Annotated in this window: 56 protein-coding genes, 1 other RNA gene and 1 other annotated feature (2 of these 58 cut by a window edge); of the genes, 38 read left to right on the top strand and 19 right to left on the bottom strand. The window is 42.7% G+C overall.

Features of this window, described 5'->3' with window-relative positions:
* The 6 genes from NST31_RS19400 to NST31_RS19425 all read right to left on the bottom strand — a co-directional run.
* A protein-coding gene (locus NST31_RS19400) for an ATP-binding cassette domain-containing protein (protein WP_139345588.1) crosses the window boundary here: on the bottom strand, positions 1-554 show its 5' portion. It extends 97 nt beyond the left edge of the window; 554 of the gene's 651 nt are visible here — the first part of the coding sequence; its start codon is at positions 552-554; its stop codon lies beyond the left edge, outside the window.
* A 17-nt stretch (positions 555-571) separates the two neighbouring features.
* Positions 572-1372, bottom strand: coding sequence for a hypothetical protein (locus tag NST31_RS19405; protein ID WP_171973843.1), 801 nt, complete (start codon positions 1370-1372; stop codon positions 572-574).
* Complete coding sequence (locus NST31_RS19410; RefSeq protein WP_339162740.1) at positions 1323-1988, bottom strand: hypothetical protein; 666 nt, start codon at positions 1986-1988, stop codon at positions 1323-1325. Before NST31_RS19410 ends, NST31_RS19405 begins: the two co-directional genes overlap by 50 nt.
* A gap of 145 nt (positions 1989-2133) precedes the next feature.
* Positions 2134-2922 (bottom strand): hypothetical protein, encoded by a 789-nt coding sequence (locus NST31_RS19415; protein WP_339162742.1) that lies wholly within the window; start codon positions 2920-2922, stop codon positions 2134-2136.
* Positions 2923-3003: 81 nt separating this feature from the next.
* Positions 3004-3420 (bottom strand): DUF2712 domain-containing protein, encoded by a 417-nt coding sequence (locus NST31_RS19420; RefSeq protein ID WP_077110471.1) that lies wholly within the window; start codon positions 3418-3420, stop codon positions 3004-3006.
* Between the two features lie 1120 nt (positions 3421-4540).
* A complete protein-coding gene (locus NST31_RS19425) occupies positions 4541-6130 on the bottom strand; it encodes a long-chain-fatty-acid--CoA ligase (RefSeq protein WP_077110710.1) in 1590 nt (529 codons plus the stop codon).
* A 191-nt stretch (positions 6131-6321) separates the two neighbouring features.
* Here NST31_RS19425 and NST31_RS19430 point away from each other — a divergent pair, with 191 nt between their 5' ends.
* The 4 genes from NST31_RS19430 to NST31_RS19445 are packed head-to-tail and all read left to right on the top strand — an operon-like array spanning position 6322 to position 9624.
* Positions 6322-6579: a hypothetical protein gene (locus tag NST31_RS19430; RefSeq protein ID WP_077110473.1), complete on the top strand. Its 258-nt coding sequence runs from the start codon at positions 6322-6324 to the stop codon at positions 6577-6579.
* Entirely contained in the window at positions 6576-8027 is a 1452-nt protein-coding gene (locus NST31_RS19435) for a hypothetical protein (RefSeq protein ID WP_205179936.1), read from the top strand. The genes NST31_RS19430 and NST31_RS19435 overlap by 4 nt, the downstream gene beginning before the upstream one ends.
* A gap of 54 nt (positions 8028-8081) precedes the next feature.
* Positions 8082-8783 carry an RluA family pseudouridine synthase gene (locus tag NST31_RS19440; RefSeq protein ID WP_077110477.1) on the top strand — a complete coding sequence of 234 codons (702 nt, stop codon included), beginning with the start codon at positions 8082-8084 and terminating at the stop codon, positions 8781-8783.
* A 1-nt stretch (position 8784) separates the two neighbouring features.
* Complete coding sequence (locus tag NST31_RS19445; RefSeq protein WP_077110479.1) at positions 8785-9624, top strand: SDR family oxidoreductase; 840 nt, start codon at positions 8785-8787, stop codon at positions 9622-9624.
* Positions 9625-10068: 444 nt separating this feature from the next.
* Here the strand turns inward: NST31_RS19445 and NST31_RS19450 are convergent, their stop codons facing one another.
* A complete protein-coding gene (locus tag NST31_RS19450; protein WP_077110483.1) occupies positions 10069-11238 on the bottom strand; it encodes an alanine--glyoxylate aminotransferase family protein in 1170 nt (389 codons plus the stop codon).
* Between the two features lie 215 nt (positions 11239-11453).
* On the opposite strand from NST31_RS19450, the gene NST31_RS19455 reads away from it, so the two are divergent.
* The 3 genes from NST31_RS19455 to NST31_RS19465 all read left to right on the top strand — a co-directional run bounded on the left by NST31_RS19455 (position 11454) and on the right by NST31_RS19465 (position 13898).
* Positions 11454-11885, top strand: coding sequence for an acyl-CoA thioesterase (locus NST31_RS19455; protein WP_077110485.1), 432 nt, complete (start codon positions 11454-11456; stop codon positions 11883-11885).
* Between the two features lie 375 nt (positions 11886-12260).
* Positions 12261-13343 carry an NCS2 family permease gene (locus NST31_RS19460; protein ID WP_339162753.1) on the top strand — a complete coding sequence of 361 codons (1083 nt, stop codon included), beginning with the start codon at positions 12261-12263 and terminating at the stop codon, positions 13341-13343.
* Positions 13344-13898 carry a phosphoribosyltransferase family protein gene (locus NST31_RS19465; RefSeq protein WP_077110489.1) on the top strand — a complete coding sequence of 185 codons (555 nt, stop codon included), beginning with the start codon at positions 13344-13346 and terminating at the stop codon, positions 13896-13898.
* Positions 13899-14272: 374 nt separating this feature from the next.
* On the opposite strand, the gene NST31_RS19470 is transcribed toward NST31_RS19465, so the two are convergent.
* Together NST31_RS19470 and NST31_RS19475 are read right to left on the bottom strand one after the other, a co-directional pair.
* Positions 14273-14500, bottom strand: a complete 228-nt coding sequence (locus tag NST31_RS19470) for a hypothetical protein (RefSeq protein WP_077110493.1) — start codon at positions 14498-14500, stop codon at positions 14273-14275.
* 4 nt (positions 14501-14504) lie between these two features.
* Positions 14505-14825, bottom strand: a complete 321-nt coding sequence (locus tag NST31_RS19475; protein ID WP_077110495.1) for a YbjQ family protein — start codon at positions 14823-14825, stop codon at positions 14505-14507.
* 425 nt (positions 14826-15250) lie between these two features.
* Here NST31_RS19475 and NST31_RS19480 point away from each other — a divergent pair, with 425 nt between their 5' ends.
* From NST31_RS19480 to NST31_RS19490, 3 genes are all read left to right on the top strand, one after another.
* Positions 15251-17215, top strand: coding sequence for an aconitate hydratase (locus NST31_RS19480; protein ID WP_077110497.1), 1965 nt, complete (start codon positions 15251-15253; stop codon positions 17213-17215).
* A gap of 146 nt (positions 17216-17361) precedes the next feature.
* Entirely contained in the window at positions 17362-17535 is a 174-nt protein-coding gene (locus NST31_RS19485) for a hypothetical protein (RefSeq protein WP_171973844.1), read from the top strand.
* A gap of 88 nt (positions 17536-17623) precedes the next feature.
* Positions 17624-18226 carry a phosphatase PAP2 family protein gene (locus NST31_RS19490; protein WP_077110499.1) on the top strand — a complete coding sequence of 201 codons (603 nt, stop codon included), beginning with the start codon at positions 17624-17626 and terminating at the stop codon, positions 18224-18226.
* A 22-nt stretch (positions 18227-18248) separates the two neighbouring features.
* On the opposite strand, the gene NST31_RS19495 is transcribed toward NST31_RS19490, so the two are convergent.
* The 3 genes from NST31_RS19495 to NST31_RS19505 form a co-directional block, all read right to left on the bottom strand.
* Entirely contained in the window at positions 18249-18524 is a 276-nt protein-coding gene (locus tag NST31_RS19495; RefSeq protein WP_077110501.1) for a YqhV family protein, read from the bottom strand.
* Positions 18525-18957: 433 nt separating this feature from the next.
* A complete protein-coding gene (locus tag NST31_RS19500; protein WP_077110505.1) occupies positions 18958-19806 on the bottom strand; it encodes an MBL fold metallo-hydrolase in 849 nt (282 codons plus the stop codon).
* A 41-nt stretch (positions 19807-19847) separates the two neighbouring features.
* Complete coding sequence (locus NST31_RS19505) at positions 19848-20234, bottom strand: DUF2512 family protein (protein ID WP_077110507.1); 387 nt, start codon at positions 20232-20234, stop codon at positions 19848-19850.
* Between the two features lie 175 nt (positions 20235-20409).
* Here NST31_RS19505 and NST31_RS19510 point away from each other — a divergent pair, with 175 nt between their 5' ends.
* Positions 20410-20583 (top strand): hypothetical protein, encoded by a 174-nt coding sequence (locus NST31_RS19510; RefSeq protein ID WP_171973845.1) that lies wholly within the window; start codon positions 20410-20412, stop codon positions 20581-20583.
* 60 nt (positions 20584-20643) lie between these two features.
* Here the strand turns inward: NST31_RS19510 and NST31_RS19515 are convergent, their stop codons facing one another.
* On the bottom strand, positions 20644-20739 hold the full coding sequence (locus NST31_RS19515; RefSeq protein WP_077110509.1) for a YjcZ family sporulation protein: 96 nt from the start codon (positions 20737-20739) through the stop codon (positions 20644-20646).
* A 203-nt stretch (positions 20740-20942) separates the two neighbouring features.
* Between NST31_RS19515 and NST31_RS19520 the strand changes: the two genes are divergently transcribed.
* Positions 20943-21443, top strand: coding sequence for a spore coat protein (locus NST31_RS19520; RefSeq protein ID WP_077110511.1), 501 nt, complete (start codon positions 20943-20945; stop codon positions 21441-21443).
* A 303-nt stretch (positions 21444-21746) separates the two neighbouring features.
* A complete protein-coding gene (locus NST31_RS19525; RefSeq protein ID WP_077110712.1) occupies positions 21747-22547 on the top strand; it encodes an ABC transporter ATP-binding protein in 801 nt (266 codons plus the stop codon).
* A 77-nt stretch (positions 22548-22624) separates the two neighbouring features.
* Here the strand turns inward: NST31_RS19525 and NST31_RS19530 are convergent, their stop codons facing one another.
* A complete protein-coding gene (locus NST31_RS19530) occupies positions 22625-23242 on the bottom strand; it encodes a DUF1054 domain-containing protein (protein ID WP_077110513.1) in 618 nt (205 codons plus the stop codon).
* A 569-nt stretch (positions 23243-23811) separates the two neighbouring features.
* Complete coding sequence (locus NST31_RS19535) at positions 23812-24219, bottom strand: hypothetical protein (RefSeq protein WP_077110516.1); 408 nt, start codon at positions 24217-24219, stop codon at positions 23812-23814.
* A gap of 276 nt (positions 24220-24495) precedes the next feature.
* On the opposite strand from NST31_RS19535, the gene ruvA reads away from it, so the two are divergent.
* The 6 genes from ruvA to yajC are packed head-to-tail and all read left to right on the top strand — an operon-like array spanning position 24496 to position 28836.
* Entirely contained in the window at positions 24496-25116 is a 621-nt protein-coding gene (gene ruvA, locus NST31_RS19540; protein ID WP_077110518.1) for a Holliday junction branch migration protein RuvA, read from the top strand.
* A gap of 22 nt (positions 25117-25138) precedes the next feature.
* Positions 25139-26140, top strand: a complete 1002-nt coding sequence (gene ruvB, locus NST31_RS19545; RefSeq protein WP_077110520.1) for a Holliday junction branch migration DNA helicase RuvB — start codon at positions 25139-25141, stop codon at positions 26138-26140.
* Complete coding sequence (locus tag NST31_RS19550) at positions 26137-26343, top strand: DUF2905 domain-containing protein (RefSeq protein WP_077110522.1); 207 nt, start codon at positions 26137-26139, stop codon at positions 26341-26343. The genes ruvB and NST31_RS19550 overlap by 4 nt, the downstream gene beginning before the upstream one ends.
* A gap of 3 nt (positions 26344-26346) precedes the next feature.
* Positions 26347-27375: a tRNA preQ1(34) S-adenosylmethionine ribosyltransferase-isomerase QueA gene (queA, locus tag NST31_RS19555; protein WP_077110524.1), complete on the top strand. Its 1029-nt coding sequence runs from the start codon at positions 26347-26349 to the stop codon at positions 27373-27375.
* 29 nt (positions 27376-27404) lie between these two features.
* Complete coding sequence (gene tgt / locus NST31_RS19560; protein WP_339162766.1) at positions 27405-28544, top strand: tRNA guanosine(34) transglycosylase Tgt; 1140 nt, start codon at positions 27405-27407, stop codon at positions 28542-28544.
* Between the two features lie 31 nt (positions 28545-28575).
* Positions 28576-28836, top strand: a complete 261-nt coding sequence (gene yajC / locus NST31_RS19565; protein WP_339162768.1) for a preprotein translocase subunit YajC — start codon at positions 28576-28578, stop codon at positions 28834-28836.
* A 67-nt stretch (positions 28837-28903) separates the two neighbouring features.
* Here yajC and NST31_RS19570 read toward each other — a convergent pair whose 3' ends face one another.
* On the bottom strand, positions 28904-29296 hold the full coding sequence (locus NST31_RS19570) for a TIGR04086 family membrane protein (RefSeq protein ID WP_077110529.1): 393 nt from the start codon (positions 29294-29296) through the stop codon (positions 28904-28906).
* An 890-nt stretch (positions 29297-30186) separates the two neighbouring features.
* Here NST31_RS19570 and NST31_RS19575 point away from each other — a divergent pair.
* The gene (locus NST31_RS19575) at positions 30187-30849 is read left to right on the top strand and encodes a DUF421 domain-containing protein (protein WP_339165623.1); all 663 of its coding nucleotides are present in this window, start codon (positions 30187-30189) and stop codon (positions 30847-30849) included.
* 445 nt (positions 30850-31294) lie between these two features.
* Here NST31_RS19575 and spoVB read toward each other — a convergent pair whose 3' ends face one another.
* A complete protein-coding gene (spoVB, locus tag NST31_RS19580; protein WP_077110531.1) occupies positions 31295-32839 on the bottom strand; it encodes a stage V sporulation protein B in 1545 nt (514 codons plus the stop codon).
* Between the two features lie 117 nt (positions 32840-32956).
* On the opposite strand from spoVB, the gene NST31_RS19585 reads away from it, so the two are divergent.
* The 7 genes from NST31_RS19585 to dtd all read left to right on the top strand — a co-directional run bounded on the left by NST31_RS19585 (position 32957) and on the right by dtd (position 42716).
* Positions 32957-33271: a post-transcriptional regulator gene (locus NST31_RS19585; protein ID WP_339162772.1), complete on the top strand. Its 315-nt coding sequence runs from the start codon at positions 32957-32959 to the stop codon at positions 33269-33271.
* 91 nt (positions 33272-33362) lie between these two features.
* Positions 33363-35630, top strand: a complete 2268-nt coding sequence (secDF, locus tag NST31_RS19590; protein WP_339162774.1) for a protein translocase subunit SecDF — start codon at positions 33363-33365, stop codon at positions 35628-35630.
* Positions 35631-35717: 87 nt separating this feature from the next.
* Positions 35718-36635, top strand: coding sequence for a cation diffusion facilitator family transporter (locus tag NST31_RS19595; RefSeq protein WP_339162777.1), 918 nt, complete (start codon positions 35718-35720; stop codon positions 36633-36635).
* Between the two features lie 77 nt (positions 36636-36712).
* On the top strand, positions 36713-39079 hold the full coding sequence (gene recJ, locus NST31_RS19600; protein ID WP_339162778.1) for a single-stranded-DNA-specific exonuclease RecJ: 2367 nt from the start codon (positions 36713-36715) through the stop codon (positions 39077-39079).
* Positions 39070-39582: an adenine phosphoribosyltransferase gene (locus NST31_RS19605; protein ID WP_077110540.1), complete on the top strand. Its 513-nt coding sequence runs from the start codon at positions 39070-39072 to the stop codon at positions 39580-39582. Before recJ ends, NST31_RS19605 begins: the two co-directional genes overlap by 10 nt.
* 472 nt (positions 39583-40054) lie before the next feature.
* Positions 40055-42244 (top strand): bifunctional (p)ppGpp synthetase/guanosine-3',5'-bis(diphosphate) 3'-pyrophosphohydrolase, encoded by a 2190-nt coding sequence (locus NST31_RS19610; RefSeq protein WP_077110542.1) that lies wholly within the window; start codon positions 40055-40057, stop codon positions 42242-42244.
* A 16-nt stretch (positions 42245-42260) separates the two neighbouring features.
* Positions 42261-42716 carry a D-aminoacyl-tRNA deacylase gene (gene dtd / locus NST31_RS19615; RefSeq protein ID WP_077110544.1) on the top strand — a complete coding sequence of 152 codons (456 nt, stop codon included), beginning with the start codon at positions 42261-42263 and terminating at the stop codon, positions 42714-42716.
* Positions 42717-43481: 765 nt separating this feature from the next.
* Here dtd and NST31_RS19620 read toward each other — a convergent pair.
* Complete coding sequence (locus NST31_RS19620; RefSeq protein ID WP_083717377.1) at positions 43482-44747, bottom strand: N-acetylmuramoyl-L-alanine amidase; 1266 nt, start codon at positions 44745-44747, stop codon at positions 43482-43484.
* A gap of 160 nt (positions 44748-44907) precedes the next feature.
* On the opposite strand from NST31_RS19620, the gene NST31_RS19625 reads away from it, so the two are divergent.
* From NST31_RS19625 to NST31_RS19645, 5 genes are all read left to right on the top strand, one after another.
* Positions 44908-45081 (top strand): hypothetical protein, encoded by a 174-nt coding sequence (locus tag NST31_RS19625; RefSeq protein ID WP_171973848.1) that lies wholly within the window; start codon positions 44908-44910, stop codon positions 45079-45081.
* Between the two features lie 55 nt (positions 45082-45136).
* Positions 45137-45365, top strand: a binding site (T-box leader).
* A gap of 77 nt (positions 45366-45442) precedes the next feature.
* The gene (hisS, locus tag NST31_RS19630; protein WP_077110546.1) at positions 45443-46711 is read left to right on the top strand and encodes a histidine--tRNA ligase; all 1269 of its coding nucleotides are present in this window, start codon (positions 45443-45445) and stop codon (positions 46709-46711) included.
* A gap of 17 nt (positions 46712-46728) precedes the next feature.
* Positions 46729-48558, top strand: coding sequence for an aspartate--tRNA ligase (gene aspS, locus NST31_RS19635; protein ID WP_339162781.1), 1830 nt, complete (start codon positions 46729-46731; stop codon positions 48556-48558).
* A 106-nt stretch (positions 48559-48664) separates the two neighbouring features.
* Positions 48665-48851, top strand: a non-coding RNA gene (gene ssrS / locus NST31_RS19640) — 6S RNA.
* Between the two features lie 289 nt (positions 48852-49140).
* Positions 49141-49905, top strand: coding sequence for a tRNA threonylcarbamoyladenosine dehydratase (locus NST31_RS19645; protein WP_077110550.1), 765 nt, complete (start codon positions 49141-49143; stop codon positions 49903-49905).
* A 42-nt stretch (positions 49906-49947) separates the two neighbouring features.
* Here NST31_RS19645 and NST31_RS19650 read toward each other — a convergent pair whose 3' ends face one another.
* Positions 49948-51216 (bottom strand): replication-associated recombination protein A, encoded by a 1269-nt coding sequence (locus NST31_RS19650; RefSeq protein ID WP_077110718.1) that lies wholly within the window; start codon positions 51214-51216, stop codon positions 49948-49950.
* A 119-nt stretch (positions 51217-51335) separates the two neighbouring features.
* On the opposite strand from NST31_RS19650, the gene NST31_RS19655 reads away from it, so the two are divergent.
* The 6 genes from NST31_RS19655 to NST31_RS19680 all read left to right on the top strand — a co-directional run.
* The gene (locus tag NST31_RS19655) at positions 51336-52004 is read left to right on the top strand and encodes a hypothetical protein (RefSeq protein WP_077110552.1); all 669 of its coding nucleotides are present in this window, start codon (positions 51336-51338) and stop codon (positions 52002-52004) included.
* Positions 52001-52420 carry an Rrf2 family transcriptional regulator gene (locus NST31_RS19660; RefSeq protein WP_077110554.1) on the top strand — a complete coding sequence of 140 codons (420 nt, stop codon included), beginning with the start codon at positions 52001-52003 and terminating at the stop codon, positions 52418-52420. Before NST31_RS19655 ends, NST31_RS19660 begins: the two co-directional genes overlap by 4 nt.
* Before the next feature lie 21 nt (positions 52421-52441).
* Positions 52442-53590, top strand: coding sequence for a cysteine desulfurase family protein (locus NST31_RS19665; protein WP_077110556.1), 1149 nt, complete (start codon positions 52442-52444; stop codon positions 53588-53590).
* Between the two features lie 14 nt (positions 53591-53604).
* Positions 53605-54720, top strand: coding sequence for a tRNA 2-thiouridine(34) synthase MnmA (mnmA, locus tag NST31_RS19670; RefSeq protein ID WP_077110558.1), 1116 nt, complete (start codon positions 53605-53607; stop codon positions 54718-54720).
* Between the two features lie 74 nt (positions 54721-54794).
* Positions 54795-55457, top strand: coding sequence for a tetratricopeptide repeat protein (locus NST31_RS19675; protein WP_077110560.1), 663 nt, complete (start codon positions 54795-54797; stop codon positions 55455-55457).
* 29 nt (positions 55458-55486) lie between these two features.
* Positions 55487-57671, top strand: the 5' portion of a protein-coding gene (locus NST31_RS19680; RefSeq protein WP_077110562.1) for an ATP-dependent RecD-like DNA helicase. The gene runs 212 nt beyond the window's last position; the window shows 2185 of its 2397 coding nt (coding positions 1-2185); its start codon is at positions 55487-55489; the stop codon falls past the right edge of the window.

The raw sequence follows: 57671 nt of genomic DNA on the forward strand, positions 1-57671 counted from the left end.
ATCAAAATCGTTTTACCTCGCTCTTTTAATTGGAACATTAGATTTTGGAACATTTTACAACCAGATCGATCTAAAGCATTGGTTGGTTCATCAAAGATAAGCAGATCCGGGTCTTCCATAATGGCTTGCGCTATTCCCAGACGTTGTTTCATCCCTAATGAATATTTCTTTGTTTTAATATCCGCACTTTCTTTCAAACCAACTAGATCAAGCACATTATAAATATCTGAACTTGTAATTTTATGATGGATAGAGGCTAGATACTCTAAGTTTTTAAATCCGGTATATTGTGGAATAAACCCAGGATTTTCCAAAATTATTCCAGTGTTTTTAGGAAAGGAAATATCCTTGCCAACTTTTTCACCATTGATATGTATTTGGCCTTCCGTTAATTTTATAAAGCCGCAAATAGCGCGAAATAGCATGGTTTTCCCAGAGCCGTTGTGGCCTACAAAACCATAGATCTTCCCTTTTTCTAAACTTAGATTTATGTTATTTAGTATTTTCTTTTTGTGAATTACTTTTGTGGCATTTTCTATTACAAGGTAGTTCACCATAAATTCCTTCTTTCCTATTTTCTATAAAGCAAATCCACTTTTTTATAGTAATGGCTCCCTAGCAATATTAACACTGTGGTGAGTAATAGATGGAAGGTAAATCCTAACATAAATTGAAGTTCACCATCCATAATGGAATAGGCTAAAACATCTGAAATATGCCCCGGGAAAAAGAATGTATTAAAATATAAATTTACAACACATAGAATGACAACTAGAATAATCCCTAGCATAGGTGTGAACATAATCGATAATATAGCTTGCAGCATCAGTAATGTGAAAGTTCCCACTAGGAAAGAAACAGTGAGACCAAGCAGATGATCGGAAAGTTCTATATAAATTATTTGACTTTCAGACCAAGTTGAAACATGAAAGAAAAAACCCATTATTTCTACGAAAACAAAAATAAGCAAGTAATACAGTAAGGTAATTACTGCCAATATAAAAACTTTTGAAAACCATAATAATCTCCTGCTTCTAATACGCAATAATATAAACGGGCCTGATTGGAATAGATCTTCATAAACGTATGTTCCTACTAAAAAGATGGGTAATAATTGAATGGTCAGCCAATTAATATTTGATGTAAGAGGGTTGCCTCCATCGGCCGGGACTTGCAGCATACCATACACGATATCCAATAAAGTTCCATTCTCGCTATTTACAAAGAGTACACCCAGCAACAAAAATAAAACAATTGATATAAAAATGAGCCGGAATTTAATATAGTTCCACAGCGTCCAACATTCTCGGATGATCACCTTTTTAAAAAGCTCCATATCGATTACCTTTCTTACTTGTAAATAAAAAATCATGACGATTCATCAGCTTTTTACCGATAAATGAAAAACATAAGATGACACTAAAGGTGATTAAAGCATTGCCCAAAATAGAAAAAGGGTTCAAAAAACCCAATTTATCTAACATCAGGTAAGGAGATAATATGCCAAGCTGGCTGGAATAACTATCTATCATGATAATAACCACAAGCAAGACAAATACCAATGGTGTGTTTTTTATCAAAAGCTTCATAACTGCAAAAACAAAGCCAATACAACACAATCCTAATGTCATATAGACTACATAAATCAATAGGACACTAGGGCTTGTATATAGAAAGGATTGAACGGATAAATGTGAGCTGTTTTCAGCTAAAATTGCGGCGAGTTCCCCAGAAGGATCTTGCCAATGGTTTACAAAGCTTTTGATCATCAATCCGCCTAAGATATAGGTCGCCGTTACACTCAGAAAAGAAAAAATAAAGGCTGATAATCCAAAAGCTAACATTTCATTATTCCATAGGGAACTGCGGCTATGTATGCGAATTAAAACAAACTCACTCTTGATCACATTAAAGCTATTTGCAAAGAATAAATAACCTGGAATCATAATAAGGGAAATTGTATCTCCTTGCATCATATCAGCTACCAAATCAAGGGGACCAACCTTTGATATTTGTCCAGTTTGTTTATACGATTGAATAAACAGATAGGTGCGCCAAATAAGAATAATGAATATGAAAACAATCAACCATATTCTTATTTTCTTATTTTATTTATTTGCTTGAATCATCCACTTAAACGAATTCATTTTTACACTTTCCTATCATAATGGTTAAACATAAAATGATTGACACAATAAGTTGAAATAAAATCACAGATAATGAGATCGTTGTGTATCCTTGTGCCGGCGTCAAAAATCCAAATGGAGACCATTCTGGATACCCAAAAAGCGAAAGGATCACCCATAAGCCATAGTAGACGCAAAACGGCATTAACAGAACAAGATATTTATTATTTGTAAATAAGGATGTTAAAAAACCAATCCATGCATATACCCCGCCATACATAAATCCAAATAATAAAAAGATAAGCCAATAGAGAAGGGGAGTATGGATAAACAATGAAGCAAATAAATCTCCATATTCAACTAGAGAGATTTGCAAAAATATATCGGGACTATCAGCCGGATAGAACATCAATAACCCCCACATTTCAATAACCAAAGGAAAAGCAAAAGCAAGCCCGCCAAGTATAAAGGAAAGAGTGATCTTTACTGTAAAATAATTCTTTTTAGACACTCTTGACCTTGTAATATAATAGATACCCGATCTATCATCTTCCCCAAATAAATCGGAGCCAGCCAAAGCCACCATAATAGGAAATAATAAGTAATATAGTTGGGTTAACATATAGTTATCATCAAACCCGGTTGCAAACATATAAGCACTGCCGCTGCCATAAGCAATAAAGCGATCAACGAAAATTTGATGGATCATCACTATGACAAAACCTATTATAATTGCACCAATAAATGATTTGCTACTTAATCCTCTTTTAAACTCTATTTTAAAATATGATCCCATATGTACGGATATCTCCTTAGAAATCAAAACCTCTAAAAAGCTTTCATCTTTTAGAGGTTTTGATGAAATAAATAAACTTATTTAAATACTGTCTGGACTCCAGACTCCGGAAGCTGCTACTTTGACTATCTGAGCTTTTTCAGTTTCACCCGCTAATTTAACATTTACTTTGCCATAATCTTCATATGCATAGTTAGTAATAAATTTTGCTTGACCTTGTTTAACCGTAACTTTTTTCGCTCTCACACTGGCACCATTGGACTTCACAATCCATGCTTTCATTTTGCCTTTCCCAATTGAGTTAAGCTTTACATAGGCGGAAGTAGCATCCCTTTTTTCCCTCGCTTTAGAATAAGAGTTTCTTTTTATTGGTTTTAAAGTAAAACTAAACTTCTTGTCTTTATAATTCCCGGCTGCTTCAACGTCCGAGGTATTAATCCCCACACCTACTGTAAAGCAAAGAGCAGCAACAATTGGAACGATTAATTTTTTTCTCATTTTCTCTTTCCTCCTAAAAATGCTTTTCCATATACAGTATTTTCTCTAAAAATCAATAGGTATCAAAATTCTATTTTATTAACAATATATGTTCGTAGTTCAGGAATTCATTGAATCTCCTCATCACCTATTAAATAAGCTTCTTTCAACAAATATTTCATACGACAGCAACTCTCTTGTTTAACGCCCCCTTTTTTTTAATAGCTAGCCTCTATCCATGGCTATCTCAACCAGTTCTGTTTGGTAAAATCAATATGACCTCCTTCTCATATGTAAAATGTGATTCCCAATACATTATAATTCACTTTTTCACGAATTTACCGCAAAACCACATTGTGGGTTTCCACAAAACCCGTTGCGGTTTTCAGTAAGGGTAGTTTGAATTAGGAGAAATTCAGCTAATATCTCTTGCGCTTTAACGACTTCTGTTTCTTCAAACGGTTAGATTATGCAAGAGCTTGAGAATAGTCTAATCTCGCTTTTTTAATATTTGCTATCTGAATCCTGGAACATGCTCGACCAATGTTTCAAATCTGAATCTCTATTATTTTGATAAAATTGGAACCAGTATTGTTTGAAGACCCATCCTTATTCACTTATGGGTATGAAAAGCCATCAACAAATAAACCCGCCTATTGTTTAACAAAGGAAGGAAAATAAGGCAAAAAGAAAGAAAGGCAGAACAATCCGCCTTTCTAGACATTACATATTTAGCATATGACATGAAGATTATTAAAAAAGGACAGACTTATCCCGTTTACTCTGTGTACACAAAACAGAGCCTTTGAACTACTGGTTCAAAGTAGGGAAACGAAATCTTAAAGAATGCGTCCTTTTTGTCATCAAACACTTTATCTCTTTTAGAAAAGAACGCCAGGTAAAAATGTAACAAGGGTGGTACTTCGGCGCGCTCAAGCAAAGCTGTTAGGTCGGAAAAAGAGCGGCGTATTCGTGTTAAACGACTTTCTATAAAACCTGTGATCACTAAGAGGCTTTGAACCGTTGTACGGGAAGTGGGGAGTGGCCCATCTTCCAGAAAGTGACGGCAGCCCGCAAGCGAACAATCAGGCGGAGGAGAATGATTGTCCGCCTGATCGATTGAGCGTACCAAACTGAATGTCTAGTTGACGAGCTTGCTTTTGCTTTGCCAATATTCTTTTCGCAAATTCACTTTTAGAATTTTTCCCGAAGCAGTCTTGGGTAATTCTTTTACGAAACTGACAGATGTAGGCGCTTTAAAATGGGCAAGCCTTTCTCTGGCGAAGGTAATGATTTCGGTTTCCGTTACGGTTTGGCCATCGCGAACAACGACAATAGCATGTGGGGTTTCGCCCCATTTTTCATGAGGAATCGCAATGACGGCAGCCTCAACAATTGCTGGATGTTCATATAAAACTCCTTCCACTTCTATGGAAGAAATATTTTCGCCTCCGCTGATGATGACATCTTTTTTCCGATCGACAATTTCAATATTGCCGTTATAATCGACAATGCCCATGTCACCAGTATGAAACCAACCGTTTTTGATGACGGCATTCGTAGCTTCTTCATTTTTCCAATAACCTTCCATCACACCGTTCGTTCTGACGATGATTTCGCCGATTTCCATGCCGTTATGTTTCACTTCTTCACCTTGCTCATTCACCACTTTCACATCAGTGCACATCATTTGGTAACCGGCTTTGGATTTCATTCGATATTGAACTTCTTTTGGCTCATCCAAATGTTGAGCACGAATGATGGAGGTGGTGAGCAAGGGCGATGTTTCCGTCAATCCGTAGACATGGATAAATTCCCAGCCCAAGTCTTCCTCAACGCGGGTGACAAACGAAGGCGGCGGGGCTGACCCGGCAATGACAACCCTTACATCTTGTCCGATCTCCACTTTATTTTCATCATAATAATGCAGAAGAGAGTTTAGTACCGTGGGCGCCATATGCATCACATTCACGCCATGCTTTTGCAATTTTTCGTAAATGACGTCCGGTCGTGTCTTTCTTAACATCACTTGAGTAGCTCCGTTTGCTGTGTAATAAAATGGTGATCCCCATCCATTAACATGGAACATGGGCAATACGTGGAGCAATACGTCTCGGTCACTTACCCGCAAATGATGCATGACTTGAAGGGCATGTATGTAATTGCTGCGATGGGTGAGCATAACACCTTTTGGATTGCCGGTCGTTCCGCTCGTGTACAGAAGGCTGGCGATGTCTTTTTCATCTATATCTTCACGTGGAAACGGCTCTGCCGGAAATTGGCCGACCCACTCATCATAATCTAGATCATTTTCTTCGAGTTTGATCTTGTTGCCGCCATGGACAATAATTTGTTCCAGATTCAGTTGACTACGGACCGAACCGATGAGCCCATACAACTCCCAGTCAACAAATAATACCTTGCTTTCACTATGGTTTAAAATAAACAAATAATCATCCGGCTTAAGCCGAATGTTCAGGGGGACGGTAATCGCACCAAGTTGGAACACACCATAGAAGCCTTCGAGCATTTCCAGGGTGTTTGGTGCAAGGTAGGCAACCTTGTCGCCCTTTTCCACACCCAGATCTTTTAGCCCGTGAGAAAGGCGGTTTATCCTTTCATTCAACTCGGAGTAAGTGAAAACCCGTTCATCATCAATCACTGCTGTTTTACTGCCATATAGTTTTACGGCGCGGTCTAAAAATTGTGTTAAAAGTAGCGGAACATACACGATGAAGCCCTCCCAATTCAACAAATTTTCAAATATATTGGTATTATAGCACATATTTAATATTTTCAACTTGTTATATAACATTTTTTCAAACAATTCGATCAGTAAAAATCCGGTGATATACATATTTACGAGAGAGCTCTATCGTTTATAATAAATGATGTATCGCATTTTTGTGTGAGCTGGACACCATGTTTCTCCCTGAAGACTTTACAGCAAAAATGAAACGGCTTTTAAAGGATGATGAATATCATCAGTTTATGAATAGCTATAATGAGTCAAAGACTCATGGGCTGCGTGACAACACTCTAAAGGTGGAAATTGATCATTTTTTCCAGAGCAGCCCGTTTCATTTGGAGAGAATCCCCTGGGTTGAAAGCGGGTTTTATTATGTCCCGGAAGACCGCCCCGCGCTGGAAAAAATAAAGATATTGCCAGGAGGCTTATGATGGAAAAGATAGTTGCGAAATTGCGGCCCTATATAGTAGCGAATAAAGAAGAAAGCCTGGTTGCAAAACCTACAGAATATGATCAAAACACATACAAATTAATATTTGTGGACAGTCAACAAGTTGCGGGTGAGGTCGTATTGACTGAAGACGGATGTTTAAAAATGTTTTCGGAATTTGATTTTGAAGAAGAGGACATTCCGGAAGCATCTATGTCTAAGGAAGAGATTCGGAAGCTTATTGAGAGATTTTCGCATGATTTTTTTCCTGAATCCTTCTCACTCTTACATTTGTCCTCGATCTTCGACCTTGACATTTTTTACTTATTTGATTATGTCCGTAAAGATGAACGATTTGGACTTGAACTGCCTAATTCGGGTATATCATTTTCGGTTTATAAAAATGGCGTCATCATGGATATGGTAAATGAAATGGATGAATTCTTGATCGTTTATCCCGATCGAGTGCTGTCAGAAGAGGTTGCGCGTGAACGGTTTTTAACCAATATTCAACCATTATTAAAGATCATGCGCTTTGACGAAAAAGTTTATGTGGATGGTGACGGGGAATTTAAGCTTGTTTATGACTTTCTTCATACAACGGGAATTGATGTGAAGATGGATGGCAACCAAACGACATTGGCTGATTTTGGCGATGTTTGTTTTCCATTTCAATCCCTCCCGCAAATGCCACCAGTACAATCCTCGATATATGCCATGGCAGGCGTTGAAACGATGGATAAAATAACAGAAAGTGATACGCCTGAAGGGAAATTGGAAGTATGGAGCGATTTTCCCAAGGAGCATTTTTTACGAGAATATGAGTTTGATGAGTTAATGGATCTTGATACAGTGGTAGAAGGCGCGGTAAAGCTTATAACTGATTCTAACGGCATGCTTAAACAAATGATCACAAGCGATAGAGAAAATGGTGTGAGGATTACGGAAGAGGAAGCTTTTCAATCTGCTCTCAAGCTTTTGTACAGCCAATATCCGGATGCGCAACATATGTTTAAACTCAGGGGGGAGGATCATGTCCTGATTGAATTCGACGAGGAAGGTGAAGAGTTGCCGCCGCATGCGTATTGTTTTACTTTTGATCGTTTTGAAAAAGATGTTCAGGTAGAAGGGGAGTATCTTACCATTATTGTGAGCGCATATTCGGGAAAGTTATGCGAATGGTTTGCGACGGATTATCTACATGATCGTTTCACCCACTTAGTTGAAAACATTCCCGATCATTTTGGCAAGGCCTTACAACGATATCAGGATTCTTTTGTGATGAAGCTGAATTGGACAAAGGAGGAGGTCGATGAAGAAGGGAAGCCTCATTACGAATTAGTATACATGCCCGAATTTAAAGGAACAGGCGGGCATGTTCATTGTGTAGAAGTAGCAGCGTTGAAGCCATGGATTGTCAATGTTACCGGATTGGAGGAGTTTCGATAAGCATTAAACTGCGATACAATGAACATATCATTTTACTGAAGGGTATCGGATAATATGGAAATACCAATTTTATATGAGGACAACCATCTGCTTGTTGTGGAGAAGCCGGTGAATGTCCCTGTACAGGAAGATGCAAGCGGGGATCCGGATGTATTGTCACTTTTAAAAAAAGATCTTAAAATTCGTTATCAAAAACCGGGAAATGTCTATCTTGGCTTGGTTCATCGACTAGACCGGCCTGTAGGGGGCGTGATGGTGTTTGCCAAGACGTCGAAGTCCGCATCCAGGCTGGCGGATTCCTTGCGAAAGAATGAGATAGAGAGAAAGTATATAGCTGTTGTCCGGGGAACTCCCCGAAAAAAAGCGGCATTATTGGAACATTATTTATCCAAAAACAACCGCAAGAACGTCGTTCAAACGGTCTCTCAGGATCATAAAAGCGGCAAGAAAGCCGTGTTGGAATATCAAACGGTGGCCCAGCGGGACAAATTAAGCCTATTGTCTGTCAAGCTCCACACGGGCCGCTCCCATCAGATTCGCGTCCAGCTTTCCGCTTCAGGCTTTCCCCTTTATGGAGATCAGAAATATGGGTCGCAGGTGAACAGGCCGGGACAGCAAATTGCTTTATGGGCTTATTCCTTGAAATTTGTACATCCCGTAAAAAAAGAAGTGATGCGGTTAGAGAGCTTTCCTCCTCACACATATCCGTGGACTGTGTGGGGATCTATTCAAGACATGTTGCAAATGGAGAAATGACATGGAAAAACAAACAGTGTTTATTACCGGTTCCGCCAGCGGGTTTGGAATGCTCGCGGCTGTTGAACTGGCAAAACGGGGATGCCAAGTCATCGCATCCATGAGAAATTTGGAGAAAGCGGAGAAGCTGAAAAGTTTATGCAGCATGCATCAAATGGAAGACCGGGTAAACATCGTTCAATTGGACGTAACCCGTCCGAATGGCTTTCCTGATTTATTGAACGATCTGCCCCCTGTTGACATTCTTATTAATAACGCGGGTTTTGCAATGGGGGGATTTTGCGAGGAAGTGAGTTTGGAAGAATACAAAGAGCAATTTGAAACGAATTTTTTTGGTCTCATTGCCGTTACCCAAGCCTTTCTTCCAGCGATGAGAGCTCGGAAGAAGGGAACCATCATCAATATAAGCAGCATTTCGGGTAAAGTCGGTTTTCCGGGGCTTTCACCGTATGTGGCATCCAAGCATGCATTAGAAGGATGGACAGAATGTTTGCGCATGGAGGTAAAGCCGTTTGGCATTGATGTGTTCCTGATTGAACCAGGATCATTCAAAACCTCGATCTGGTCAACGGGTAAAACAATTGCCCGAAATTCGCTAGTGGAATCGTCGCCTTATTCATTTTTTAAGAAGGCGATTTTACATGAACTGGAAAAAGGGGAAGCCAAGTATGAAGATCCGCAAATCGTCGCTTCTCTCATTGCCGATCTTTGTATGAGCAAGGAGGCCGGCAGGCTTAGGTATCCTGTCGGCAAAGGGGTAAAAACGACTCTCTTTTTAAAAAACATGATTCCGTGGAAAAAGTGGGAACAGATTTTCCTGAAAAAATTGTTGGGGAAATAGGGCAGGGACACAACACGGTAAAAATGAAATGAACCGCATGGAATCAAGGTTAGAACCTGGTGGTTACCCCTTGATTTCACGCGGTTTTATTCTCACGATTTGTACGAATATGAATCAGCTTTCAACTTATGTTCCAGCCCCTCCTTTTCTATCCGGGTATTTTCGCGGGGGATCGGGCCGGCCAGACAAGAAAAAACTCCGGAAATGCCACAACCGCAATGTTTTCAAGGATAAATCACTAAGGAGCTGCGACGTACAGGAAGTATGATTGCAAGTAAAGCAGCAAGACAAGGAAATCCTCGCAAGTACCGCAAATTTCAAGGAGATTGCAACGAGGCCTTTGTCTTGTTTTCTTAACAATGGGGCAGACGAAGAACGTACATATGTGGTGGCGCTTGCGCGTCCTTGTCTGGTAAGCCTCGTCCCACTGATTGAAGATTTACTTTAGATTTTCACTTGAATATCCGCCTTTGTTGCAGAAAGGGTATCAGCCGCTGCTTTGACGCCTGCTCCCATTTCAAACGGATATGAAAGCTCTTTTAAACCGGCTTCCATAAGGGAAACAGCTTCTAAAACATCCGCAGGGAAGCAATATCCCATATGGCCAAACCGGAAGATCTGTCCTTGCAAGCTTCCCAAGCCGCCGGCAAAATCCAAGTGATATTTTTGTTTGAGCAATTGTAAAAATTGCTCCAAATCCAAATATTTTGGTGTGCGGATTGCCGTAACCGTTGGCGACATAAATGGTTCGCTTGCCAACAGGTCTATATCAAGAGCATTCATCGCTTCTTTCACCATCTTTTTCATTAATTCATGCCTTTCGACCGTTCTGGCGAACGTTTCTTCCTCGATTAAGTCGCATACAGCTGACAAACCGTAAATAAGGGTAACGGCTGATGTATTCGGGGTCATTCCCTGTTCAAACCAATCACGGTACGTTAATAGGTTCAGATAATAGACAGGGGTTTGATTGTTTTCAATCGCTTTCCACGCTTGCTCGCTTACCGAAATTAAGGCCAGTCCGGGTGGCAGCATGAGGGCTTTTTGTGATCCGGTTGCCAAAATATCAATTCCCCATTCATCCATTTTGGCGGGAACAGCGCCGATACAGCTCACTCCGTCCACAATAAATAAGGCATCCGTGTTTTTCTTCACGATTTTTGCCAAATCTTCGATTGGATTCAATACGCCTGTCGATGTTTCGCAGTATGTAGCAAAAACAGCCTTAATATTGTTTAACGGTTTTAGAAAAGCTTCCAACTCTTCCGGCGTACAAGCCTCGCCCCATGTTTTTTGCAGCTTATGCACATCGAATCCGTATTTCTCACAGATAGCAGCAAAGTAATCACCAAATGCGCCAATGGAAATGACAACAACCTTTTCACCTGGTGAAACAGCATTGACAGCTGCGGCTTCCAAAGCGGCCGTGCCGCTGGCGGCAAGAAGTAAAACGTCCTGTTCTGTTCCAAATAGCGGTTTGATGCGTGCTGTTGTTTCCCGAAATAGTTTGATGAATTCCGGGCTTCGGTGGCTAATGATATCCTGGCTCATCGCCATATTCACTTTTTTTGGAATCGGAGTCGGTCCTGGATGTCTTAAAATAAGTTTATACATTCCATTCCCTCCATAAATATTTGATATTTTCACAATTTTATTATCTCTTTTATTGGAACATATGACAAGAAAAAGGCATTGCATCATGATCGCTTATGGAGGTTGTCAGATGCACGATCGTGTACTATGATTTAAAAGGTTCATGAGAAAAAATCATGAAACCTTGCTTTACAGAGCAAACTAGCCAAAATGATCAACGGGAAGGAGAAGTTCTTATGCAAAAAGAAATTTCTTCAAATGTATCAAGGACGATTCAGACAAAGCTTGTCCTTCCGCCTGATACGAACCATATGGGCACCATTTTCGGAGGAACCGTCCTGGCGTATATTGATGAAATCGCTGCGATTGCTGCAATGAAACATTCCAAAAAAGCAGTTGTCACCGCGTCCATTAACACGGTAAACTTTTTGTCTTCGGCAAAAGTGGGGGACATATTGACGTTGGAAGCTTTTGTTCTTTCAGTGGGAACTACTTCAATGAAAGTGTATGTAAAAGTGGAATGCCTCCATTTGGAAACAGATGAAAGGCGGTTGACGACGACCTCTACGATCACGATGGTCGCCATTGACGAAAATGGAAGGCCAACTCCGGTTCCAAAAGTGAGACTTGAATCGGAGTGGGAAAGGAGCCTGCTCTCAGAAGTTTAAAGGGGCTATGGTGGATGTAAGTACCTTCTATAGATAGTAAGAGGGCCAGCTTGTAGAGAAAGTAGGTGTTTTTCTCTACAAGCTTTTTTATTTATTTTTAAAAAAAGACGGAGTGCAATCCACACTGGATAGGACACTTCGCATTTTTCAAGGAAGGTCAGAAGAGTCTCTTTTTGTTTAGACGCATATAGATTTTCTTCAGTTTGTTCCAATTTTAAACAAAAAACTAAATGTTGAAACTTCGAATAAAACACTTGAAATTTCTCGATAAACACGTACAATAATTAATGTTAATTAGATAATGTTCGTGTTTAAGGGGATTTTTTATAAAAAAATCAGCGAATGATTCATTCGTTGTTAGAAACGGAGTGTAGAATGGACATACTTAAAGACATCTTGGCCGCACTTAGCGTAGTACTAAATGGACTTCCTCAGGGGCTTCTCGCCATGACTTTTGGGTTTGCTTCTGTTCCAACGGCGCTGGCTTTTGTCGTCGGAGCCGGAGGAAACGCAATCATGGGCTCGGTTCCGGTGATTTCTTACCAGGCTGAAACGATAACATTGGCTGGGACAATGGGCAGAAATATGCGGGAACGGCTATCGATGGTGTTTTTCGGAGCGCTGATCATGGTTCCCATTGGATTATTTGGCTTGCTTGAAAAAATTATAGATTGGATTGGTCCGGTTATTACGGCAGGGATGATGGCAGGTGTTGGGATCATGCTATCAAAAGTCGCATGGGAAATGGCCAGAAATGATAAAATGGTTGGGATTACATCTTTTGCCAGTGCGCTCATTGTATACATGGCAACAAAAGACCTCGTTTATACGATCACCATATCGGTCATTCTCTCAAGTATTGTCTATCTTTTTCTTCCGAAAGATGGTAAGGAAGGTATCCAGGCCGTTTTGGAGGAAAAAATTACGCGCCAAAAACTGGTGATCAATCCAATGGTCATACGCGGCGCTTTGGCTATGGTTTGTTTAAATATTGGGGCGAATATCGCATTTGGCAAGATTAACGGGGAGATTGCCCAAACCGATGTAAACGTCGATGTGTTAACTGTTATAAGCAGCTTGGCCGACATGGCTTCTGCTTTCTTTGGCGGAGCGCCAGTTGAAGTAGTTATTTCCGCCACTGCAAGCGCGCCGCATCCGGTTGGGTCAGGTGTATTGATGATGTCACTCATGGCCATCATTTTATTTGCCGGACTTCTTCCCAAGATCGGTAAATTTGTTCCAAGTTCTTCAATTGCCGGATTTTTGTTCGTGTTGGGTGCGATTGTCACATTTCCCGGCAATGCCGGCACAGCTTTTTCAACAGGTGAGCCTGCTTCAGGATTAATTGGCGGAATCACGATGGTTGTCACAGCGATCACGGATCCTTTTCTTGGCATGCTTGCCGGTTTGATCATTCAATTTCTCATTGGATTATTCGGTTTTTTAAGGGGGATGTAAATGGAAACTTATACATTGGTGATTGGCGCTATCCAAAGAGAACTGCCGATCGTTTCGATTTCAGATGAGCTGAGCATTGCCAGTTTTGTCATTTTGGGCGACACGGAGCTGGTCGCTTATACCGCGCCTTTACTAGCGGACAAGCTCCCCGAAGTAGACGTGCTTGTCACAGCGGAGGCAAAGGGGATACCGCTTGTATATGAGGTATCTAAACAACTTGGCATGAAGCAATATGTTGTTGCGCGAAAAAGCATCAAGCCGTATATGGAAACTCCTTTGGTCAATGAGGTGGTATCCATTACAACCCAGAAAAAGCAAGTCTTATGTCTCGACACCAATGATGTCGAGCACATAAAAAATAAGCGGGTAGCCATTATTGATGATGTCATCAGTACCGGGCAGTCTATTCGTGGCCTGGAGGAGCTGGTTGAAAAGGCTGGCGGCCAAGTTGTGGCCAGAGCGGCAATTTTGGCGGAAGGTAATGCAGCTACTCGTGATGACATTATTTATTTGAAAAAGCTGCCACTTTTTAGGAATAAACGGTCAAAAAAATAGACTTTTAAAAGGCGTGAACGGAAAGATACCTGTTCATGCTTTATTATGATGAAATAATTCCGCATACTATAAGGATATCAATTGCAAATCTTCCGGCTGCCGGGCTGCCGATTAGGCAGGGTGAAAAATATTCATTGTACGGAATGAATGGTCGGAATGATTCAAAGCTGACTAGCTCCCCTCTAAAACATTCATTAATCCCAAGTTATAACATTGTTGGGGGGAGCACATACTGGATTTTTTCAAGGCGCCCGAAAGAAATTCTGGAATGACAAAAACAGTCCAATAAAGAGTCATATGAGGCCCCAAGCCCGGTGGAAGCGCCGATCAGGGGCAGTTTCCTCCAGAAGTATCGGTAACACTGCGCCGGTTTGTTAATCTTCCTCTTTATAAAAGCGCTCGCCAGTATCAGGATTGTAATAAACAATTAATTTTTTCTTGGTAGTCGGATCGATGTTTACCTCATTCGTTGGAATAAAGCCTTTAGGAACTTCCCGCCCGTGTTTACGTTTGAAACGTTTATCCCAAATGAGCCAAGAAATGATTATTATCGCGATAAATAGCAATATTTGAATGCCGTAAAATCCAATAATCCACTTCACGAGACTAAGCCTTTTCTATAACTACTGCTGTACCATATGCAATGATTTCACTCATGTTTTGGCCGATTTCTCCCGAATCAAAGCGCATCATCGTTACAGCATTGGCTTCCATGGCTTTGGCGTTTTCTACCATTCGGTCTATGGCCTGTTTTCTTGCGTCTTCAAGCATTTCTGTATACTGGCTGATTTCTCCTCCTAATAAACCCTTAAATGATGCAACAATGTCTTTTCCAATTCCCCTTGCCCTTACTGTTATGCCAAATACAGGACCTTTCATTTCAACAATTTTATAGTTGGCTATATTTTCTGTCGTCACGATTATCATGTTGCTATCATCCTTTCTAATTAAAGTTGCTACACTACTACGTAATCGCATCATGTAAGGTTTCAAACTTTTAAAATAAAGATCAAGAGGAATGAAAAGTCAGAAACTGAAAAGAATGGGACACTGTCACTGCCATTGCCGCATCTGGCGGAACATACACGTTTGTTCTTTTACCAAAGTATGCTGTTGAGAGAAGTGATCAGGGAAAAGTATTATGAGCTATTCTCCCCTTTTTATTTCGGTTTCATCCAATTTTGTTCGGCTCCTTTTTGAAGAAAGAGATTCCTGGAGAATCAAAGAGACAGGGCTTTTTCCTTAAATGATTGTATATCGCTTCATCATCAGGATTGGTGTATATTTCCTTGCTGAATTAACAAACATAAATGGAAAGCATGGATTTTAAGCTTTGTACAGGAGGAAAATAGATGCCATTAAATATTACCCAGAAATTAATTCAATCACATCTTGTATCCGGTGAAATGGTTCCGGGCACAGAAATCGGCTTGAAGATTGATCAAACCCTTACTCAAGATGCGACTGGTACGATGGTGATGCTGGAGCTTGAGGCAATGGGACTCGATCGGGCAAAAACGGAAGCATCCGCCCAGTATGTCGATCATAACGTCATACAGGTTGATAACAAAAATGCCGATGACCATTTATTTTTGCAAAGCGCCACTCGTCGATTTGGTCTGTATTATAGCCGGCCGGGCAACGGGGTAAGCCATCCTGTTCATATGCAACGTTTGGCCAAGCCGGGAAAAACGTTGCTCGGTTCGGATAGTCACACTTGTGCCAATGGGTGCATGGGAATGCTTGCTATGGGAGCGGGTGGAATGGATGTTGCTCTTGCAATAGCCGGAGAACCTTTTTACGTAAAAATGCCTCAAGTGTGGGGTATCAAGTTGACTGGAAAATTACCGGATTGGGTCAGCGCGAAGGATGTGATTCTTGAATTGCTTCGCCGGCATGACGTAAAAGGGGGAGTTGGCAAGGTCATTGAATATTACGGTCCGGGCTTGGATGAGTTAAGTGCGATGGACCGGCATGTTATAGCGAATATGGGGGCGGAATTAGGGGCGACCTCTACCGTTTTTCCATCCGACCAGGAAATCAGGCGTTTCTTGACAGAGCAGGGAAGGGAAGATGATTGGATAGAACTAAAAGCGGATAAAGGAGCAACGTACGATTTGGAAGAAGAAATCAATTTATCCGAGTTGGAGCCGCTTATTGCCAAACCTTCCAGCCCAGGCAATGTAGTTCCTGTATCAGAAGTTGCCGGAACACCGATTTATCAGTCTTATATCGGCTCATCGGCTAATCCGGGTTTCCGTGATTTTGCCATTGCGGCAGAAATTGTAAAAGGGAAAAAGGTCGCGGCAGGCGTCTCATTCGATATTAATCCGACTTCCAGGCAAATGCTGACTGATTTGGTGAAGGAGAGTCATATAGCAAGCCTTCTTCAAGCCGGTGCCCGGTTACATCAAGCAGGGTGCAATGGCTGTATCGGCATGGGTCAGGCTCCTGCTACAGGAAGAAACAGCCTGCGTACGACCCCGAGAAACTTTCCTGGGCGATCCGGTACTCAGGAGGATAGTGTGTTCTTATGCAGCCCGGAAACAGCCGCGATTTCCGCCTTGACGGGGGAAATTACTGATCCAAGAACATTTGAAATGACTTATCCAAAAGTGAAAGAACCGAAAAATCCAACAATTGATGACACACTGCTCGATGCCCCCCTCCCATTTGAAGAAGCAAAAAAGGTTGCGCTATATAAAGGACCGAACGTTGCGTCTATCCCGGCTATGGATGAGCTTCCGGATCAGATGGAAATACCTGTATTGCTAAAGATGGGCGACAACATCTCGACAGACGAAATTTTAGCCGGGGGAGCCCGTGTGCTCCCTTATAGAAGCAATCTGCCTGAAATCAGCAAATTTGCATTTGAAATCATTGACCATACGTATTATCCGCGAGCAATGGAATCCGTCGTTAAAGGCGGGCATGCTATTGTGGGCGGTATTAACTATGGACAAGGCTCCAGCCGGGAGCACGCTGCGCTCGCACCTAGATATTTAGGACTTCGAGTGGCATTAGTGAAGGATTTTGCACGCATTCACTGGCAAAATCTCGTGAACTTTGGCATCCTCCCGTTAACGTTTAAGCATCAGGAAGATTATGAACATCTGGACCAAGGAGATGTCCTTCAATTGGAGAATGTGAGAACGAGCATTAAACAAGGTAATGAACTGACTATCCGTGTCAAAAACAAAAACCTCACTATTGAAGTAAACCATGCGTTATCTCAACGCCAGGTTGATGTGTTATTAAAAGGCGGGATGATTAACTGGGTAAAGGAGCGGCAAAAAAGAGGTTCATCCAAACACTAGAACGGGTAAATAAAAAGGGAGGATGGGCCAGACCTTGCAAAAAATTCATCCTATATCCGTTTTAAGGCGAAATTGAAATAGTCATGACATTTTAAGATTAGGTGAGAATTCAAGAGATTATGTACCTTTAAGGAAGGAGGATTTTTATGACAGTAGACCGTGAAAACATATGCAGGGCTTGTGGAGGAACAGGGATGCTCGCAGATGATGAAGGCTGGCAATATAATTGCAGTGTTTGCCGTGGGGCCGGTTTGATCTCCGGCGAACATCCAAATGCAAAAGTGATGGAAGTGGATGAAAACAATCGGTTATTGGATTAAACATGCCGGGCAGTTAACGCTGCCCGTTTTTATATCCGAATTTGATCACATAGTAGTAAAGCAACAAAAAATAATGGAATGATGAAAAATGAAATGGTTACTTTTTGGCGCGATATTTCTTTTACTTACATGGATTGTAGAGATCGAATTGCTGGCAAATTTCGATCAAAAGATCGTTCTGCAATTTGAACAAATCCGCAGTGAATCTGTAACAGATGCATTTCTGTTTATTTCGGATGTTGGCTCCATTAAAGGGCTGCTGTTTATTACTGCGCTACTTACCGTTTACCTGATATATAAAAAGCGCTTTACCGATGTTCTTTTTCTCATGTTTGTCTTTTGGGGATCAAGAGGATCAAACTATTTATTGAAAAATTGGATTGAAAGAGACAGGCCGGAAATAAACCCCATCATTCATTCGGCCGGCTTTAGCTTCCCTAGCGGCCATACTATGAATTCAACCGCGGTGCTAGGATTTATATGCTTTCTTTTATTGATTCATTTTAAAAGCAAAGCATTTAGGAAGGCGATCATCGGTGTGACAGTCCTTCTTGTTGCTTTGATTGGAGTTAGCCGGATTTACTTGGGTGTACATTATGTAACAGATATTATTGGCGGGTTTGTTGCGGGAATCATTTGGATGCTGATATTTGTTTCTTTATACAAACACTGGGATATTGGCAAGAGTTGATGGCTTTAGTTGGTTACATCCCCTAATTGCTCTTTACACCGTATAAAATACAGGCTACGCCGAGAAAAATCCAAATAAATTTACCAAAGGAAATTTTGTCGGCCAGTCCGAAAACACCAATTGTTGTGGTGATAATCAAAACCATGGGACCGATGAGTGCAAGGGAGCTGTTGATGATCAGCGCTTTTTCCACTTCATTGAAGCGAATCATCAAAAATGCCGCGAAAATTTCAATCCCACCAGATAATAGTCGTAAAAGCGCCATGCCGATAACAGCCTTTTCTAATAAAGTAATCATTTCTTGCCTCCTAAGCCGTTCTTTCTTCATTATATGAAGCAACTGATGCACATAAGTACAAGTTCCCCAAAAATGTAAGTCCCAAAAGGATATATCCTTGCAAAATGTTCATATCACTACGCTTAAAAGAAGAGGAGGATGTCCAAAAGCTCACCTTCTGCTTGGGGGGGCGTTCAACTTGCAAGCTTTCGCGTCCTAAGGGCAAACGGGCTGAGGCGGTATAATTGGGCGTCAGGCACCACTGCTGACCTGGCATGGGCAGAGCCAGAGTCGGTCGGTTTTTGTTATTCGGTTCATCGTCCCAGTCCGCCTATCTCTGATAAAATTTTCAGGAATCCAACCAATTTCATAAAAGAAGCTCCTCCTAAGGACTTATAAACAGATTTTTTCATCTGTCGACCTTTAAGAGGAGCAAATTGCCTGCCTAATGCTTTTAATTTATATATTTTCCATAGTCTGGTATGGCGATTTGATCAAACTGTTGTGCGAGTTTGTTCAGATTAAGGGTCAAAGCTTCCCCTTTCATTGGAAGGCCATGACCGGTGATGGCAACGGTTGGCTTTAATGCTTGTAATTTCTTTACCGAGTCCCATGAAGCCTGCCAATCGGGAGTCAAGTAACGCGGCGGGCCGCTTATTTCCTGTTCTTGGGTAAAGACCCTGTAAAGATATTCCTGTTTTACTGTCACAAAAGCATCGCCTGCAATCAGAGCCCGATCTTGATCCCGAAAAAGAGATATATGTCCGGGCGTATGGCCTGGGGTATGGACCCACCGGAATCCCGGGAGGTCAGGAATGCTGCCATCTTCAGGCAGGGCTTGTACTTTGTTTCCCAAATCAATGGGCTCAACCGGAAACATCGGAGACATTTTTGCAATCATTCCGCCTTCAACGGAGGCATCCGGCGCCGGATAACTTTTTTCCCCAACCAGATACGGCAGCTCCAATTCATGAGCATAGACAGGAACATCCTTCCAATGAGCTAATAAATCGACGATCGCCCCGACATGATCAAAATGACCGTGGGTTAGAATAATTCCTTTCGGCTTTCGTCCAGTACCAAATCGTTCCTCTGTAATGGAAATGATTTTGTCAGCCGAATGCGGCATGCCCGCATCAATGAGTACGAAGTCTGCTGTTTTCGGTTTTCCGACAAAGCAAATATTGACGATTTGAATCGTATGATAATAAATGTCAGGCAATATTTCAGCGCCTGTTCCACTGCCCAATGAAGTGGCGGGAATATACTTATAGTCTGTTCCATATGAATATTGGCCTTCCATGATGATGACTCCTTTCGACAATGCTTGAAAGTTACATGCGATCAATATTGTCTTACATCGTCAGCATCAGCTTTGTTTCTGAATTGTGTTCTTTCCAGCCATAGATGATAAAAGTATTCTCCGATGGCGAGAACGATGGAAACAAACAACGCCTCCCCAAAAGCTTCCCGGTAACCCAACAGGACGAGTCCTCCCCAAATGACGATAAGCGAGAGTACAAAATCCCCTAGAGTCGCTGTCATATTACCCATTTTAGGCAAGACCATCATGTCGCCTATATAATAAGACAAGAGCAATAGAACAATTCCCAGTAGGGTGGAATGGAAAAAAGTGACGTCATTAAACAGTGACAATATTATCCATACAACTGGAAAAACCATGATTGCCTTCCATAGTAAAGCTCTGCCATGATTGACATTTTCATTCATTGTTGTTACCTCCTTTTAGTTCTTTTCCCTTTTATACTTTGGTGTTTCATTTTTTTTATACCCGGAAAATAGGGGGAGCAACTTTTTTGGACAAATTTACTTGTGTGATTTTCATGTCCATTACAAAATATAAAGATGCTCCAAACAGAGCAATAACTGAAAGCGGGTGAAAAACATGCGTAACAATATTCAAGTTTTGCCCATTATCGCTTCGATCGGGATTGGGGCGGCCGCATACAGCATGATGACAGGACGCGGAGGACAATTGTCAAACATGATTCCCCAGTTGTCAAATGTGGGAGGACAAGGCGCAAGTAGCGGTCAGCAAAAGCAAAAAGCTGGTCAATAAATAGAAAAAGAACCCGGGTGTTGCATACATCCGGGTTCTACATACTTTTGGAAGAGGGAATTAGTACCCGTAGAAGGCACCAACAATAACCAAGAGGATAAATAACACAAGGATCAAGGCAAAGTTGCTGCCGTATCCTCCACCATAACCGCCCATCTCTACACCCCCTTTACTCGTTCTAAAATATATTACGTAGACATCTCTGCCAGTGTTTGGACAAACAGCCAAGTATTGTAAAAAATATACGGAAGGACCAAGTTCATCTTTGATCATCAAGCCTATTTTTCCGGTTTTGGCTAACTGATGCACAGATAGATGAATATGGTAACTTGCAGAGAAAGTAATGAGGAGGGGTTAGGGTGTCTTTAGATGAACGAAGAACACTAGCTTGGCACGAAACGCTGGAAATACATGAGCTTGTTGCCAGCCAAGCAAATGCATTGATGAGGCTGAAAATGAGCATGAAAAAAATAGCTGATGCCCAATTGAGAAGTATCTATCACAACGCGATTCAGAACATGGAAATCAATTTGCAGGAGTTAATCCAATTTTATCCTTCTGCGCCCGTTCCACATCAACGGGAAGATGATGCGGATCGAGAAACATCCGCATTATTTGCCGGGGAATTGCTCGGATTAAGCAAGGCGTTGGTGAGAAATTATGCATTGGCGATCACTGAAACCGCAACGCCTGTTTTAAGAAAAACGTTGACAAATCATTTGTTAAGAGCCATAAAGGGCCATGAAGAGATCTATCGTTATATGTATTCCAAGGGAATGTACCCTTCCTACGACTTAGAACGATTGTTAAAAAATGATCTTCAAAATGCGCAAAAGGCTTTATCAATGAGGTACGAATAAACGTTTTTTTGAACATTCATCGAAAGTGAAGCGGCTTTTTTACTTTAGGAAGTAAATGGAAGAAGTTGATACAACATGTTCAATTTCCAAGTATACGCGCGACCAAGGACGCCTGCCTTCAAGTTTTGGGCTTCCTTGGTTTTTGTTATTTTTGCAAGTAATCCCCCCATTTTGAGTAAAGGGTGCCGAAAAATTGTATAATGTACAATAACATATAATGGCAGATAATGAGGTCTTCCCACCAAATCAAGAAAACGAAAAAATATTTATTTTCATTAAGGTGAGGTTGGTATGATGAAAAAGATGAAAACAATGATCACATTTCAGGACGTAGAATGGAAGAGAAGTGGAAAAGATATTTTAACCGGAATTAATTGGACGGTTCATGCTGGCGAGCATTGGGGCATTTTAGGGCTGAATGGCTCGGGGAAAACATCTTTGCTTAATATCATTACAGGATACCAGTATCCTTCTTCCGGTAAAGTAACAGTGCTCGGAAACCGCTTTGGAGAAACAAGCTTGCCGGAGCTGCGAAAAGAAATTGGGTTTGTCAGCAGCTCACTTGGGCGCTTTTCCCATATATTGGAGCATGAAACGATTGAAGAGATTATTGTAAGCGGAAAATTTGCTTCTTTTGGGCTGTATGAAGAGGTTTTGCCAGATGATTGGGATAAGGCGGATAAGTTAATGGAGCAATTTCGTTTACAGTACTTGAAAGGAAAGCCATATAACCTCTTATCGGAAGGGGAGAGAAGAAGGGTATTGATTGCCAGGGCCTTAATGAATGACCCAAAAATGCTCATTTTGGACGAACCATGCTCCGGCCTGGATATTCAGTCAAGGGAAGGGCTTCTGTCTTTAACCCAGGAGATTATGGGGAATGAACGTCTTGTCATTTATGTTACCCATCATATAGAAGAGCTTGTCGAAGGGATTACCCATGTACTGCTTTTAAACAGCGGGAAAATCGTTGCCGCAGGGCCAAAGAAAGAAGTGATTTCGGATTCCTTATTATCTCAAACATTTGAAATCCCGGTACATGTCCGCTGGGAAGATGAAAGGCCATGGCTTTCTGTTAAAAAAACAGTGAAAAATCCAATGTAATGCCCTCTATTCAATAGACAACAATTACACACCGGAGTCCATATGAGCATAGGACTCCGGTTGTTGAATGTCCATATTTATTTGTACGCTAATCTATAGATCGGAATGAGTGTATCAAATGTATTTTTCACCATTTTGATCAATCCTTCTCCATCTTTTAGGAGCGGATCGCCTTTTAAAATGTGTTTTCCTATGAGAAATTCAGCTTTTTTCACATCGCGGAAACGTTTGAGCGCTTTTTCCAAGTCAATCTCATCCATGGACGCAGCTTCTTTTTTCATATGGTCCATGGAAATAACGAAATCCTTTGGGGTTTTTTGTTTGATGTCATCGATATGCTGTAAAAATGTTTGGGCGATTTCTTGTTTGTTCGGCAGCTCGTAAATAAAAGCGAGCCAGATAAAGACAAAATCATCGAATAGGCCCACTTGAAAATGAGGGTGCTTTTTGTACCCGCGCTTATTGGCTGCTATCGCCAACCAAGTATCTTTGGGTGGATTGACGGTTCTTCGAGCATGTTTGGCAATATGTAAAAACATTTCCGTTCCTAATTTTGCCGATAGATCATCTGTAAGTTCTTGTCCCAATGCTCGAAATTTGGGCCTGATCCGCTCCTCTATCGCTTCCATTCGCTCATCCAAACCTTCAACTTGAAAGGTTTCAAAGTCACTGTCTACAAAACCGGTAAAACGCATCAAAGACAAACTTCCTTTCATTTTTTATGTTTAGTGTACCAAATTTGCCGGACGATATGATATAGGTTGATTTGAAATAAATGATGGTTCCATTTGTGGACTCAGTATGTTCGTTGAAGTTTCGCTTTAGATTTGTGGATTGCAGCACATATTCATGTAGAAGGAAAATCTATCGAATTACGTTTGACATGTATGACAAGTGGGATAATACTAGGAATATTCTTCTGCGTTTTTCAGGATAATCCTGAAACCATTTCCCCGCAAAACTCCCGCTATGCGCTTGTATTGTTCTTGAAAAAGATGCCAAAGCGGATGCGACTTCATTTACAAGGCGAAACCTATAAAGAGGCCATTCGCAAAACCTGGGGGACCTATATTTTTTCCGACCTCTGAAGAGCGGCTACAAATGGCTTCCATTTCAACCCAGTTTGTGAATAGTTAGGATTGTGAAATTCCTGCCTGTACAACCTAAAAGGGTGGCTCCAGTTATTAACAAAGGGCTCGATAGGGAATCCAATTTAAAAACCATAAAAACAAGGTTTGGAGCTGCTGCCAAACCTTGATCAGGCCTATCGGCCGCGCTTTTCAAACGGGTCCGTTTCTTCCTCATATTCTTTTCTCATCTCTTGGATTTGGCTGTCGTCCTTGTTTTTTTCAATTGGCTTTCCCGGAAGGCGGCGATCCCGGCTTTTTTGATGATCTGGTTGGAAGCTGGCTGCGGCTTGTCCATTGTCCACTTGTATCTTAGCGGTTTTAATCGGCCTCTTTTCTGTTGTTAGCATAACCGTTCTTCCCATATCGTGATCAACATCGACTAAAACGAATAGTCTTCTCGATTTGAATTCCCGGTAGTAGTGGTCCACTTCATCTTTTGTCCATCCCGATTCGTATAAATGTTTTTTCCGAAAGTCGTGTAAGCGGTTAATTCCGGTACTCTCCCTTACCTCCTTTGCTTTTTTATCATCCATCGTGATCATGTGGATATCGTCCTTCCCAATGCCGTTATGCATCAAGGACTGGATTTGTTGAACAGCTTCAAAACTGGAGACAAAGATACCCGCGACATTTTTTTTTCATGTATAATGGCCTCCTTTGATGAGTGATCAACCACAATGGGGATTGAATACTTTTTACCCTCTGCTTTTATGATTAAACCGCCGAGGATGAAATATTAGAACGTATGTTGTTTTTTTATAAAAGAAAAGAGATTTATATGTTACAATGATGGGTAGCATGAAAGAGGAGAGAATCGCTTGTACGCATATATTAAAGGAACAGTAGAGCTCGTTGGGCCGGAATATATAGTTGTAGAATGTAATGGAATCGGGTATCAAATATTAACACCGAATCCGTTCGTTTTCTCGGGTAAAAAGGGTAAAGAATTGACCATTTATACATATCAACATGTTCGCGAAGATTTAATCGCACTGTACGGTTTTGAAACACAATTGGAAAAGAAAATGTTTAAAAAGCTGATCAGCGTATCGGGGATCGGTCCTAAAGGGGCGATGGCCATTTTGGCTTTCGGAGAGCCCGAACAAGTCGTCCGTGCGATCGAAAATGAGGATGAGAAATTTTTGACGAAATTTCCCGGTGTCGGCAAAAAGACCGCCAGGCAAATGATTTTGGATTTAAAAGGAAAACTGGAAGACATCTTGCCGGAATCATTGGAAGCAGAGCCCGGACCGGTGAAAAAAAAGACGATAGCAGCGGAACAAGCTTATGGCGAAGAATTGGAAGAAGCGCTGCTGGCCTTGGCGGCCTTGGGATATTCGGAACGGGAATTGAGAAAAATCAGCACGCAACTCGGGAAAGAAAAAATGACTACCGATCAATACATTAAACGCGCACTGCAAATGCTCATGAAACAGTGAACCGGAAAGGAGCAAATGAGAGATGGAGGAGAGAGTGCTTTCCAGTGAAGCGATGGATCATGATATTTCTTTTGAGCAAAGTCTCCGACCACAAATGCTTTCCCAATATATCGGCCAAGACAAATTAAAGAATAATTTGGAAGTATTTATAAAAGCGGCTAAAATGAGAAAGGAAACGCTTGACCATGTATTGTTGTACGGCCCTCCGGGATTGGGAAAAACGACACTCGCAACCGTTATTGCAAACGAAATGGGTGTGGATATCAGAATGACTTCCGGACCGGCGATTGAACGTCCGGGAGACCTTGCGGCGATCCTGACCTCACTTGATCCTGGTGAAGTATTGTTTATTGATGAGATTCATCGTCTCCCTAGGGCGATAGAAGAAGTGTTATACCCCGCGATGGAAGATTATTGCCTCGATATCGTCATAGGAAAAGGCCCGGAAGCACGTTCCGTACGCCTCGATTTACCTCCATTTACACTTGTCGGTGCGACAACAAGGGCAGGGGCTGTATCCGCTCCATTGCGTGACCGGTTTGGCGTTTTATGCCGATTGGAATATTATACAATTGAGCAACTAACAGCTATTGTTATAAGAACTGCCGAAATTCTCGATACTGATATTGATGGGGATGGGGCTGTTGAGATTGCCAAGAGATCGAGGGGAACACCGAGGATTGCCAACCGCCTTCTTCGCAGGGTGCGTGATTTTGCGCAAGTCCGATCTAATGGTGTGATCACGTTTGCGTTGGCGGATGAAGCCCTAGAGCTTTTGCAGGTCGACAAATTGGGACTCGATCAAATTGATCATAAATTATTAAGAGGAATCATTGAAAAGTTCAGGGGAGGCCCCGTAGGCATTGATACGATTGCGGCCAGCATTGGAGAAGAGCCGACTACGATAGAAGATGTGTACGAGCCATATTTGCTTCAAATCGGTTTCTTACAAAGAACCCCGCGAGGGCGAATGGTGACCCATCAAGTATATGAACATTTTCAAATGGAGGTGCCTTGCGAGTGAGCGGGATGGCAAAGCTGTTAATGATTGCGGGGGCTAGCATTTTTATCATTGGCTTCCTGATCCAGTTTTTAAAGCTTGGCAAACTTCCAGGTGATATCGTCATTAAAAAGGGCAATACAACATTTTTTTTCCCATTAATGACCTCTATCATTATCAGCATTCTGTTATCTGCTATTTTTTATGTGATGGGGAGGCTTAAATAAGTTTTGAAGATTGATGAATTTGATTTTGAACTGCCCGAACGATTAATCGCCCAGGTTCCTCTGCAAAACAGGGATGAGAGCCGATTGATGGTGTTAAACAGGCAGACGGGAGAAGTGACGCATGATGCGTTTCGGCATATAACTGCCTATTTACAAAAAGGCGACTGCCTAGTTTTAAATGACACGAAAGTGCTCCCAGCAAGGCTTATGGGAGAAAAAACGGATACACGGGCGAATGTGGAAATTCTTTTATTAAAGCAGGTGGAAGGCGATTGCTGGGAAACGCTTGTCAAGCCTGCAAAGCGAGTGAAGATTGGCACTGAGATTGCCTTTGGCGGCGGGAAGTTAAAGGCCGTCTGTACGGGTATCCAGGATCACGGTGGGCGGTTGTTTGAATTCATTTATGAAGGAATTTTTTACGAGATATTGGATGAATTGGGTAAAATGCCTCTTCCGCCTTATATAAAAGAACAGTTGGATGATCAAAGCAGATACCAAACCGTGTATGCTCGTGAACAGGGTTCTGCGGCCGCCCCTACTGCGGGGCTCCATTTTACCGAAGAAATGTTGGAGGCCATCAAGGCGCTCGGCGTTCATGTTGTGTTTATTACGTTGCATGTCGGGCTCGGAACGTTTCGTCCCGTGAAAGTGGAGGATATTGAAAAGCATGATATGCACGCGGAATTTTATCGCATGAGCGAAGATGCGGCCGCCACTTTAAATCGTGTTCGAACAGAAGGGGGCAGAATTATCTCTGTTGGGACAACTTCTACACGAACGCTTGAAACGATTGCCGGGCAGAACGAGGGCCGTTTTGTGCCCGGGAGCGGTTGGACCGATATCTTTATTTATCCGGGGTACCACTTTCAGGCGGTTGATGGCATCATTACGAATTTTCATCTGCCCAAATCAACATTGATCATGCTGGTAAGCGCATTTGCCGGACGTGAGTCGGTGTTACGAGCTTACCGTTGCGCAGTTAAAGAAAAATACCGCTTTTTCAGTTTCGGCGATGCGATGCTGTTGATATAAATTCCATCATTAGAAAGGAGCAAGATTTTTTGCCTGCGATTACGTATGAATTAATAAAGACTTGCAAACAGACAGGCGCTCGACTCGGAAGGATACATACACCCCGCGGCTCATATGAAACACCCATGTTTATGCCGGTCGGAACGCTGGCGACGGTCAAAACAATGAGTCCGGAAGAACTGAAGGAAATGGGGGCCGGAATCATTCTGAGCAATACGTACCACCTTTGGCTGCGGCCGGGGCATGATATTGTGAAAGAAGCCGACGGTCTTCATCGGTTTATGAATTGGGATCAAGCGATCTTGACCGACTCGGGCGGATTTCAAGTTTTTAGCTTAAGCGAATTTAGAAAAATTGAAGAAGAAGGCGTGCATTTTCGGAATCATTTAAACGGCGACAGGCTGTTTCTTTCTCCGGAGAAGGCGATGGAAATTCAAAATGCGCTTGGATCAGATATTATGATGGCCTTTGATGAATGTCCTCCGTATCCGGCTACATATGAGTATATTCATAAATCGGTGGAGCGCACCTCTCGTTGGGCGGAAAGATGCCTAAATGCTCATAGGCGTCCAGAAGATCAGGGTTTGTTTGGCATCGTTCAAGGGGGAGAATTTGAAGACTTGCGAAAAATGAGTGCAAGGGATTTAGTATCCCTCGATTTTCCGGGATACGCGATAGGAGGTCTGTCTGTCGGGGAACCGAAGGATGTGATGAACCGGGTATTGGAGTTTACGACACCCCTTTTGCCGGATAATAAACCGCGCTATCTAATGGGAGTGGGCTCGCCTGATTCTCTCGTTGATGGAGCCATCAGGGGAATCGACATGTTTGACTGTGTGCTTCCGACGCGGATTGCGAGGAACGGTACCGTCATGACGAGTACTGGACGGCTTGTCATTAAAAATGCTGTCCATGCACGGGATTTTGGGCCTCTCGACCCCGATTGCGACTGCTATACATGCCGAAATTATTCGCGGGCTTACATCAGGCATTTAATAAAGTGCAATGAAACTTTCGGAATTAGGCTTACGACTTACCATAATCTCTATTTTCTGTTAAAATTGATGAAGCAAGTCAGAGATGCGATTCAAGATGACCGTCTCGGTGACTTCAAAGAAGATTTTTTTGAGCGTTACGGATTCAACCGTCCGGACGCAAAAAATTTCTAATATTGATGATAAAACGAAAGGGGGAAGATAAATGCAAACGCTCGTAAATGTATCACCGTTTATTTTGATGTTCGTTCTTTTTTATTTTTTGCTGATCAGACCGAACCAAAAACGGCAAAAAGCGATCCAAACAATGCAAACTAACCTGAAAAAAGGGGACAAAGTGATCACTATTGGCGGCCTTCATGGAACGATTGATGGAATCGATGAAGGAAAAGTCGTGATTTTATGCGGCGACGGAAGCCGGCTTACATATGATCGCAATGCTATCCGGGAAGTTGTGGATGCATAGAAGTCTAAAAAAAGAAGCGTGTCGGTGCACATAGACCATGCTTCTTTTTTTATGGCGCTATTTTGTTTCAATAATCCTGATGAGAACCTCCCATGAGATTGACGCCCAAAACGCCTCCCATCATGGCGGTCAATGTATAGCAAGTAAAATAAACAAGTTGTTCCAAAGAAAATATCGAGCCGTGTCCCAAATATTGGTATAAGAAAATGATGAGGCTGTACAAAAGGCCTGTTGCTCCTCCTAAAACCCACCCTTTATGCTTACCTTTGCCCCCGCAAATAAACCCTCCCGCAAACACACTAAAAAAAGAAATAATCGTTACCAACAATTTAATGGATTTTTCTTGGGTATCTGTAAAAGTTAAAATGAGAGAAAAAATCAAACTGAAAATAACAGCAAGCAAGAAGATCGTAAAGACCCCGTATATAACGGAAACGCCAAACTTTTTAATGTCGATCATTTCTCACTCCTTTCCTTTAAGCATGGGGAAATGACGCCTGTCCCTTTTTACAACATATTCAAGAAATGGTTTTTTAGAATGTTTTCCTGCATGTTGTCCCGCATTAACTGTCTGTAAGATCCCCATTATGAGAAATCACTGTAAGATGGAAATATCAAATAGGGGATCAACATCCAGTAAATGCCCGATTGGCTTAACTAACAATCATCGGCTAAAAGCATGCGCTGATTGAAGTTTCGCTATATCCCGCATTAACTGTCTGTAAGATCCCCATTATGAGAAATCACTGTAAGATGGAAATATCAAATAGGGGATCAACATCCAGTAAATGCCCGATTGGCTTAACTAACAATCATCGGCTAAAAGCCACCGCTGATTGAAGTTTCGCTATATCCCGCATTAACTGTCTGTAAGATCCCCATTATGAGAAATCACTGTAAGATGGAAATTTCAAATAGTGGATCAACATCCAGTAAATGCCCGATTGGCTTAACTAACAATCATCGGCTAAAAGCATGCGCTGATTGAAGTTTCGCTATATCCCGCATTAACTGTCTGTAAGATCCCCATTATGAGAAATCACTGTAAGATGGAAATATCAAATAGGGGTTCAACATCCAGTAAATGCCCGATTGGCTTAACTAACAATCATCGGCTAAAAGCCACCGCTGATTGAAGTTTCGCTATATCCCGCATTAACTGTCTGTAAGATCCCCATTATGGGAAATCACTGTAAGATGAAATATCAAATAGGGGATCAACATCCAGTAAACGCCCGATTGGCTTAACTAACAATCATCGGCTAAAAGCATGCGCTGATTGAAAGTTCCCTTTAATCCCCCCGTTGTTCAAATGATTCAAATAAGGTTTAAAAGGAGCGATAAAACTTGATGGACATTGCAGTTATTATCATGCGAACGATCATCTTGTACGGTCTCATTCTTGTCATTTTCCGCTTAATGGGCAAAAGGGAAATTGGGGAATTAAGTGTACTTGATTTGGTCGTTTTTATCATGATGGGTGAAATGGCCGTTATCGCGATTGAGCAACATGATGATCCCATTATGCATACGATTGTCCCTATGATCGTGTTGCTGCTCATCCAAATCGGTATGGCATATGGATCATTAAAAAGCCAAAAGTTTCGAAATTTGATTGATGGAAAGCCGTCCATCATTATTCAACACGGTAAAATTGACGAAAGAGAGATGAGAAAGCACCGCTATAACTTTGATGACCTACTCATGCAGCTTCGTTTAAAGGATATTCGTAACATCGAGGATGTGGAGTTTGCCATTTTAGAGACATCAGGGGAATTATCGGTATTTAAGAAAGGAAACAAGCAAAAGAAAAAGCATGGTTCATTTACCATTCCGCTGATCGTAGAAGGAAAAGTACAGCAGCAAGGACTACAAGAAACGAAGCAAACTGAACAATGGCTCAAAAGGGAATTAAGGAAAAGGGGACATGAAAACATCGAAGACATTCTTTTTTGCAGTTATCAAGATGGTCAATTTTTTGTAGATTATTTTGACGAAAAAAATAATAAATAATTCTATTTTGCTTTAACAGGAAGGGAATCACCATTTCAATAGTTTGAGGGAAGACGGGTATGGCCAGTGGAGAACAGTTAACAATTAGTAGGAGCATGCCTACTGATTGAAGTTCCCCTTTGTTACGGGGTATAACTTCCATCTCAATGAAGGTAGGTGGGAGCAATTGGCCATAAAGTCTAGATTGGTTTGAGTTGACAGGAAAAGAAAAACTTTGGTAGCGATACATCCCATGTGTTTCAAGGATGGCGCGACGTATGGTTGTATGAGTGCAAGCTGCTCCCAAGAGAAGGAAAGCTTTCCATAGCATCATCATCGTGCGTAGAAAAAGCGCAGGCTTCAAGGCCTCCGCTTCTGAGCTTGCCAACAGGGCGTTTGCCTTTGTCCTGTTGCTCTTCAATGGCATAACCCGCGTCTTTCAGTCCTAATCTCCACTGATGGCACTTTATTTGAAGATCGCTCCGATGATCGGAATCTTTTGCATATCGCTTTTTGTCGCCAGCTTTAAAAAAAATAATAGGGCGCAGTAGATGAGCGATGTCATGCTGATGCCGATACAAAGCTTTAACATCATGGGCTCGATTGTTAACAACTCATAACAAATTTTTCCGCTCCATCCTGATAAAATTGCTGCTAACAAAAACTTGAAATAATCATTTATATAAACTGTAAATTGGACTTTTTTCAGAGCTGTCGCGTAATGGAGGATCGTTACCAACACGGTTCCCGCGGCTATTCCCAACGCTGCCCCGTTAATGCCGAATTCCGGCCTTGTAGCTAAAACATAGATGACGGCGAGCTTGACGACGGCGCCGATCATACTATTGATCATGGCGGCTCTTGCCAAATCAAGTGCCTGCAAAATGGCTTGTAATGGTCCTTGATAATATTGAAAAATGAAGAAAGGAGCCATTAATTTAATAAAATAAGCTCCAGTGACAGACCCGTAAATCGTGGCCATTAATGGTTCGGCAAACGTAAATAACACAACTACAGACAATCCTCCGGTCAAAAGCGCAAAGCGCAATGCCTGCTGAAGTCGGTGTTCTACCAGTTTATAATTTCGTATAATATTCGCCTCACTGATGGCGGGGACCAGTGAAGTAGCCAAAGCAAAAGTGATAAAAGAGGGAAGTGTAAGCAAAGGAAGGGCATAACCTGTCAACAGACCGTATTGTTTTGTTGCCACTCCCGCCGCAATGCCGGCAATCAGCAAGCTTTGGGAAACAACAATCGGCTCAAAAAACCAGGATAACGAACCGATCATCCGGCTTCCGGTCGTCGGAATGGCGACACCCATCAGCTCGGATAATGTTTTTCTTCCGGCTTTTAGCCCTTCTAGAAAGTTTCGTCGCACCGGGAACTTCTTTTTTACTTTAAAGACGGTAAATAAATAACAAAGAGAAATCAATTCACCAATTACCGAAGCAACCATTGCCGCTGCGGCGGCATATTCGACGCCATGTGGAAGAAATGCTTTTGTCATTACTGCTATTAACGTAATTCTAGTAAGCTGTTCAATTACTTGGGAGACGGCAGAAGGCTTCATATTTTGTTTTCCCTGAAAATAGCCCCTGATGACCGAAGAAATGGCGATGATCGGAATGATAGGGGTAATGGCGACAAGCGGATAGTAAATTCTTTGGTCAGTGAATAACGTTTCTGACAACTGTGGAGCCAGCAAGATCAGGGCCGGAGTAAAAATAAGCGATAATGTTCCGGTCACTGACAGGGAAACGACAAGAATGTTTTTAATTTTTCTCTGATCTCCGCGCGCATCCGCCTCGGCAACCGCTTTTGAAATCGCTACCGGGAGCCCGAGCTGGGTAATGGTAATGACGAGTACAAGTGTGGGGTAAGCCATCATGTACAGGCCGACACCCTCTTCTCCGATCAGCCGCGCGATGACAATTCTATTAATAAAGCCTAGGAGCCTTGTAATCAACCCGGCAGCCATTAATATCATCGTACCCTTTAAAAACTTTGACATTTGTTTCCCTGCCTTCTCAAAAATGGTCAATTGGATTACAATAAAGTATATGCAAGATATGGGACAAAGCATGACAAGTTCTCGTCTTATCGCCTTGCAAAGAAAGGTGGCCAAAGAATGTCCAAAGATAAACATATATACGATGATTATTTCCATATATTAAGCCCGGCTTTGTCGAGTAAAGCGGAGGAATTTGAAATCCTCGGTTATGACAGGGTCAGTGAAGAAGATATTTGGCATTTTCTCAAACAAAAAAGATGGAAAAATCCAAAGGAAGGGATACGTATATACGAGCTTTTCTCCGATATCATGTCGGTAAAGCCGGGCGACTATATGAATTATGCAACTGTAGAAGCCTTTCGATCTCCTGATCTTCTGAAAGATTTGGACAACGAGGATTTGCAACAATTACTTGGAGACAAAGAGTCTTAATTGACAGTTGATTTTTCTTGATTCATAATTTAATTTGGAAGTTTTTTCATTTCTTGAAGGTTTTTATTCCCGAGGGAGGACTTATATTTAAATGGTAAAAAGAAGCAGGATTCTCGCCTTTTTTCTAATCATCATTTGCTTGGCGGGTGTTACCGGATCAACTACAAACAATATCATCAATGACATTAAGCTTGGCCTCGATCTCCAAGGCGGATTTGAAGTTCTATATGAAGTGGAACCTGCCAAAGAAGGCCAAAAAATTACCCGTGAAACGCTTGTCCATACTACGGATGCGTTGAATCGGCGTGTTAACGTGCTTGGGGTAAGCGAACCAAATATACAAATTGAGGGAAATGACCGTATCAGGGTTCAACTGGCAGGTGTGGAAGACCAAAATCAGGCGCGGGAAATTCTTGGCACCCAGGCTACTCTCACATTTCGTGATGTAAATGACAATGTGATGCTGGATGGGGCGGATCTTGTTGAAGGAGCCGCCAAGATGAGCTTTTCTCCTGATTCAAACCAGCCGATCGTTCTTGTGCAATTAAAAGATAAAAAGAAATTTAAAGAAGTCACCGAAAAAATCTTGAGCATGGCGCCGAACAACCAGCTTGCGATTTGGATGGACTTTGAAGAAGGCGTCGACTCTTATAAAGAGGCGTCCACAAATGGCAATCAGAAACTGTTGTCTGCCCCAAACGTCAACCAGGTGTTCAATCAGACGGATGTTTCGATTGAAGGAAGCTTTACAAAAGAAGAAGCTGAAAATCTTGCCAACTTGTTGAATGCAGGAGCTCTCCCTGTCAAATTAAATGAGGTGTATTCAACATCGGTAGGAGCCCAATTTGGTGAACAGGCAATGGATAAGACGGTTACCGCCGGCCTGATCGGGATTGCGATCATTTTCCTGTTCATGATATTTTATTACCGTTTTCCGGGTGTCATCGCGACGATTACGTTATCAATTTATATATATTTGATTTTACTTGTATTCTCATTAATGAACGGAGTGCTGACTCTTCCGGGAATCGCGGCATTAATTCTCGGAGTCGGAATGGCGGTGGATGCCAATATTTTGACGTATGAGCGATTGAAAGAAGAGATCAAACTGGGACGTTCACTTCGTTCCGCTTTTAAGGCAGGCAACAAACAGTCTTTTGTCGCCATTTTGGACGCAAATATAACGACCTTGTTGGCGGGAGCTGTACTCTTTTACTTTGGGAATAGCTCGGTAAAAGGATTTGCAACGATGCTTATTTTGAGCATCGTGATGAGTTTTCTGACGGCAGTTTATGGTTCCAGGCTTTTGCTTGGCCTTTGGGTTAACAGCAAATTTCTCAACAAAAAACCGGGCTGGTTTGGCGTAAAAAAATCAGAGATCCACGATTTGGCGGAAAACCTCACGGCATATGACTTAAAAACACCGTTTGACTTTTTTGATTTTGTTCAAAACAGAAAGAAATTTTACGGAGTGTCCATCGTATTGTTATTGGCGGGCGCGATCGTTCTCGGGATATTTAAATTGAACCTGGGAATTGATTTTTCAAGCGGAACCCGGATAGAATTTAATGCGGGCAAACCGCTAACGACGGAAGAAGTGAAGTCGGAATTGGCTTCTGCGGGTATTGAAACAGATGATATCGTCCTGTCGGGCGCCGATCAGGAAATAGGTGTTGCCCGCTATAAAGGTGTCATGACAAATGAAGAAATAGCCCAATTGAAAGATCACTTCAGTGATAAATACGGTTCCGAGCCAAATGTAAGTACCGTTTCTCCGACAGTTGGCAAGGAATTGGCCAAAAATGCGTTATTTGCCCTTGCGATTGCGGCCGTTGGCATCATTATTTATGTATCGCTCCGATTTGAGTTTTCGATGGGGTTGTCGGCAGTCCTTGGACTGGTCCACGATGCTTTTTTCATCATTGCGTTTTTCAGCTTGACGAGGTTTGAAGTGGATATTACTTTCATTGCCGCCGTCTTGACCATTGTAGGTTATTCGATCAATGATACGATTGTCACATTTGACCGGATCAGGGAAAATATGCGGGCGAAAAAACGACTCCGGACTGAGGAAGATATCGCGGAGGTCGTCAACACCGGACTCCGGCAAACATTAACGCGTTCGATCAACACTGTTTTAACGGTTATTGTGGCAGTTGTCGCGCTGCTTATTTTTGGTAGTGAATCCATCAGGGGCTTTTCACTCGCATTGCTGGTGGGACTGATTGCAGGAACCTATTCATCCATTTTTATCTCTGCACAGCTTTGGTATGACTTGAAAGTAAAAGAGTTAAAGAAAAAAGGACCGATCGTTACGGTAAAAGAAAAAAAGAAATGGTCGGATGAACCGCAAGTTTAATGTTTACTCGAAAAAAGCCGCTCATTGCGGCTTTTTTCGTTTAAAAGGGCAGAATAGTATGAGCAGGGTAAAAAAGGAGAATTGTGTATGGAAGTAAACCGGCGCTTTCAGCAGGCAGAGTTTGCCGCCTGGATTGGGATTATCGTCAATATATTGTTAACGATTGTAAAAGGGGTCATCGGGCTGCAGTCACAAAGCAAAGCCCTTATAGCCGACGCCGTTCACTCGGCATCAGACATTGTCGGTTCACTGGCGGTATATGTTGGGCTCCGTGCGGCGAAACAGCCGCCTGATGAGGAGCACCCCTACGGCCATGGCAAGGCCGAATCGATCGCCGCCATCATCGTTGCCATCCTATTGTTTCTTGTAGGGCTGCAAATTGGAAAATCATCATTATCTTCTTTTTTTAACCCCGTTGAAGCCCCCGGAGGGCTGGCGATTTATGCTGTTGTAATATCCATTGTTGTAAAGGAAGCCCTGTTCCGCTATAAATATCGCCTTGGCAAAAAACTGAATAGTGAAGCGCTCATTGTCAATGCATTTGAGCATCGTTCCGACGTTTATTCTTCGCTGGCGGCTTTGGTCGGGATTGGTGCCTCTCTGCTGGGAAAATACTTTCAAATAGACTGGCTCGTTTACGGCGACCCGGTGGCAGGCTTGGTTGTTTCCTTGATGGTCGTCTGGCTGGCGTGGAAACTCGGCTCTGAAGCAATATATAATACATTGGATCACGTGCTGGATGAAGAGGAAACGTTTGAATGGAGAAATATCATTTCGACTGTTCCCGAAGTGAAAAGAATTGATGAACTGTATGCGAGGAAATACGGTTATTACGTCATTATTGATTTAAAAATCGCGGTTGATCCGAACATGACTGTTGCGGACGGCCATCGTGTTGGAAAAAAGGTGAAGAAATTGCTTCTGGAGCACCCGGGTGTCCATAATGTCTTCATGCATATTAATCCGTTTTATGTTGCGGAGGATCGTAGCACAAAAGATCATTAGTCCTTTGAAGAAGCTGTTACTTTCCTTTGAAAGGCCGCTGTCTCTTCTGTATAATAGATGCTCTGAGGGGTGAAGAAATGTTACAAGCAAAAACCCGCTGGATCGTCCATGATACAAACAGAGACAAGGTTCAAAAACTGGCCAAACAGCTTGAAATTAGCACACTTGCCGCAACATTGCTTGTCAATCGTGGATTTGATTCTCCTGAAGAAGCAAGCATTTTTTTACATATGGAAGATAACCAATTTCATGATCCATTTTTAATGCCTGATATGGAAAAAGCGGTAGAACGAATTAAGAGGGCGGTTAACAACAAAGAACCGATCCTTGTATTTGGCGATTATGATGCGGACGGTGTTACCAGCACATCTTTATTGACAACTGTTTTACAGGAAATGGGAGCCGTAGTTGATTTTTACATACCAAACCGTTTTACAGAAGGCTACGGACCGAATGAAGCTGCTTTCCGAAAGGCTTTTGACGAAGGCGTTCAGTTAATCATTACAGTTGATACCGGCATTTCAGCCATACACGAAGCATTAGTGGCCAAAGAGCTTGGTATTGATTTAATTATTACGGATCACCATGAATTGCGAGACGAAATTCCGGAAGCCCATGCCATTATTCATCCCAAATTGAAGGAAGACGCCTATCCTTTTCCCTATCTGGCCGGAGTGGGTGTCGCCTTTAAGCTTGCTCATGCACTATACGGAAAAGTTCCGTATGACTTGCTGGATTTGGTGGCCATTGGCACGGTCTGTGATCTAGTGCCACTTATAGGTGAAAATCGCCTTATTGTCAAGAAAGGGTTGCTGATCCTCTCTTCCACAAAAAGGCCCGGGTTGCTTGCCCTTGGCAAAACGGCAGGCATTCAGTTTGCCGATCTGAGCGAAGAAACGCTTGGTTTTACAATTGGTCCCCGGCTGAATGCTGCGGGAAGGCTTGATAGTGCCGTTCCCGCGGCAAATTTGTTGATGGCGAAACATGCCGATGAGGCGGCTCTTTTGGCTGATGAAATTGAGATTTTAAATAAAGAACGGCAAACTCTCGTATCAGAAATGACAAAAGAAGCGGTTGACATGATCTCCATGTCTTATCCTCTTTCCGAAAACAAAGTACTTGTGATTGGCAAAGAAGGTTGGAATGCCGGCGTGATCGGCATTGTCGCTTCAAGGATTACCGAACAGTTTTACCGGCCAGCAATTGTATTAAGTTATGATTCGCATACTGGACAGGCAAAAGGCTCCGCTCGAAGTATTCGCGGGTTTGATTTGTTTGCCAATTTATTGGAGTGTGCCGATATCCTTCCTCATTTCGGCGGACACCCTATGGCAGCCGGTATGACACTTGATATGCAAGATGTCGATGAACTTCGAGAGCGGCTGAACCGGGCGGCGAACAACCAGCTCAGTGCCAAAGATTTAGTTCCCGTTACAGAGCTGGAAGCTTCCATTTCACTCGATGACATTACTTTGGACACGATCAAAGAAGTGGAGCGGCTTGCTCCTTTTGGAGTAGCCAACCCGAAGCCTGCATTCATGGTTAAAAATGCCGCTGTCAATCATGTCAGAAAAATAGGCGGAAATGATGCCCATTTAAAATTGACTTTAAGTCAAAACGATATGTTATTAGATGGGGTCGGCTTTCATCTCGGGAAGCTCGCCGATGATATATCGCCAGATGCCAAACTGTCGGTTATTGGAGAACTGTCCATCAATGAATGGAATAATAGGAGAAAGCCACAAATATTTATTAGGGATATGGCCATCAACGAATGGCAGTTGTTCGACTTTCGGGGCAACAAGCCGTTTAAAACCTGGGTGCCCCTCCTTCACGGCAAAGATGCGGAATTCATCGTCTTTCATGAAAAAACATTAAGTCGAGTTCCCGAATTGCGGAATGTGCGTACTGTGTTGATTCCAAGCGAAGAGCGAGCCCAAGAATATAGGATGGACGGCAAGAATGTCGTATTGGTTGATTTCCCTTTTGAAACAGCCATTATTGAAGGCTTGGTTAAAGGTAAAAAACCGGATCGGATCTACGTTCACTTTTTTCATGAACGAGAACATTTTTTTCATACAATTCCAACTCGCGATCATTTTAAATGGTATTATGCTTTTCTTGCAAAAAGGCGCACATTCAATGTGAAAAAATACGGGGAAGATTTGGCGGCATACCGGGGCTGGTCCAAGGAAACTGTCCAGTTTATGACACAAGTGTTTTTTGAACTTGATTTTGTTAAAATAGATGAAGGGATTATTTCTCTTAAACAGGCAAAAATGAAAAAAGATTTGGCGGATTCGCCTTCGTTTCAGAAAAAACAAGAGATGATCAAACTTGAAAACATCTTGTTATATTCATCTTATCCCGAATTAAAAAAATGGTTTGAGGAGAGAGTCGCGCACTCTATTCCACATGAGGAGGAAGTGGAAGCATGGACTTAAAAAAATATATTACAATCGTTCCGGATTGGCCGAAAGAAGGCGTGCTTTTTAAAGATATAACGACATTGATGGATAATGGGAAAGCATTTAAATACGCCACCGATTTGATTGTGCAATATGCCCGCGAAAAAAGAGTGGATATCGTTGTCGGCCCGGAAGCCCGGGGATTTATTATCGGTTGTCCCGTGGCCTATGCGCTCGGCGTCGGATTTGCCCCGGTCAGAAAGGAAGGCAAACTTCCAAGGGAGACGATTAAAGCGGACTATGGGAAAGAATACGGAAAAGATGCGTTAACGATCCATAAAGACGCGATCAAAAAGGGGCAAAGGGTTCTCATTACGGACGACTTGCTCGCCACCGGCGGAACGATCGAAGCCACCATTGAGCTCGTTGAACGGCTGGGAGGAATCGTTGTCGGAATTGCCTTTCTGATTGAGCTCACGTATTTAGACGGAAGGCGAAAACTTGAAGATTATGATTTATTATCGTTAATCAATTTTTAATACATCACACATGTGGCCAGGTTCCGAAAATAAACGATTGTCATGTCCATCCCGAATGGGAGAAAGCCTACAGTGCGCGGTGTCTGGATGATCAGGTCAAAATACTTGAATTCGAATGGGCTTACGGACAGTAAACATGAACGAAGGATCAAAATTCTTTGGTCAAAGCACTCATCCGAGTGCTTTTTTTCTAGAAAGCAATGTTGTGGGGAAATGATTGGATGTATGAACATACTCGTGCCCAAACATTGAGTTGAAAAACGGACATTTGTTTTCGACTTCCCGGCTAGAGGAGTGTTGGACCTGCCAACTTGCGTTTTTATTGGATGATGATCATTTTTTCATCAACATTCGCTATAATTAGATATAATTACTGGAAATGGGATCGTTGCACTTTACAAGATTCCAATCTATCACCATAATATATAGAAAATGACTACTCAATAAATTTTACATTAAAAAGGTGATCCTTGTGGCAAATGATAATGTCTTATCCGCAGATGACGTCATAGAACGTACACGTAAATATTTGAACGAGGAACATGAAATGCTTGTAAAAAAAGCATATGAGTTTGCTCGTTTGGCTCATAAGGATCAATATCGGAAATCGGGAGAACCATATATTGTGCATCCAATCCAGGTGGCAGGAATACTGGCTGATCTGGAAATGGACCCGGCTACAGTCGCAGCGGGGTTTCTTCATGATGTTGTTGAAGATACGCCAGTAACCATCCGACAACTGGCAGAAGAGTTTGATAGTGAAGTGGCGATGCTTGTCGATGGCGTTACAAAGCTTGGGAAAATCAAATATAAATCTCATGAAGAACAGCAAGCTGAAAATCACCGAAAAATGTTTGTGGCAATGGCAAAAGACATTCGAGTTATTTTGATAAAGCTGGCGGACAGGCTCCATAATATGCGAACGCTTAAGCACCTTCCTCCGGAAAAGCAAAGAAGAATTGCCAATGAGACACTCGAAATATTTGCTCCACTTGCCCACCGGCTCGGAATTTCCAAAATAAAATGGGAGCTGGAAGATACTTCTCTTCGATATTTAAATCCCCAACAATACTATCGAATTGTTAATCTGATGAAAAGAAAGAGGGCTGAGCGGGAAGAGTATCTTGACAATGTGATTAAAGAAATGCAAGAGCGGCTGGAAGAAGTGAATATTAAAGCCGAACTGTATGGACGACCGAAACATATTTATTCGATCTACAGGAAAATGAGCCTGCAGCATAAACAGTTCAATGAAATTTATGACTTGCTCGCTGTTAGAATTATCGTCAACAGCATCAAGGACTGTTACGCTGTCCTTGGCATCATTCATACTTGCTGGAAACCGATGCCCGGGCGATTTAAAGATTATATCGCCATGCCAAAACCGAACATGTATCAATCGCTTCATACTACCGTCATTGGGCCAGGCGGGGAGCCGCTCGAAGTACAAATCAGAACCTTTGAAATGCATCGAATCGCCGAGTACGGGGTTGCTGCCCATTGGGCTTATAAAGAAGGAAAATCCCCGCATCAGCAGGCTTCCTTTGATAAAAAACTGTCCTGGTTCAGGGAAATATTAGAGTTTCAAAACGAATCCGCTAACGCAGAAGAATTCATGGAATCGTTAAAAATTGATCTCTTTTCTGACATGGTATTCGTATTTACGCCAAAAGGCGATGTCATTGAGTTGCCTGCGGGATCGGTGCCTATTGATTTTGCCTACCGAATCCATTCGGAAATCGGCAATAAAACAATAGGCGCAAAAATCAACGGGAAAATGGTCACACTGGATTACAAGCTAAACACCGGTGATATTGTTGAGATTTTAACATCCAAGCATTCATATGGACCAAGCCAGGATTGGCTGAAGCTTGCCCAAACTTCCCAGGCGAAAAACAAAATTAAGCAATTTTTTAAACGGCAGCGAAAAGAAGAAAACATTATAAAAGGCCGGGAAATGATAGAAAAAGAAATCAGAGAACTGGACTTTGACTTAAAAGAGATCCTGACTCCCGAAAATATTGAAAGAACAGCCGACAAATTTAATTTTTCCACGGCGGAAGATATGTACGCAGCTGTTGGCTATAACGGCGTTTCGGCACAACAAGTGGCTAACCGCCTGACGGAAAAATGGAGAAAAAAACGGGACGAAGAAGAAGCGATCAAAGAGATTGTGACTGAAACGAAGACGACGGGCCGGCCGAGGAAACATGAAGCAGGCGTGAAAGTGGCAGGGGCTGACAATCTTTTAATTCGTCTGTCCCGCTGCTGCAATCCGGTTCCTGGGGATGAAATTATCGGCTTTATTACAAAAGGCAGAGGTGTTTCTGTCCATCGGCGCGATTGCCCGAATATGATAGCCAATCAAGATGAAAATCGCCTCATTCCGGTTGAGTGGGAAACAAATCGCAACTCCCGAAAAGAGTACAATGTCGATATTGAAATCCTTGGTTACGACCGGCATGGCCTGCTGAATGAAGTGTTACAAACGGTCAGTGGCACGAGGACAAATATAACAGCCATCAGTGGCCGTACCGACCGCAATAAGGTGGCAACGATCATGATGACGATCGCGATTCACAATATTAGCCACCTTCATAAAGTGGTGGATAAAATCAAACAAATTCCAGATATTTATGCGGTTCACAGAATCATGAATTAAAGGGGCATGACGGATTGTGAAAATTGTCTTGCAAAGATGCAAACAAGCAAAAGTAATGGTTGATGGTGAAGCGACAGGCAGGATTGGACAAGGTTTTGTACTGCTTGTCGGCATCACTCATGAAGATACAGAAAAAGAGGCAGAGTGGCTGGCTGATAAAATTGTCAATTTGCGTGTGTTTGAAGATGAGGCCGGTAAAATGAACCGCTCCCTAATGGATGTTGCCGGCGACATCTTATCTGTTTCCCAGTTTACGATTTATGCAGATTGCAGCAAGGGTAGGCGCCCGAGCTTTGGTGAGGCGGCCAGACCCGAATACGCAAAGGGACTATACGAGAAATTTAACGAAATGTTGCGAAACAAAGGTGTACGTGTAGAAACGGGGATTTTTGGAGCAATGATGGAAGTTGATTTGATCAACGATGGGCCAGTTACCTTGATTTTAGAAAAAAACCATCAGGAACCACTTTAAAATGAATGCAAAGAATGATCCATTGGAAAAAATGATAGCTTTGATCGACAAATCGCATATTTGTGTTGAGAATAACATGTTTCGATTTTATAGATAAAAATTTTTTTCAATCGTAAAAAGTAATGTCACATTGCTCGAGAGCTGATAATGATGAAAGGACTCTTGAGCTTCACACCGAGCAGCCTTGTATGTTTGTACATTTCTGTTAGAAATAATGAAGGGTGTGGCACCGCGAACCCAATCGTCCCGCAGGATGATTGGGTTTTTTATACCGGCACAAACAGAAAGTGAGCGACCCGTCAACAAGGGACTACACTTCGGTAACCAGGCATTTCAATCAAAAAATCGGCCATTAACAGTGGTCCAGACGCACGATTGCACGGATTGATCAAGAAAACAGTTATCGAAGCGTTTAGATCGCGCCCGTTTGCCGGGGAAATCGAGAATTGCTCATCCACGGGGCAGTCTATAATGTGTGAGCAGATGAAAAAATCAGAAAAGCGGCATTCGAATTGATAATATATTCCGAAAATAATATTCAAGAAGATGGGAGATCCGAACGGCCGAAAAATGATCATACAGCCGACGATAGCGGGCTAAGGCATCTGGGGGGCGATGTATCCGATTGGGTCTCATCAATCTGAAGCGATCGCTTTTTTCGGGACGGTGCTTTCAGGCGTTTGCACAGTTGAAAGGACCTTAGCCCATTGTTGTGGTGGCAAAGGTCCCCCTGTCAGTTCTTATTTTATCGTTTGATCGGCGCTTCTAGTTGGAAAAATAATCCTTCAAGCCGTCGGTAATTGCCGTTGTAACCGTATCACGGTATCGTTTGGAGTTAATGGTCTGCTCTTCGGAGGCGTTGCTCAAATAGCCCAGTTCAAGCAATATGGAGGGCTGGCTGTTCTCCCTGAGCACATAGTAGTTGCCAAATTTGGTGCCGCGGTCTTTCAAGCCGATCTCCTTGCCCAAATGTGAGTGAACAACATCGGCCAATTGTTTATCGTAAGCATAGTGATAGTAAGTTGTATGCCCGTTGGTAACAGGGTCATTTATGCTGTCGTAGTGCAGGCTGACAAAGGCATCCGCCCGGTTTTCAATGGCGGCGTTTGTCCTGTTATGCAGCGGAACATATCTGTCACGGCTTCTCGTCATAATCACATTGGCTCCCGCATTTTTCAACTTTTTTTCCAGCAGTCGAGCCGTTTCAAGAGTGAGTTTTTTTTCAATTACGCCAGAACTGCCGGTGGCTCCTTTATCCTCTCCTCCGTGTCCCGCATCGACGACGATCGTTTTTCCGGAAATCCCGTCTCCCGATTTATTATGTAATACTGGCCGGTTTGTTGATGATACAACCCAACTGGCGATAAAGCCGGTTTTCCCATTGGCTGCTTCAATTTTATACCAGTTATTTTTTTCCTCGATGACTTCATACACTTCTCCGGAATGTGCCGTGTCTACGATTGGAGATGCCAATTCCGGTTTTTTCCGAATGTTTGTCCCATCATGAAGAATGGATATATTGCGCCCTTCTGATTCGGGTGAACTGCTTTCGGATGTGGATTTTTCTATATATTGCGCATTTACCCATGCAGACCCGGATTTGTATGAGATTTCGTACCACCCGTTGCTTTCCTGAATCATTTTCACTTTTTCGCCACTATTTAATTTTCCTATAATTTCACTATTCGCGTTAGCGTCAGCACGAACATTTAAACTATCTACATTTACCGTACCTGACTGCATTTCCGAACTAGTCTGTTTTACTGCAAGCCAATTGGCAATCCAGCCCGTCTGTCCGGATGGCAGCTTGATTTCGTACCAATCACCCTGTTCTTTTTCAACAGTGTAAGATTCTCCTTTTCTAATTTGGGTAATTATTGAATAGGAAGTGCCTGGCTTTTCCCGTACATTGACGACATCACCGGTAATTTCAATAGTGATGGAGTCGGCAGTGATCCAGGAAGGAAGATTTACGATAACTGCAAGGAGGAGCAGCAGTAAAAAGATCATAAACAGCTTTTTTTTCCCCAAAATATGACCGCCTTTCTCTCTCGCCACATTATCTCATGAGGGAGGATTTTTAAAAAGGGGGGGTTTGCCCATCTTTCATTCAAAAAGAAATTCTCTATCAATTATAGAAAATGTTTCTGTAGGGAACAATAGAAATAATATCATTTTTGGAGGTTTTTGCATGAGGACAAACGAGAAAAGTCATCTCGCTTCCGTCAATATACCCCATTACATAGGGCTTGACTTTCAGAATTTGCTGGAAAATGACCGGGTGTTTGAAACGAAACAAGAGCAGGAAATGGGATTATCGCATTCAGAACGAAATGCTTTAAAAAGAAAGCTGGCCAAAGGGTAAACTTGTTGACAAAGTTTTTACGCATTCGTATGATTAAAGAAGTACATTCAAAAATAAAAAACCGATGATGGAGAGAGTAATCGGAACTTTATTTGAGCAGAGAGGAAATATCCCGGCTGAAAATATTTCCACAAATATCCCGATGAAAGACACTCCGTAGGAATCCGCTTCGAACGGCATTAATGCCCAGTAGGGGATGGACGCACAACAGGCGTTATATGTGAAAGTGAAAGCATTTTGCTTTTATAAGGGTGGCACCGCGGGAAACAACTCTCGTCCCTTGTTTCGTTCAAACAAGAGACCGAGGGTTTTTTATTTTTATTTAGGAAAAATCATGAACTTGTAAAAGGGGGATGTAAGCTTGGGTATTCAAATTCCGAGAGGAACTCAAGACATACTTCCGGGAGAAGTGGAAAAGTGGCAGTATATTGAGAAAACGGCAAGGGACATTTGCCAAAAGTATCAATACAAAGAAATTCGAACGCCTATTTTTGAACAGACTGAGCTGTTCCAAAGAAGTGTTGGGGATTCAACAGATATTGTGCAAAAAGAGATGTACACGTTCACGGACAGAGGAGGCCGGAGCTTGACATTGAGGCCGGAGGGAACAGCTGCCGTTGTCCGCTCTTATGCTGAAAATAAAATGTACGGGCAAACGATTCAACCTGTTAAATTGTATTATATTGGCCCGATGTTTCGGTATGAGCGACCACAAGCCGGACGTTACCGCCAGTTTGTCCAGTTTGGCATCGAGGCAATTGGCAGTGACGATCCTGCGATAGATGCCGAGGTAATTTCGCTTGCGATGGAGTTTTACAGGAATCTGGGCTTGAGAGAACTTCGTCTTGTGATCAATAGTCTAGGCGACCGTTCAAGCAGGTCGGCTCTTCGGGAAGCGCTCGTTGCTCATTTTCAACCGAATATCGGAGAATTTTGCGAAGACTGCCAGCAAAGGCTTAAAACGAATCCACTCCGGATTCTGGATTGTAAAAAAGACCGTGGCCACAAGTTGATGCAAACGGCGCCTTCCATTCTTGATTATTTGAATGAAGCTTCATCCGAATATTTCGAGAAAGTGAAAAAGCTGCTCAAAGGGATGGGAATTGACTTTGTCGTGGATCCCAACCTTGTTAGAGGATTGGATTATTATAACCATACGGCTTTTGAAATTATGAGTGAAGCGGAAGGGTTCGGTGCCATTACGACTTTATGCGGCGGCGGAAGATATGACGGGCTTGTAGAGGAAGTCGGGGGTCCTGACAAGCCGGGGATCGGTTTCGCTTTGAGTGTGGAGCGGCTTTTAAGTGCCTTGGATGCTGAAGGTGTTGCCCTCCCGCAAGAGGAGTCCATTGATTATTTTATCATCGCTCTCGGGGAAGAAGCGGAGGAGTATGCTGTCCCGCTTTTACAGCAATTACGCCGCGCTGGTTTTTCGGCAGAAAAAGATTATATGGGCCGAAAATTAAAAGCCCAATTTAAGGCGGCCGAGCGACTTCACGCCAAATATGCCGTCATTATTGGTGAAGATGAATTAAAAGAGGGAAAAGCGCTCCTGAAGCACTTGGAAACTGGTGAGCAAACAAGTGTGGAGCTTGAAAATATGGTTGAACAATTGAAATCTGGTATTTAACAAGGAGGATCATTGGTATGTATGGGAGAACGCATTATTGCGGGGAAATAGAAGAAAGCGCGATTGGAGAATCCGTTGTTTTAAAAGGATGGGTTCAAAGGCGCCGCGATTTGGGGGGACTCATTTTTATAGACCTGCGTGACCGGACGGGAATCGTACAAATCGTATTTAACCCGGAAACTTCAGAAGAAGCTTTACATATAGCTGAGACGATCCGCAATGAATATGTTATTGATGTAAAAGGGACGGTCGTAAAAAGGGAAGAAAGCACATTTAATCCTAAAATCAAGACAGGAACAATCGAGGTCATTGTCAAAGAAGTGACCATCATCAACAAGGCGAAGACCCCTCCGTTCATGATTGAAGACAATACGGAAGCTGCAGAAGATATTCGCCTGCGGTACCGCTATTTGGATTTGCGTCGTCCGGAAATGTTTGACGTACTTAAATTGCGCCATGATGTGACCAATACAATCCGCGGCTTTTTAAATGATGAAGGCTTCCTGGAAATCGAGACACCGTTGTTGACAAAAAGCACACCAGAAGGTGCAAGGGATTACCTTGTTCCAAGCAGAGTTCATCCAGGAGAATTTTATGCGCTGCCCCAGTCACCGCAAATCTTTAAACAACTGTTGATGGTAAGTGGATTTGATAAATATTATCAAATTGCCCGCTGTTTTCGGGATGAGGATTTAAGGGCAGATCGTCAGCCGGAGTTTACGCAGGTGGACATCGAAACAAGTTTTAAGGATCAGCATGAGATTATGGCCATGGTTGAAAAAATGATGGTCCAGGTAATGAAAAAGGCAAAGGGAATCGACGTTTCCACCCCATTTCCAACAATTTCGTATGACGACGCGATGGCGCGATTCGGTTCGGACAAACCGGATACACGGTTTGACATGGAGTTGACCGATGTCTCGGAGATCGTCAAACACTCCGATTTTAAAGTGTTTGCCGGTGCAGTGCAAAAAGGAGGACAAGTAAAAGCAATCGTCGTCAAAGGCGGTGCCGAAAAGTATTCCAGAAAAGATATTGATGCGCTCGGAGAATACGCAGGCAGATACGGGGCTAAAGGGCTCGCGTGGATGAAAGTGGAAGACGACGGGATAAAGGGTCCAATCGCCAAGTTTTTTGACGAAGATATTTCGGGACAATTGACGGCTGCGCTTCAAGCTGAAGTCGGAGATTTAATTCTGTATGTGGCGGATACACGCGACATTGTAGCTGATTCACTCGGTGCTCTTAGATTGAAATTGGGCAAAGAATTGAATCTCATTGATGAAACGAAATTCAATTTTCTATGGGTAACGGATTGGCCGCTCCTAGAGTATAACGAAGATGAAAAGCGTTATACAGCCGCACACCACCCGTTTACAATGCCTGTACGGGAAGATTTGCCTCTTTTGGAAACAGATCCAGCCCGAGTTCGCGCCCATGCTTATGACCTCGTATTAAACGGATATGAGCTGGGCGGAGGCTCTTTGCGGATTTTTGAACGGGATGTACAAGAAAAAATGTTCAAAGTGCTCGGTTTTACAGATGAAGAGGCAAAAGAGCAGTTTGGCTTTTTGTTGGAAGCATTTGAGTATGGAACACCCCCGCACGGTGGTGTTGCCCTTGGTCTTGACCGGATGGTAATGGTGCTTGCTAGTCGGGCCAGCCTTCGTGATACGATTGCTTTTCCAAAAACGGCCAGCGCCAGCGACTTGCTCATGAAAGCACCAGATGAGGTAAGCGGTGATCAGTTGGCAGAGTTGCATTTGCAGTTGGATCAGCATGCCATTCAAGAGCTTGAAACGAAAAGAGAACAGAACGCAATGAAGGGAATGTCCAGCCAGGATTGATTTTATGGCTTGTGAAAAAACAGGTTTCGGACTAGAAGATGACACATTTCCCATTTGTTTTTAATTGATATATTTAAAGCCCTGTGTTAGTATTTATTCAACAAGGAAAGTCCTGATGTGTTCGTCTCCATACCTTATCGTTTTGACCGACAAGTTTTAAATACGGGAGCCTGGCGTTTCCCGGCTGATGGCAAGCCTTTGTGAAAAGGAAGCTTGAAGCCTGGAACAGGGCACCCACCTGCCGAGAGCGGGTTCAAAACAAAGGATTCAAAGACGGCACGATTGGGACTTTTCGTTTTATATGGAAAAAGATCAGCAACCGGTAAGAAGCCTTGCCGGTTGTTTTTTATTGCAGAGAATAATAGGCAATTTCCCAGCCGCTAGCGGGGGCGGCATTCAGACGCGGGAAAGGGTTAAAGGAGATTAGTTTGGTTCAACAGATTTTTTGGAAATAATACATCTAGCCCATATAGACAGACGGGCTTTTTTGTTTTGAATCAATACCGTCTTCTCATTTTCTTGCCAGCAAACCGATTTTCCATTATTCTTATTCCGAGTTCTATACAATTGGAGTTGATGATGATGTTGCACCAGTTTTCCCGTAATGAATTGGCCATCGGCAAAGAGGGGCTTGATATTTTAAAAAACAGTTCCGTTGCCGTTTTGGGAATTGGCGGGGTAGGGTCTTTTTCAGCAGAAGCGTTGGCACGGTCCGGCGTGGGGAAATTAATTTTGGTTGATAAAGATGTTGTGGATATTACGAATGTAAACAGGCAAATTATTGCTCTTTTATCAACGGTGGGGCAGTCCAAGGCAGAATTAATGAAAGAGCGGATTAAAGATATCAATCCTGAATGTGAAGTTATCGCCTTAAATATGTTTTACACGGAAGAAACGTATGAAAAATTTTTTCAGCAGCCATTAGATTTTGTTGTAGATGCTTCAGATACAATTTCTTATAAAATCCATTTAATGAAAGAGTGCCTAAAGAGGAATGTGCCTATGATTTCCAGTATGGGTGCGGCGAATAAGATGGACCCAACAAGATTTATGATTAAGGATATTTCAGACACACATACGGACCCGATTGCAAAGGTCATTCGGACAAGGCTTAGAAAAGAAGGGATTCAAAAAGGGATCCCGGTCGTCTTTTCTGATGAAAGTCCCATCGTAGCACGGGAAGAGGTACTTGAGGAGGTAGGCAATGAGCAATCAGATATTCGAAAAGCTAAAATGCCCCCTTCTTCCAATGCGTTCGTACCGTCGACAGTAGGGTTAATCATGGCCAGTTACGTTGTCCGGCAATTATTAAAGGACATTCACATTCATCGGGTTCATGATGGGTAAAAATAAAAAAATGAAACGGGACGTCAAGCAACAGCGTCCCGTTTAGGCTTTATTAATTTTTTCATATATGGTCGCGAGAGTTTGTTCAAACTTTCCTGTCTTTTTTGGCTTATAGTATGTTTTATTCATTAGTTTGTCCGGCAAATATTGCTGTTTTACCCAGCCCGATTCGTAATCGTGCGGATATTTATAATCCAGACCCCGTCCCAAAGCTTTCGCCCCTTTATAATGGGCGTCTTTCAGGTGAAGCGGCACTTCACCGCTTTTTCCCGTCCGAATATCTTGCAAAGCTTCATCAATAGCTTTGTAGGCGGAATTTGATTTAGGGGATAGGCATAATTCAATTACTGCATTGGCGAGCGGGATTCTCGCCTCGGGGAAGCCGATTTTTTCGGCCGTCATAATAGCAGCCAATGTCCTCTGGCCCGCTTGGGGGCTGGCAAGGCCGATGTCCTCATAGGCAATGACAAGGAGCCTTCTGGAAATGCTCGGCAAATCACCCGCTTCGATCAATCTGCCCAAATAATGCAGGGCGGCATTTGTGTCACTTCCCCGAATTGATTTTTGCAAAGCACTTAAAACATCATAGTGAGCATCGCCATTTTTATCATGGGCAAGGCTTTTTTTCTGAAGGCATTCCTCAGCGATTTCGCGTGTGATATGGATGACGCCGTCGTTGGAAGGCTCCGTCGAAAGAACGGCAAGCTCGAGTGCATTCAAGGCACTTCTTGCATCACCGTTGCAGGCGGCGGCAAAGTGATTCAAGGCATCATCATTCACGGAAATATCATATTGGCCGAGTCCTCGCTCTTTGTCATGAAGCGCCTGATGCAATGCTTTCTTCATATCCTGTTCTGTTAAAGGAAAAAGCTCAAAGATTTGGCAACGGCTTCTGATGGCCGGATTAATCGCATGATATGGATTGCTTGTTGTTGCGCCAATTAGTATGATCATGCCATTTTCGAGATATGGCAAAAGAAAATCTTGTTTTGCTTTATCCAAGCGGTGCACTTCATCAAGAAGCAAAATGACTTTTCCGCTCATTTTCGCTTCGGCCGCAACGATTTCCATATCTTTTTTGTTATTTGTAACGGCGTTTAGGGATCGGAACGCATACTTGGTGCTTCCGGCAATCGCATTGGCAATTGATGTTTTACCGATCCCGGGCGGGCCATATAAAATCATGGAGGACAACTGTTTTGCCTTTACCATTCTGGCGATGATCTTTCCTTCGCCGACAAGATGTTCTTGTCCGATTACCTCTGTGATTTCACGAGGCCTCATTCGAAAGGCCAATGGCTGTGTACTCATATTATCCACTCCAAACTCCCGTTCTGTTTTCGATATTTCTATCATATCAAATCACCGCCAAATATGCATATTGAATATTGGTTATGATATAATGGAGCAATGCAAAGGGGTTTCGGTATATGCGTAAATCAGATCATCTGCTCGCCCGTTTTTTCATTTTTACGTTCGGACTTCTCATTATGTCGTTAGGGATCGTACTAATCATTGTGTCCGACTTTGGAGCTTCACCGTGGGACGTGCTTCATGTCGGCCTCTATTATCAATTGGGGCTTTCGATTGGAACGTGGAGCGTTATTGTGGGATTTGCGATTTTAGGAGCCTCTGGAATCATGATGCGTGAGTGGCCCAAGCTTGGGGCTTATTTAAATATGATTCTCGTTGGTCTTTATATTGATATGTTGATGATGCTTCCTTTTTTAACAGAGCCACAAGGCTGGATGGGAAAAATCATCATGTTCATTGTGGGAATGATCATTTACTCCTACGGGATGGGGATGTACTTATCTGCTGAACTCGGGGCTGGCCCAAGGGATAGTTTTATGCTCGCTCTTACGGCCAAAACGAAATGGAAAGTATCCAACGCGAGACGCTTTATGGAAGTCGTCGTTTTAATCATGGGCTGGCTGCTGGGTGGACCCGTGTTTATTGGTACGATCGTTTTCAGTTTGGCTGTCGGGACATTTATTGGTATTGCTTTGCCGCAATGTCGTACACTGACAAACAAATGGGTATATAAAAAATCAGAAATACAAATGATGGAAGAAATAAAACGAGGTGCAAGTTTATGAAAATATCGACAAAAGGGCGTTACGGATTAACGATTATGATCGAACTCGCCAAAAAATTCGGCCAAGGGCCGATTTCTTTAAAATCGATCGCCCAGGCCCATAATCTTTCAGAACACTATTTAGAACAGTTGGCGGGCCCGCTTCGGAATGCGGGACTGGTAAAGAGCGTCAGAGGAGCTTATGGAGGCTATATACTCGCCAAGGAACCGTCAGAAATAACGGCCGGAGACATTATCAGAGTGCTGGAGGGGCCTATCAGCCCGGTTGAAGGCATAGAGGATGAGGAGCCGGCCAAAAGAGAACTATGGATAAGGATCCGGGATGCGGTCAAAGATGTGCTTGACCACACAACGGTGGAAGATTTGGCAAATCATCGAGAAGATAACGATGTACAGCCTTATATGTTTTATATTTAATATTGAAACTGGTGAGAGCGAATGAATAAAATGATCTATTTGGACCATGCGGCAACGACGCCTGTCCATCCCGAAGCGGCAGAGAAGATGTTCACACTGATGAAAGATGTGTACGGAAATCCATCAAGCATCCATACACCGGGAAGGGAAGCGCGTCGTATTTTGGATGAAGCGAGAATGGTGATCGCGCAAACAATTAGCGCGAATGTGAAAGAAATCATCTTTACAAGCGGCGGTACAGAATCCGACAACTTGGCTGTTTTAGGTGCGGCATTGGCAAACCGGGAAAAAGGACAGCACATTATTACAACATCGTTTGAGCACCATGCTGTACTCGATGCCTGTAAGTTTTTGGAACGTGAAGGATTTGACGTCACTTATCTTGATCCCGATATAAACGGGATGATCCACCCTGAAGATGTTAAAAAAGCGCTTCGTGATGACACCATATTAGTCACGATCATGTTTGCCAATAACGAAGTGGGAACTATTCAGCCGATAAAAGAAATCGGAGCGATCCTTTCTGGCCATCAAGCATATTTTCATACGGATGCTGTACAGGCTTATGGGACGGAAAAGCTCAATGTAAACGAACTTCAAGTAGATTTTTTATCAGCATCTTCCCATAAAATCAACGGGCCGAAGGGCGTCGGTTTTCTGTATGTAAAATCGGGAAGCCGCTTGATTCCGAGGCAATATGGAGGAGAACAGGAGCAAAAAAAACGCCCTGGCACGGAAAATCTGGTTTCTATTGCCGGGTTTGCCGAGGCCGCTAAGATTGCTGGTCATTCTTTGAATGAAAGAATTGCTCATTACAGACATTTGAAGGACAGTTTTGTGGAAACCTTCAAAGTGAAAGGGATCGATTTTTTCATTAATGGATCTTTGGAACAGTCCGTACCACATGTTTTGAATGTCAGCTTTCCAGGAACGGATGTCGAGCCGCTTCTGGTAAATCTTGATTTAGCAGGCATCGCCGCTTCAAGTGGATCAGCGTGCACAGCCGGGACGCTTGACCCGTCCCATGTGCTTACAGCCATGTTTGGCAAGGAAAGTGATAGAGTCAATAATTCAGTTCGATTTAGTTTTGGACTGGGAAACACGGTAGAACAAGTGAAAGAAGCGGCCGAAAAAACAGCGGAAATCGTCCGCAAGCTTCTTTCTGATTGAAAGGAAGTATTAGAATGAATAAAGCGCCGGAAGATACACGCGTCGTCGTCGGTATGTCAGGTGGTGTCGACTCATCGGTAGCGGCGCTTTTGTTAAAAGAGCAAGGTTATGATGTCATTGGTGTTTTTATGAAGAATTGGGACGACACCGATGAATTTGGCGTATGTACCGCGACGGAGGATTACAACGACGTCATCAGGGTTGCCAATCAAATCGGCATCCCGTATTATGCAGTGAATTTTGAAAAACAATATTGGGATAAAGTATTTACTTATTTTCTTGATGAATATAAGGCGGGCCGGACACCTAATCCGGACGTCATGTGCAACAAGGAAATTAAATTTAAAGCCTTTTTGGATCACGCCCTGAAACTAGGGGCAGATTATTTGTCAACCGGACATTATGCCCGGGTAGAGCGCAGGGGCGATGAAGTCGTCATGCTTAGGGGAATTGACCAAAATAAAGATCAAACCTATTTTCTGAACCAGCTCAGCCAACAACAATTGCAAAAAGTCATGTTTCCACTAGGCGGGCTGAATAAAAAAGAAGTAAGAGAAATGGCCAAAAAAGCTGGTTTGGCCACCGCTGAAAAAAAAGACAGTACCGGCATCTGCTTTATCGGTGAGCGGAACTTTAAAGAATTCCTTAGCGGTTACCTCCCCGCTCAAAAAGGAAATATGGAAACATTGGATGGTAAAAAGGTCGGCACCCATGACGGTTTAATGTATTATACAATCGGGCAAAGACACGGATTAGGCATCGGAGGCGCGGGCGACCCATGGTTTGTCGTAGGTAAGGACTTAAAACGGAATGTGCTATACGTTGAACAAGGCTTTCATCATCCCGCATTATATTCGGATGCCATTTTGGCCGTTGATGTCAATTGGATATCCGACATTGAAAAGCCCGGGGAATTTTCTTGCACGGCTAAATTCCGTTACCGCCAGCCGGATGAACATGTAACCGTAGTCCGTTTGCCGGGCGAGGAGGCAAAAGTGCTATTTGAAAAACCGGTAAGGGCTGTAACTCCTGGACAGGCCGTCGTTTTTTATGATGGGGAAGTGTGTCTGGGCGGTGGAACGATTGATAAGATTTATCGGAACGATCGCCAGCTTACGTATGTGGGCTGATTGAAAAACCCCTGTCAGCAAAGTGACAGGGGTACATCACTTTATGAAGATTGTAAACGCTTGGAGTGTGACCTATGGATAAAAATATAAAGGGCATTGAGTACTTACAGGAAGGGAAGCTTGAAAAAGCGGTTCAAATGTTTACAGAAGCTATAGAGGAAAATCCCAAGAATGCTGTGGCTTACGTTAATTTTGCCAACGTTCTTCTATCGTTGAACGAGTTTGCGCGGGCAGAACAATTTTTAAAACGGGCTGTTGAACTCGATGAACAAGCATTTGCGGTGTATTACTGTTTTGGGAATTTATATTTTAAGCAGGAGAAATACCGGGAAGCTGCGAATATGTTTCAAAAAGCCATCTCTCTTGGACAAGAGTCCAACGATGTGCACTATATGCTCGGAATGTGCTTTGTGAATATGGGGAGAAGCGAGCTTTCACTTCCTTACTTGCAAAGAAGTGTGGAGTTGGACAGGAAAGATCCAGAGGCAATTTTTCAATATGGACTTGCTTTGGCCCGAGCGGGCGTACTGGAAGAAGCAATTAACCAGTTAAAAACTGTAATAGAACTTGATCCGAATCATGCCGATGCTTTTTATAATCTGGGTGTGGCCTATGCAGGACATTTGAATGATGCGGACAAGGCGATGGAATGTTTTGAACAGGCACTTTCCATTCAGCCGGATCACCTTCTTGCCGCGAACGCCAAAAAAGTCGTTCAGCAAGCCTTGGAACAATAAGAGTACCCTTGAACGAAAGGGAGATCGCCATGAACCAACAGAATTCTCTCGATTTAAGGACGGATGAAGAACATTTTATAAAGGGGCGCCATTTAGTCACTATTTTCCATAATGAGGCGAACTTTTATTCCGTTATCAGAATTCGGGTGGAAGAAACAAACGTCGCATATGAAGAAAAAGAAGCCGTTGTGACGGGTTATTTCCCTAAAATTCATGAACAGGAGACATATCTTTTTTACGGTAACCTAAAAGAACACCCTAAATTTGGTCTTCAGTTTCATGCAAAGCATTTTAAAAAGGAAATTCCGCAAACAAAGCAAGGACTTGTTGCCTATCTTTCAAGCGACCTTTTTAAAGGGATCGGTAAAAAAACGGCCGAACGTATCGTTGAAACACTTGGCGAAAACGCAATTAGCCGCATTTTGGCAGAACCGTCCGTACTGGAAACCATCCCGAGATTGGCTTCTGATACGGCTAAAGATTTGTACGACGCTCTCCTGGAACATCAAGAATTGGAACAAATTATGATCGGGCTCAATCAACATGGTTTTGGACCACAGTTGTCCATGAAAATTTACCAAGCATATAAAGAAAATGCACTGGACATTATTGAGACAAATCCGTATCAATTGATTGCAGATGTGGAGGGGATCGGGTTTGGCCGGGCGGATGAACTCGGGATGCAAATAGGCATTGATGGAGTCCACCCCGACCGGATTAAGGCCGCGTGTCTTTATGCGTTAGAGCAAGATTGTCTGCAAAACGGCCATGTTTATTTAGAGGCGGAAGAGCTTCTGATAAAGGTTAAGAAGCTATTGGAAGACAGCCAACCCGTGGAAATTCCATATGACATGATTAGCCAGTGCTTCATACAGCTTGAAGAAGAAGGGAAAATCATTGGTGAAGAAAAGCGGGTATATATTCCTTCCCTTTATTTTTCCGAAAGAGGGATCATAACAAATATCGAACGCTTGCTTGAGCAAAATCAGTATGCGGAACAATTTCCGGAGTCGGAATTTTTAATGGCGTTGGGCAAGTTGGAGGACAGACTGGGCATCCAGTATGCGCCATCTCAAAAAGAGGCTATTCAAACGGCGCTGACAAGTCCGCTTATGATATTAACCGGGGGACCTGGTACGGGAAAAACAACGGTCATAAAAGGGATTGTGGAATTATATGCCGAGCTTCATGGGTGTTCGCTTGATATACACGCTTATAAAGACCAACCCTTTCCGTTCGTATTAGCCGCCCCGACAGGACGAGCCGCCAAAAGAATGGCAGAATCAACCGGGCTTCCTGCCGTAACAATTCACCGTCTTCTCGGTATGACTGGGCAGGAAAATATGGATGCTGACGGGGATCGGGAAATAGAAGGAAAAATCGTCATCATTGATGAAATGTCCATGGTCGACACATGGCTTGCCCATCAACTTTTTAAAGCACTTCCGGAAGATATTCAAGTCATCCTTGTGGGAGATGAGGATCAGCTTCCGTCCGTCGGGCCGGGACAAGTTCTTACGGACTTATTGAAGTCTAACATCATTCCGACAGTGGAGCTTACTGACATTTATCGGCAAGCCGACGGCTCCTCGATTATTGAACTGGCCCATACGATCAAAAAGGGAAACATTCCGGAGAAGATCACTGAACCGCAGGCAGACCGTTCTTTTATCAAATGCCAAGGAACTCAAATTAGTGAGGTTGTCGAAAAAGTTGTTCGGAGCGCAGTCAGAAAAGGTTATGCGGCCAAAGATATTCAAGTGCTCGCACCAATGTACCGCGGACCTGCTGGGATTGACCATTTGAACAAAATTTTGCAAAATGTCCTTAATCCGAAAGGAAGCGGCAATAAACGAAAAGAAGTCACATTTGGGGATGTTTCATACCGGATTGGCGACAAGGTGCTTCAACTTGTTAATCAACCGGAGAAAAATGTGTTCAACGGAGATATCGGGGAAATTATTTCGATTTTATACGCAAGAGAAAACGTAGAGAAGCAGGATATGATGATCGTTTCTTTTGAAGGAACAGAAGTCACGTATTATCGCCAGGACTTTAATCAAATCACCCATGCTTTTTGCTGTTCCATCCATAAATCGCAAGGAAGCGAATTTCCCATTGTCATCCTTCCTGTCGTCAAAAGTTATTATCGCATGCTGCGAAGGAATTTATTATATACAGCGATTACCCGAAGCAAAGAATTTCTGATTTTGT

The sequence above is a fragment of the Siminovitchia sp. FSL W7-1587 genome (genome assembly GCF_037963795.1).
GTDB classification, from domain to species: domain Bacteria; phylum Bacillota; class Bacilli; order Bacillales; family Bacillaceae_C; genus Siminovitchia; species Siminovitchia thermophila.

Coding starts and splice junctions, on each gene's coding strand:
- NST31_RS19405 (WP_171973843.1), bottom strand. CDS start 1,372: ATGATTTTTTATTTACAAGTAAGAAAGGTAATCGATATGGAGCTTTTT.
- NST31_RS19415 (WP_339162742.1), bottom strand. CDS start 2,922: ATGGGATCATATTTTAAAATAGAGTTTAAAAGAGGATTAAGTAGCAAA.
- NST31_RS19420 (WP_077110471.1), bottom strand. CDS start 3,420: ATGAGAAAAAAATTAATCGTTCCAATTGTTGCTGCTCTTTGCTTTACA.
- NST31_RS19430 (WP_077110473.1), top strand. CDS start 6,322: ATGTTTCTCCCTGAAGACTTTACAGCAAAAATGAAACGGCTTTTAAAG.
- NST31_RS19435 (WP_205179936.1), top strand. CDS start 6,576: ATGATGGAAAAGATAGTTGCGAAATTGCGGCCCTATATAGTAGCGAAT.
- NST31_RS19440 (WP_077110477.1), top strand. CDS start 8,082: ATGGAAATACCAATTTTATATGAGGACAACCATCTGCTTGTTGTGGAG.
- NST31_RS19445 (WP_077110479.1), top strand. CDS start 8,785: ATGGAAAAACAAACAGTGTTTATTACCGGTTCCGCCAGCGGGTTTGGA.
- NST31_RS19450 (WP_077110483.1), bottom strand. CDS start 11,238: ATGTATAAACTTATTTTAAGACATCCAGGACCGACTCCGATTCCAAAA.
- NST31_RS19455 (WP_077110485.1), top strand. CDS start 11,454: ATGCAAAAAGAAATTTCTTCAAATGTATCAAGGACGATTCAGACAAAG.
- NST31_RS19460 (WP_339162753.1), top strand. CDS start 12,261: ATGGACATACTTAAAGACATCTTGGCCGCACTTAGCGTAGTACTAAAT.
- NST31_RS19465 (WP_077110489.1), top strand. CDS start 13,344: ATGGAAACTTATACATTGGTGATTGGCGCTATCCAAAGAGAACTGCCG.
- NST31_RS19475 (WP_077110495.1), bottom strand. CDS start 14,825: ATGATAATCGTGACGACAGAAAATATAGCCAACTATAAAATTGTTGAA.
- NST31_RS19480 (WP_077110497.1), top strand. CDS start 15,251: ATGCCATTAAATATTACCCAGAAATTAATTCAATCACATCTTGTATCC.
- NST31_RS19485 (WP_171973844.1), top strand. CDS start 17,362: ATGACAGTAGACCGTGAAAACATATGCAGGGCTTGTGGAGGAACAGGG.
- NST31_RS19490 (WP_077110499.1), top strand. CDS start 17,624: ATGAAATGGTTACTTTTTGGCGCGATATTTCTTTTACTTACATGGATT.
- NST31_RS19495 (WP_077110501.1), bottom strand. CDS start 18,524: ATGATTACTTTATTAGAAAAGGCTGTTATCGGCATGGCGCTTTTACGA.
- NST31_RS19500 (WP_077110505.1), bottom strand. CDS start 19,806: ATGGAAGGCCAATATTCATATGGAACAGACTATAAGTATATTCCCGCC.
- NST31_RS19505 (WP_077110507.1), bottom strand. CDS start 20,234: ATGAATGAAAATGTCAATCATGGCAGAGCTTTACTATGGAAGGCAATC.
- NST31_RS19510 (WP_171973845.1), top strand. CDS start 20,410: ATGCGTAACAATATTCAAGTTTTGCCCATTATCGCTTCGATCGGGATT.
- NST31_RS19515 (WP_077110509.1), bottom strand. CDS start 20,739: ATGGGCGGTTATGGTGGAGGATACGGCAGCAACTTTGCCTTGATCCTT.
- NST31_RS19525 (WP_077110712.1), top strand. CDS start 21,747: ATGAAAACAATGATCACATTTCAGGACGTAGAATGGAAGAGAAGTGGA.
- NST31_RS19530 (WP_077110513.1), bottom strand. CDS start 23,242: ATGCGTTTTACCGGTTTTGTAGACAGTGACTTTGAAACCTTTCAAGTT.
- NST31_RS19535 (WP_077110516.1), bottom strand. CDS start 24,219: ATGATCACGATGGATGATAAAAAAGCAAAGGAGGTAAGGGAGAGTACC.
- ruvB (WP_077110520.1), top strand. CDS start 25,139: ATGGAGGAGAGAGTGCTTTCCAGTGAAGCGATGGATCATGATATTTCT.
- yajC (WP_339162768.1), top strand. CDS start 28,576: ATGCAAACGCTCGTAAATGTATCACCGTTTATTTTGATGTTCGTTCTT.
- NST31_RS19570 (WP_077110529.1), bottom strand. CDS start 29,296: ATGATCGACATTAAAAAGTTTGGCGTTTCCGTTATATACGGGGTCTTT.
- NST31_RS19575 (WP_339165623.1), top strand. CDS start 30,187: ATGGACATTGCAGTTATTATCATGCGAACGATCATCTTGTACGGTCTC.
- spoVB (WP_077110531.1), bottom strand. CDS start 32,839: ATGTCAAAGTTTTTAAAGGGTACGATGATATTAATGGCTGCCGGGTTG.
- NST31_RS19585 (WP_339162772.1), top strand. CDS start 32,957: ATGTCCAAAGATAAACATATATACGATGATTATTTCCATATATTAAGC.
- secDF (WP_339162774.1), top strand. CDS start 33,363: ATGGTAAAAAGAAGCAGGATTCTCGCCTTTTTTCTAATCATCATTTGC.
- NST31_RS19595 (WP_339162777.1), top strand. CDS start 35,718: ATGGAAGTAAACCGGCGCTTTCAGCAGGCAGAGTTTGCCGCCTGGATT.
- recJ (WP_339162778.1), top strand. CDS start 36,713: ATGTTACAAGCAAAAACCCGCTGGATCGTCCATGATACAAACAGAGAC.
- NST31_RS19605 (WP_077110540.1), top strand. CDS start 39,070: ATGGACTTAAAAAAATATATTACAATCGTTCCGGATTGGCCGAAAGAA.
- NST31_RS19625 (WP_171973848.1), top strand. CDS start 44,908: ATGAGGACAAACGAGAAAAGTCATCTCGCTTCCGTCAATATACCCCAT.
- aspS (WP_339162781.1), top strand. CDS start 46,729: ATGTATGGGAGAACGCATTATTGCGGGGAAATAGAAGAAAGCGCGATT.
- NST31_RS19645 (WP_077110550.1), top strand. CDS start 49,141: ATGTTGCACCAGTTTTCCCGTAATGAATTGGCCATCGGCAAAGAGGGG.
- NST31_RS19650 (WP_077110718.1), bottom strand. CDS start 51,216: ATGAGTACACAGCCATTGGCCTTTCGAATGAGGCCTCGTGAAATCACA.
- NST31_RS19655 (WP_077110552.1), top strand. CDS start 51,336: ATGCGTAAATCAGATCATCTGCTCGCCCGTTTTTTCATTTTTACGTTC.
- NST31_RS19660 (WP_077110554.1), top strand. CDS start 52,001: ATGAAAATATCGACAAAAGGGCGTTACGGATTAACGATTATGATCGAA.
- NST31_RS19665 (WP_077110556.1), top strand. CDS start 52,442: ATGAATAAAATGATCTATTTGGACCATGCGGCAACGACGCCTGTCCAT.
- mnmA (WP_077110558.1), top strand. CDS start 53,605: ATGAATAAAGCGCCGGAAGATACACGCGTCGTCGTCGGTATGTCAGGT.
- NST31_RS19675 (WP_077110560.1), top strand. CDS start 54,795: ATGGATAAAAATATAAAGGGCATTGAGTACTTACAGGAAGGGAAGCTT.